Annotated in this window: 45 protein-coding genes and 2 pseudogenes (1 of these 47 cut by a window edge); 18 read left to right on the top strand and 29 right to left on the bottom strand. The window is 70.8% G+C overall.

The genetic code is table 11. From position 1 onward, the window contains the following. The first annotated feature begins 112 nt into the window (after positions 1–112). Positions 113–820 (top strand): TetR/AcrR family transcriptional regulator, encoded by a 708-nt coding sequence (locus ACIQWG_RS03985; protein WP_404089893.1) that lies wholly within the window; start codon positions 113–115, stop codon positions 818–820. 24 nt (positions 821–844) lie between these two features. Here ACIQWG_RS03985 and ACIQWG_RS03980 read toward each other — a convergent pair whose 3' ends face one another. Beyond that, a complete protein-coding gene (locus ACIQWG_RS03980) occupies positions 845–1,621 on the bottom strand; it encodes a GNAT family N-acetyltransferase (RefSeq protein WP_404089891.1) in 777 nt (258 codons plus the stop codon). A gap of 132 nt (positions 1,622–1,753) precedes the next feature. Here ACIQWG_RS03980 and ACIQWG_RS03975 point away from each other — a divergent pair, with 132 nt between their 5' ends. Continuing rightward, positions 1,754–2,239, top strand: a complete 486-nt coding sequence (locus tag ACIQWG_RS03975; protein ID WP_404089889.1) for a nucleoside deaminase — start codon at positions 1,754–1,756, stop codon at positions 2,237–2,239. A 46-nt stretch (positions 2,240–2,285) separates the two neighbouring features. On the opposite strand, the gene ACIQWG_RS03970 is transcribed toward ACIQWG_RS03975, so the two are convergent. Further along, positions 2,286–3,140 (bottom strand): GNAT family N-acetyltransferase, encoded by an 855-nt coding sequence (locus tag ACIQWG_RS03970; RefSeq protein WP_404089888.1) that lies wholly within the window; start codon positions 3,138–3,140, stop codon positions 2,286–2,288. A gap of 278 nt (positions 3,141–3,418) precedes the next feature. After that, complete coding sequence (locus tag ACIQWG_RS03965; RefSeq protein WP_404089886.1) at positions 3,419–4,069, bottom strand: chaplin family protein; 651 nt, start codon at positions 4,067–4,069, stop codon at positions 3,419–3,421. A gap of 270 nt (positions 4,070–4,339) precedes the next feature. On the opposite strand from ACIQWG_RS03965, the gene ACIQWG_RS03960 reads away from it, so the two are divergent. Continuing rightward, positions 4,340–5,923 carry an alpha/beta hydrolase gene (locus tag ACIQWG_RS03960; protein ID WP_404089884.1) on the top strand — a complete coding sequence of 528 codons (1,584 nt, stop codon included), beginning with the start codon at positions 4,340–4,342 and terminating at the stop codon, positions 5,921–5,923. 65 nt (positions 5,924–5,988) lie between these two features. Next, on the top strand, positions 5,989–7,086 hold the full coding sequence (locus ACIQWG_RS03955) for a chemotaxis protein (RefSeq protein ID WP_404089882.1): 1,098 nt from the start codon (positions 5,989–5,991) through the stop codon (positions 7,084–7,086). 46 nt (positions 7,087–7,132) lie between these two features. On the opposite strand, the gene ACIQWG_RS03950 is transcribed toward ACIQWG_RS03955, so the two are convergent. Beyond that, positions 7,133–7,546: an SsgA family sporulation/cell division regulator gene (locus ACIQWG_RS03950; protein ID WP_404089880.1), complete on the bottom strand. Its 414-nt coding sequence runs from the start codon at positions 7,544–7,546 to the stop codon at positions 7,133–7,135. Between the two features lie 430 nt (positions 7,547–7,976). Between ACIQWG_RS03950 and ACIQWG_RS03945 the strand changes: the two genes are divergently transcribed. Then, positions 7,977–9,395, top strand: a complete 1,419-nt coding sequence (locus tag ACIQWG_RS03945) for a PP2C family protein-serine/threonine phosphatase (protein WP_404089878.1) — start codon at positions 7,977–7,979, stop codon at positions 9,393–9,395. A 75-nt stretch (positions 9,396–9,470) separates the two neighbouring features. Here the strand turns inward: ACIQWG_RS03945 and ACIQWG_RS03940 are convergent, their stop codons facing one another. Beyond that, the gene (locus tag ACIQWG_RS03940) at positions 9,471–10,964 is read right to left on the bottom strand and encodes a hypothetical protein (protein WP_404089877.1); all 1,494 of its coding nucleotides are present in this window, start codon (positions 10,962–10,964) and stop codon (positions 9,471–9,473) included. Between the two features lie 243 nt (positions 10,965–11,207). On the opposite strand from ACIQWG_RS03940, the gene ACIQWG_RS03935 reads away from it, so the two are divergent. Beyond that, positions 11,208–12,353: an aminoglycoside phosphotransferase family protein gene (locus tag ACIQWG_RS03935; RefSeq protein WP_404089875.1), complete on the top strand. Its 1,146-nt coding sequence runs from the start codon at positions 11,208–11,210 to the stop codon at positions 12,351–12,353. Between the two features lie 272 nt (positions 12,354–12,625). Then, positions 12,626–14,572: an N-acetylmuramoyl-L-alanine amidase gene (locus tag ACIQWG_RS03930; protein WP_404089874.1), complete on the top strand. Its 1,947-nt coding sequence runs from the start codon at positions 12,626–12,628 to the stop codon at positions 14,570–14,572. Here the strand turns inward: ACIQWG_RS03930 and ACIQWG_RS03925 are convergent. From ACIQWG_RS03925 to ACIQWG_RS03895, 7 genes are all read right to left on the bottom strand, one after another. Continuing rightward, entirely contained in the window at positions 14,550–16,784 is a 2,235-nt protein-coding gene (locus ACIQWG_RS03925) for a glycosyl hydrolase family 95 catalytic domain-containing protein (protein WP_404090791.1), read from the bottom strand. The genes ACIQWG_RS03930 and ACIQWG_RS03925 overlap by 23 nt on opposite strands. Positions 16,785–17,063: 279 nt before the next feature. After that, positions 17,064–17,561, bottom strand: a complete 498-nt coding sequence (locus ACIQWG_RS03920) for a hypothetical protein (protein WP_404089872.1) — start codon at positions 17,559–17,561, stop codon at positions 17,064–17,066. 177 nt (positions 17,562–17,738) lie between these two features. Beyond that, positions 17,739–17,984, bottom strand: coding sequence for a DUF397 domain-containing protein (locus ACIQWG_RS03915; protein WP_404089870.1), 246 nt, complete (start codon positions 17,982–17,984; stop codon positions 17,739–17,741). A gap of 118 nt (positions 17,985–18,102) precedes the next feature. Beyond that, positions 18,103–19,269, bottom strand: a complete 1,167-nt coding sequence (locus tag ACIQWG_RS03910; RefSeq protein WP_404089868.1) for a thiolase domain-containing protein — start codon at positions 19,267–19,269, stop codon at positions 18,103–18,105. Next, a complete protein-coding gene (locus tag ACIQWG_RS03905) occupies positions 19,266–20,315 on the bottom strand; it encodes a thiolase domain-containing protein (RefSeq protein ID WP_404089866.1) in 1,050 nt (349 codons plus the stop codon). Before ACIQWG_RS03905 ends, ACIQWG_RS03910 begins: the two co-directional genes overlap by 4 nt. Continuing rightward, positions 20,312–21,268 carry a Zn-ribbon domain-containing OB-fold protein gene (locus ACIQWG_RS03900; RefSeq protein WP_404089865.1) on the bottom strand — a complete coding sequence of 319 codons (957 nt, stop codon included), beginning with the start codon at positions 21,266–21,268 and terminating at the stop codon, positions 20,312–20,314. Before ACIQWG_RS03900 ends, ACIQWG_RS03905 begins: the two co-directional genes overlap by 4 nt. Positions 21,269–21,315: 47 nt before the next feature. Beyond that, on the bottom strand, positions 21,316–22,116 hold the full coding sequence (locus ACIQWG_RS03895) for a crotonase/enoyl-CoA hydratase family protein (RefSeq protein ID WP_404089864.1): 801 nt from the start codon (positions 22,114–22,116) through the stop codon (positions 21,316–21,318). A gap of 165 nt (positions 22,117–22,281) precedes the next feature. Between ACIQWG_RS03895 and ACIQWG_RS03890 the strand changes: the two genes are divergently transcribed. The 3 genes from ACIQWG_RS03890 (at position 22,282) to ACIQWG_RS03880 (ending at position 26,371) form a co-directional block, all read left to right on the top strand. Continuing rightward, a complete protein-coding gene (locus ACIQWG_RS03890; RefSeq protein ID WP_404089862.1) occupies positions 22,282–23,904 on the top strand; it encodes an acyl-CoA synthetase in 1,623 nt (540 codons plus the stop codon). Positions 23,905–24,020: 116 nt separating this feature from the next. Then, positions 24,021–25,793 (top strand): sulfatase, encoded by a 1,773-nt coding sequence (locus ACIQWG_RS03885; protein WP_404089860.1) that lies wholly within the window; start codon positions 24,021–24,023, stop codon positions 25,791–25,793. Positions 25,794–25,930: 137 nt separating this feature from the next. Beyond that, positions 25,931–26,371 (top strand): hypothetical protein, encoded by a 441-nt coding sequence (locus ACIQWG_RS03880; protein WP_404089858.1) that lies wholly within the window; start codon positions 25,931–25,933, stop codon positions 26,369–26,371. A gap of 80 nt (positions 26,372–26,451) precedes the next feature. On the opposite strand, the gene ACIQWG_RS03875 is transcribed toward ACIQWG_RS03880, so the two are convergent. From ACIQWG_RS03875 to ACIQWG_RS03860, 4 genes are all read right to left on the bottom strand, one after another. After that, positions 26,452–27,426 (bottom strand): ion transporter, encoded by a 975-nt coding sequence (locus tag ACIQWG_RS03875; RefSeq protein WP_404089856.1) that lies wholly within the window; start codon positions 27,424–27,426, stop codon positions 26,452–26,454. Positions 27,427–27,752: 326 nt separating this feature from the next. Then, positions 27,753–29,066, bottom strand: coding sequence for a cation:proton antiporter (locus tag ACIQWG_RS03870; RefSeq protein ID WP_404089854.1), 1,314 nt, complete (start codon positions 29,064–29,066; stop codon positions 27,753–27,755). A 6-nt stretch (positions 29,067–29,072) separates the two neighbouring features. Next, positions 29,073–29,558, bottom strand: a complete 486-nt coding sequence (locus ACIQWG_RS03865) for a cation:proton antiporter regulatory subunit (RefSeq protein WP_404089852.1) — start codon at positions 29,556–29,558, stop codon at positions 29,073–29,075. 80 nt (positions 29,559–29,638) lie between these two features. Continuing rightward, complete coding sequence (locus ACIQWG_RS03860; RefSeq protein ID WP_404089851.1) at positions 29,639–30,493, bottom strand: alpha/beta fold hydrolase; 855 nt, start codon at positions 30,491–30,493, stop codon at positions 29,639–29,641. A 214-nt stretch (positions 30,494–30,707) separates the two neighbouring features. On the opposite strand from ACIQWG_RS03860, the gene paaK reads away from it, so the two are divergent. Beyond that, the gene (gene paaK, locus ACIQWG_RS03855; protein ID WP_404089849.1) at positions 30,708–32,003 is read left to right on the top strand and encodes a phenylacetate--CoA ligase PaaK; all 1,296 of its coding nucleotides are present in this window, start codon (positions 30,708–30,710) and stop codon (positions 32,001–32,003) included. Positions 32,004–32,133: 130 nt separating this feature from the next. Here paaK and ACIQWG_RS03850 read toward each other — a convergent pair whose 3' ends face one another. Next, on the bottom strand, positions 32,134–33,633 hold the full coding sequence (locus tag ACIQWG_RS03850; protein WP_404089847.1) for an acyl-CoA synthetase: 1,500 nt from the start codon (positions 33,631–33,633) through the stop codon (positions 32,134–32,136). Positions 33,634–33,752: 119 nt separating this feature from the next. Between ACIQWG_RS03850 and ACIQWG_RS03845 the strand changes: the two genes are divergently transcribed. The 4 genes from ACIQWG_RS03845 to ACIQWG_RS03830 all read left to right on the top strand — a co-directional run bounded on the left by ACIQWG_RS03845 (position 33,753) and on the right by ACIQWG_RS03830 (position 42,050). Continuing rightward, entirely contained in the window at positions 33,753–36,194 is a 2,442-nt protein-coding gene (locus tag ACIQWG_RS03845) for a penicillin acylase family protein (RefSeq protein WP_404089845.1), read from the top strand. 248 nt (positions 36,195–36,442) lie between these two features. Continuing rightward, positions 36,443–37,927 (top strand): cytochrome P450, encoded by a 1,485-nt coding sequence (locus ACIQWG_RS03840; protein ID WP_404089843.1) that lies wholly within the window; start codon positions 36,443–36,445, stop codon positions 37,925–37,927. After that, complete coding sequence (locus ACIQWG_RS03835) at positions 37,911–38,939, top strand: (-)-alpha-amorphene synthase (protein ID WP_404089841.1); 1,029 nt, start codon at positions 37,911–37,913, stop codon at positions 38,937–38,939. Before ACIQWG_RS03840 ends, ACIQWG_RS03835 begins: the two co-directional genes overlap by 17 nt. Before the next feature lie 201 nt (positions 38,940–39,140). Beyond that, entirely contained in the window at positions 39,141–42,050 is a 2,910-nt protein-coding gene (locus ACIQWG_RS03830; RefSeq protein WP_404089839.1) for an ATP-binding protein, read from the top strand. A gap of 27 nt (positions 42,051–42,077) precedes the next feature. Here ACIQWG_RS03830 and ACIQWG_RS03825 read toward each other — a convergent pair whose 3' ends face one another. Then, a complete protein-coding gene (locus tag ACIQWG_RS03825) occupies positions 42,078–43,655 on the bottom strand; it encodes an acyl-CoA synthetase (protein ID WP_404089837.1) in 1,578 nt (525 codons plus the stop codon). Continuing rightward, positions 43,652–44,761: an NAD(P)H-dependent flavin oxidoreductase gene (locus tag ACIQWG_RS03820; RefSeq protein ID WP_404089835.1), complete on the bottom strand. Its 1,110-nt coding sequence runs from the start codon at positions 44,759–44,761 to the stop codon at positions 43,652–43,654. The genes ACIQWG_RS03825 and ACIQWG_RS03820 overlap by 4 nt, the downstream gene beginning before the upstream one ends. A gap of 169 nt (positions 44,762–44,930) precedes the next feature. On the opposite strand from ACIQWG_RS03820, the gene ACIQWG_RS03815 reads away from it, so the two are divergent. Continuing rightward, positions 44,931–46,715 (top strand): serine hydrolase, encoded by a 1,785-nt coding sequence (locus ACIQWG_RS03815; RefSeq protein WP_404089833.1) that lies wholly within the window; start codon positions 44,931–44,933, stop codon positions 46,713–46,715. A gap of 4 nt (positions 46,716–46,719) precedes the next feature. Here ACIQWG_RS03815 and ACIQWG_RS03810 read toward each other — a convergent pair. The 9 genes and pseudogenes from ACIQWG_RS03810 to ACIQWG_RS03770 all read right to left on the bottom strand — a co-directional run. After that, a pseudogene (locus ACIQWG_RS03810) lies at positions 46,720–46,897 on the bottom strand (transcriptional regulator); the annotation flags it as partial. Between the two features lie 41 nt (positions 46,898–46,938). Beyond that, on the bottom strand, positions 46,939–48,513 hold the full coding sequence (locus ACIQWG_RS03805; RefSeq protein WP_404089831.1) for a phytoene desaturase family protein: 1,575 nt from the start codon (positions 48,511–48,513) through the stop codon (positions 46,939–46,941). Positions 48,514–48,567: 54 nt separating this feature from the next. Next, positions 48,568–50,808 (bottom strand): tetratricopeptide repeat protein, encoded by a 2,241-nt coding sequence (locus tag ACIQWG_RS03800; protein ID WP_404089829.1) that lies wholly within the window; start codon positions 50,806–50,808, stop codon positions 48,568–48,570. Positions 50,809–50,869: 61 nt separating this feature from the next. After that, positions 50,870–51,547 (bottom strand): annotated as a pseudogene (locus ACIQWG_RS03795) (oxygenase MpaB family protein); the annotation flags it as partial. 50 nt (positions 51,548–51,597) lie between these two features. Next, positions 51,598–52,677, bottom strand: coding sequence for a M14 family metallopeptidase (locus tag ACIQWG_RS03790; RefSeq protein ID WP_404089827.1), 1,080 nt, complete (start codon positions 52,675–52,677; stop codon positions 51,598–51,600). A 2-nt stretch (positions 52,678–52,679) separates the two neighbouring features. After that, positions 52,680–53,000 carry a hypothetical protein gene (locus tag ACIQWG_RS03785; protein ID WP_404089825.1) on the bottom strand — a complete coding sequence of 107 codons (321 nt, stop codon included), beginning with the start codon at positions 52,998–53,000 and terminating at the stop codon, positions 52,680–52,682. Further along, positions 52,997–54,550: a S8 family serine peptidase gene (locus ACIQWG_RS03780; protein ID WP_404089823.1), complete on the bottom strand. Its 1,554-nt coding sequence runs from the start codon at positions 54,548–54,550 to the stop codon at positions 52,997–52,999. The genes ACIQWG_RS03785 and ACIQWG_RS03780 overlap by 4 nt, the downstream gene beginning before the upstream one ends. Positions 54,551–54,796: 246 nt before the next feature. Continuing rightward, positions 54,797–55,975 carry an acyl-CoA dehydrogenase family protein gene (locus ACIQWG_RS03775; RefSeq protein WP_404089821.1) on the bottom strand — a complete coding sequence of 393 codons (1,179 nt, stop codon included), beginning with the start codon at positions 55,973–55,975 and terminating at the stop codon, positions 54,797–54,799. Positions 55,976–56,123: 148 nt separating this feature from the next. After that, on the bottom strand, positions 56,124–56,498 hold the full coding sequence (locus ACIQWG_RS03770) for a ferredoxin (RefSeq protein WP_404089819.1): 375 nt from the start codon (positions 56,496–56,498) through the stop codon (positions 56,124–56,126). A 143-nt stretch (positions 56,499–56,641) separates the two neighbouring features. On the opposite strand from ACIQWG_RS03770, the gene ACIQWG_RS03765 reads away from it, so the two are divergent. Beyond that, positions 56,642–56,998 carry a DUF6479 family protein gene (locus tag ACIQWG_RS03765; RefSeq protein WP_404089817.1) on the top strand — a complete coding sequence of 119 codons (357 nt, stop codon included), beginning with the start codon at positions 56,642–56,644 and terminating at the stop codon, positions 56,996–56,998. A 123-nt stretch (positions 56,999–57,121) separates the two neighbouring features. Here the strand turns inward: ACIQWG_RS03765 and ACIQWG_RS03760 are convergent, their stop codons facing one another. Next, a complete protein-coding gene (locus ACIQWG_RS03760; RefSeq protein ID WP_404089815.1) occupies positions 57,122–57,463 on the bottom strand; it encodes a hypothetical protein in 342 nt (113 codons plus the stop codon). Between the two features lie 124 nt (positions 57,464–57,587). On the opposite strand from ACIQWG_RS03760, the gene ppk2 reads away from it, so the two are divergent. Next, on the top strand, positions 57,588–57,671 hold the start of the coding sequence (gene ppk2 / locus ACIQWG_RS03755) for a polyphosphate kinase 2 (protein ID WP_404089813.1). 720 nt of this gene lie beyond the right edge of the window; 84 of the gene's 804 nt are visible here — the first part of the coding sequence; its start codon is at positions 57,588–57,590; its stop codon lies off the right edge, out of view.

Here is a 57,671-nt window from a genome sequence, read left to right as displayed (position 1 = left end):
GGTTATTCATCCTTGCTTGTGTTAGACACCGTAACTCTTTCGATGGACCATAGCAAGAGTGGGAGGTACGGACTTTCGTTAAGGTGTGTCGCGAAACCGAGGAGGAGCCGTCGTGAGCAGCAGTGCGCAGACCCCGAGAGCGCGATATCGCGAGCAGACCCGCGCGGAGATCAAGGAGATCGCGCTCCGGCAACTGGCCGAGGGCGGCACGGACGGAGTGGCCCTCACCCGGATCGCCAAGGAAGTGGGGCTCTCGGGTCCCGCCCTCTACCGCTACTTCGATTCACGTGACGCCCTGCTGACCGAGCTGATCAGGGACGCCTACGCCGACCTGGCGGACGCCGTCACAGCAGCCGCCGGAGCCCTGCCGCCGGGCACGTCACCACGGGCGCGGCTGCGGTCCCTCGCCGGGGCATGCCGGGACTGGGCGGTGGATCAGCCGCACCGCTATCTGCTGCTGGAGGGCACGCCGGTGCCCGGCTACACCGCGCCCCCGGACACGGTCGACAGCGCGCGTGCGGTGCTGGGGCCGTTCCTGCCGGCGTTCGAAGCGGCCGAGCCGTCGGCGGCGGTGCTGCCGGTGGTGGAGCAGATGACGGCCTGGGCGCGGCGGGACGCGGCGGTGTCGCAATGGGTGCGCGGACAGGTGGCCGCGCGGGCGGAGGGCGCCGCACTGGCCGGCTCGGTGTTCGCCTGGTCCCATATGCACGGGGCGATCGGGCTGGAGGTGTCCGGCCAGTTCCAGGGCATGGGCCATGACGGCGGCACGCTTCTGACGGCCCAGATCGACTCGCTGGCGGACGCGTTCGGCCTCGACTGAGCGGCGGGCCGGGCGCTTCGGCGGCTACGGCGTGTACACGTACGGCGTGGTCGTGGTCAGGGGTTCGAAGCCGAGCCGTTCCAGGATGGGGCGGCTCGTGCTCATGGCGTCGACCTGGAGATACCGGTAACCACGCGCCACGGCGGCCCGGCCGCGATGGGCGACCAGGGCGCGGTAGATGCCGCGGCCCCGCCAGCCCTCGACGGTGCCGCCACCCCACAGACCGGCGAACCGCGTCCCCGGCACGAGTTCCATCCGGGCGGCGCTCACCGGGGTGTCCCCCGCCAGGGCGACGACGGCGACCACCGTGTCCGCGTCGGCCTCGAGCTGGGCGAGCAGCTGGTGCCGCAGCCGGGAGCCGTCGGTGCCGAAGGCCAGCTCGTGCACCTGGGCGACGAGGTCGACGCCGGCGCGGTCGGTCACGGGGAGGATCCGGATGCCCTCCGGCGGCTCGGCGTCCAGGTCCAGGTCGGCGGACTCGCCGATCATCAGGGTCTCCTCGGGTTGCGGCGTGAAGCCCGCGTCCCTGAGCCGCGGTCCGAGGTCCACCGGGAGGTCGTGGCCGTAGAGCTTCCACTCGAAGTCGAGGCCGAGCCCGGAGAAGTGCGTGATCTGTTCGGCTATCGCCGCGTCGGCGCTCGCCTCGTCCAGGTCGGACCACACCACGCCGTTCCAGCCGTGCGCGGACGAGACCTGGCGGACGACCCCGTTCACCCGCTCCACGAGGGCGTCGGGACCGTCCGGCCGCGCGCCTTCCCGCATGTCCCGGTCGAACAGGGCGAGCACGCCGGTGTGATCCATGGGCACACTCCAGCACCGCGCCCCCGCCGGGGCAAGGCCTTTTCGGCGCGGTCTCCCGGACCCGCCCGCCGGCGTCGCGTCCGCCAAGATGGGTGCGCAGGGAGATCCGTGCCGCGAGGAGGGCCGTACACCATGGTCGTGAAGGACACCGAACTGCCGCACCTGCGCCGCTGTGTCGCGCTGGCCGCCGAGGCGCTGGAGGCCGGGGACGAGCCCTTCGGCTCGGTGCTGGTGGGCGCGGACGGCGAGGTGCTCGCCGAGGACCACAACCGGGTGGCCTCGGGCGATCACACCCGACACCCCGAGTTCGAGCTGGCGCGCTGGTCCGCCGCCCACATGTCACCCGAGGAGCGGGCCGCCGCGACCGTCTACACGTCGGGCGAGCACTGCCCGATGTGTGCGGCCGCGCACGCGTGGGTGGGCCTGGGACGCATCGTGTACGTGGCCTCGACGCGGCAACTCGTCGGGTGGCTGGGCGAGTTGGGCGTACCACCCGGCCCGGTACGGCCGCTGCCGATCCAGGAGATCGCGCCGGGGGTGGCCGTGGCGGGCCCGGTGCCCGAGCTGACGGAGGAGGTCCGGGCGCTGCACTTCCGGTTCCACCGGCGGACGGGCTGACCGCCGGCGTCCTGGGTGCCGTCGTTCCGGGCCGGGACCGGCCTCGTCAGCCCAGCTCCAGCGTGGTCACGCCGAAGACGCGCTCCTGGGCGTAGGGCCGCACCGGGCCCGTGTACATCCGGGCCGTCTCGAACGAGGGCGTGAAGCCGGCCTCCTCGGCGAGGGCGACGCCGGCCGCGTTGTTGTCGGGCACGTCGATGGCGACCTCGCGGCCGGCCGCGTCGGCGGTCAGGGCGGCGAAGACGGCCCACGCGTCCTCGGGGGTGTCCGCGAAGAGCGGGCCGATGCGCGGGCAATTGTGGCCGGGGCGGATCACGCCGTAGCCGGTGACCCGGTCGCCGGCGCGGCGGACGACGGCGTGGTGCCCGGGCGAGGTCAGCCAGTGCCGGAGGAACCGCGGGCGGTCGGCCGGGGTGCAGGCGCCGTCGTAGGCGGTGATGTCCTCGACGTCCTCGGGCCGTACCGCCCGGACGTCCGCCGGGGACTCCATGGCGGGGGCGGTCCCGGTGTACCGGAAGGTGCGGTGGGCCGGCTCGAAGCCCGAGCGGCGGTAGTTGTCCTGCTGGGCGACGACTCCGTCCAGCCCCACCGTGCGGTTCTCGGCGTGCGCCAGCGCGGTCTTCCAGATGGCGAGGCCGTGGCCGCGGCCCCGGGCGTCGGGGCGGACCAGGTACCAGCCGAGGAACGCGTAGTCGGAGCCGTAGTTCACGACGGAGATCGCCGAGACGGGCTCGCCGTCGATCCGGCCGATGAAGAAGCCCTCGGGGTCCTGGGCGAAGAAGGCGGTGCTGTCCACGAGGCCCGGGTTCCAGCCCTCGTCGGCCGCCCACCCGCGGACGACCGGCCAGTCGTCGAGGCCGGCCTGCGTGATGACGAGGTCCTCGGGGGCCAGAGAGGCCATGGACGCGCTCCGTTCCGTGGGGGTTGCCGGACACGCGGTGATCGACCGCGCACGCAGCATCCTCGCGGATCTTCCCGGAGGGCGTCACGGCATGATCAAGCCGATCACGCACTCCGCGAGTGACCGGCCGGACGGACGTTCGCAGGACAGCGAGCGCACTGAGCGACGCCGTGCGACCAGGCTCACCGGTCCCTCCCCGAGCGCCGTACGACGTACGACAAAGGCCCCACCGCTCGTCTGCCCGGTGGGGCCTGCCGTACCGCTTGCCCGTGACGGGGTCAGCGCACCGCCTTCGAGCGGGAGCGGCGGTACAGGATGGCCCCGCCCAGGACGAGGGCCGTGGCGCCCGCGATGGCGGGGACGGTCTGGTCCGCTCCGGTCTGGGCGAGGGCGACCCCGGGCCCGTGCGGCACATGCGCGGGCGGCGCCGGCCGCGGGTGGTGGGCCCGCGGCACCGTCGGCTTCGGAGCGGGCCGCGTGGTGGGGGGCGGCTCCTTTCCGGGGCCGTTCACCGACTCGTTGCCGATCGCCGCGTTGCCGACACCGACCACGTTCACGCTGTTGCCGGTGACGTTCACCGGGAGGTGAACCGGGAGCTCCACGACATTGCCGGACCCCACGCCCGGCGAATCCTTTCCGCTCCCCTCGGCCGATGCCCCGCCGTGCGACGCGGCGGCCGGCTTGGCCCCGTCGTCCTCGTTGGTGCACTTGTTGCCCACGGTCGGATTGAGCAGCCCCACCACGTTCACGGTGTTCCCGCACACGTTCACCGGGACGTGCAGCGGGACCTGAATGGTGTTGCCGGCCAGCAGCCCGGCCGAGTCGGCCGCGGCGCCGTCCGCCGCCGAGTCGGCGTAAGCCGGCACCGTCACAGCCATCGCGCCCGAGGCGGCGAAGGCGATCACACCGTTTCGGGTAACCCGTCTCATAGGTTCCCTGCCTTCCAGACTTGGTCGCGAGCGTTCGCCCGCACCGGATAAAACGCCGGGGAACCATTCGAGTTATGGCTAATCGGCCTTTCACCCCATCGAGTGTCACCATTGTCGAACTAGTGGCAAAAACGCCCGAGAGGAACGCAAGGGACGCAAGTTACGGCGCTCCCGACGGTCCCGCTCGCCCGGGAGGCGTCCCCCGCAGGGCCCGCTTATCGTGATCGGGACGCCGTTTCCCGGTCCGCGACGGGCGTCCTGGAGGCATCGATGCTGGCCAAGCTGTCAACGCGGCTCACGCTGCGGCGCTGCGCGGTCACCGGCGCGGTGGGTCTGGCCCTGCTCGCCACCGGCCTTTCGACGGCCACGAACGACGCCGAATCGGATCTGCACCGCTTCTACGACCAGAAGGTCGCCTGGAGCAAGTGTCCGGGCGAGGGCCTGCCCAAGGACCTCCAGTGCGGCAAGGTCACCGTGCCCCTCGACTACGCGCACCCCGGCAAGGGCACCCTCGATCTGGCGCTCGCCCGCTACCGGGCCACCGGCGAGAAGCGCGGCTCGGTGCTGCTGAACTTCGGCGGGCCCGGCGGTCCCGGCATCCCCGAGTTCATGGGCGGCGCCGAGGGCTTCATGGATCTCACGGACAACTACGACATCGTCACCTTCGATCCGCGCGGCGTCGGCAGGTCCTCCCCGGTCAGCTGCGGGGACGGCGAGGAGAACATCGACATGCCGGACGACGGCAACGAGATCAGCCGTGATCCGCAGGCCGTCCTCACCCAGCTGAAGAAGGCAGCCGAGGCGTGCGCACGCCACTCCGGGCCCGTGCTTCCCCACATAGGCACGGTCAACGCCTCGCGCGACATGGACGTGATGCGCGACGCCCTCGGCGACGACAAGCTCAACTACCTGGGTTTCTCGTACGGAACGCGGCTGGGCGCGGTGTATGCCGCCCAGTTCCCCGACAAGGTCGGCCGATTGGTGCTCGACGGTGTGGACACCCTGACCGAGCCATTGGCCGAGCAGGGCGTGGCCGGCGCCCAGGGGCAGCAGAAGGCGCTGGACGATTTCATCAACTGGTGCGTGCGGGACATCGCCTGTCCGTTCGGGCAGGACGCGCGCAAGGCGCGCGAGCAGGTCGTCCAGCTCGTCGACTCGATGGACGAGGACCCGGTGCCGTCGGCCTTCGGTGAGCCGTTCACCGGTCAGGACCTGGTCGGCGCCATGGGACAGGCGCTCTACAGCGAGGAGTTGTGGCCCTCCCTGGAGCGCGCCCTGGCCACGCTGGTGGAGGACGGCGACACCCACGCCATCGAGACCTTCGCGGGCGGCGGGGCCGCACTCTCGCGCCGGGACGAGACCGACGACCCCGACGGCGGCCTCGTCGACGAGCAGGACATCCCCCTCGACAACATGCCGGCCGCACTGATGGCGATCAACTGCGCGGACGACCCCGACCGCCCCACCGGCCGGCAGATCGTCGACAACCTCGACCGGCTGCGCGCCGAGTACGACCGGGCCTCGCCCGTCTTCGGGCCCTACCGGCTCAGCGCGGTGCTGATGTGCTACGGCCGCCCCAGGGGCACGGACTTCATACGCGACGAGGTCAAGGACGTGGACACGCCCAAGATGCTCCTCGTGGGCACCCGCGGCGACCCGGCGACGCCGTATCGCTGGACCGTGGAGACGGCGGAGCGCCTCGGCTCCTCGGCGGTGGTCCTGGACAACAAGGGCGGCGGCCACACCGGTTACGCCTCCTCCAAGTGCGTGCACGGCAAGGTCGACGCCTTCCTGCTGTACGGCACGCTGCCGGCCGACGGCAGCTCCTGCGGGCCGGACGAGGACGAACGGTAGGCCCACGGACGGGTGAGGGGATTGCCCCTAATGCCCGATCGGTGAATCGGCCCTATCGTTCTGTTATGGAGCACGCACTCAGTCCCACCACCCTCACCGAGCTGCGGCGCCCGCGCCCCTATCCGGCCGTGTCCGTACTGACGCCGACGCATCGCCGAGAGCCCTATCGGGCCCAGGACCAGGTCCGGCTGCGCAATGTCGTGGCCGAGGCGAAGAAGCAGCTGGAGGCCGACCCCTCGGTCACCCGCGAGCGCCGGGCGGACGTCGGGCGGCAGCTCGACCAGGCCCTCGCCGAGGTCGATCTCACCTACGCCGAGGACGGCCTGGTGATCTTCGCGGCCCCCGGTGAGCACCAGGTGTGGTCGCTCGCCCGTTCCGTCCCCGAGCGCGTGGTGCTCTCGGACACCTTCCTGACCCGCAACCTGGTCTCCGCCCAGGCCGCCGAGCGGCCGTACTGGGTGCTGTCGGTCTCCGCCGACCGCGCCACCCTGTGGCACGGCAGCCTGGACCGCATCACCGAGGCCCGCGTCGGCGGCTTCCCGCTGACCCGGCGGGTGGAGAACTTCGACGCCGAGCGCCGGGAGCGGATCGGCGACACACCGAGCACGTTCCGCGACGACGGCACCCGGCACTTCCTCAAGGACGCCGACTCCGCCCTGAGCGCGATCCTCAGGCGCAATCCGCGGCCGTTGTACGTCACCGGCGAGCAGGCGGCGCTGTCGCTGCTCGAGGAGATCGGCGGCGTCGGCAGGCACGCCGTGCACATCCCGCACGGCGGGCTCGCGCACGGCACCCGCGAGGCGGTGTGGCAGGCGATCGAGCCCCGGATCGTCGCCGAGAACCGCGCGCACGCCGACGCGGTGACGCGCGAACTCGTGAACGCCCGTGGCCGCAAGTCGTTCGCGGCCGGCGTGGACGAGGTCTGGCGCAGCGCCCGAGAGGGCCGGATCCGGCTGCTGGCCGTGGAGGAGAACTTCCGGATGACGGTGCGCGGCGAGGGCGGTGAACATCTGATCCCGGCCGGGAGCGACGAACTGGACGCCCGCGAGGACATCGTGGACGAGATCGTCGAGCAGTGCCTGGAGACCGGCGCCGACGTCCGCTTCGTACCGGACGGCACCCTGAGCGACGCCCGTGGCATCGCGGGCGTGCTGCGGTTCTGACGCCTCGGCGGCGAGGAGACCGGGCGGCGCGCCCGCGCCGGTCTCCTCACACGCCGTCGAAGAGCGCGCTCAGCCCGCGTTCCACGACCGCCTCCAGGTCCTCCTCGCCGGCCGCGACGACGGCGTAGGTGCGCACCAGGAAGCGGTTGAGGGCGGCGGTGTCGAACTGGAGCAGGGCCATGCCGTACGGCGAGTGCAGCTCCACCACCGTCCGCTGCTCGCTGCACGGCCAGATGTGCACGTCGCCCTCCCCCGCAGGACCGCGCAGCCCCGCCTCCAGCAGACAGCGCGCGAAGGTCCAGGTGGCGCCCTGGCCGTCCAGGGAGACGTCGCCCGGGAAGTCGATGTAGACCGCCAGCGGGTCCGTGGACGCGTACCGCAGCTTCGCGGGAACGGGGACCTCGTGCTCCTCGCCGGTGATCAGGCGGGCGCGGGCGGGCTGCTCGAGGGCGATGTCCATGGGCGGTCTCCCCTGCGGGTCGGCGGGCGGACGGTTTTGCCGCTGTGCCTTTACGACCCCGCAGACGCCTCTTGCATTACACGGAAGCGCTGACAACTTTTGTGAGCTGCGTCACGTTCAAGACCGGCTACCGCCCGACGGCCCCCCACCGCCGCCCCACCCCTAGAACATCCGGCCGTCGAACATCCGGATGAGGGCCGTACGATCGCCCCATCGGCCCGTCAAATCCCGTACGTCACCTACGACTTGACCCTGTTCACGACGTACACCATTCGCACCACACAAGCCCTCCGGGAAGACTCTGGCATATGCCAGACGCACCACCGAATCGGGTGTTGCCAAATCCCTTACGGGGCGTCGCGGGCTGTGCAACAGTCGTAACGGTCCCTCCGTCAGCCTTGGTCGTACCGTCCCCGCATCGGAGTGCGTCATGCCGCCCCATCTCTCTGCGGACCGCCCCGCCGCTCAGCCGCCAGGGCGCGGCTCGGTCGACGCGCTCATATCGCAGGCGCGGCGGCTCAAGGGCGACGTCGACGCCGTACGGCGGGACACCCCGAGCGACGCCTCCGACCCGCAGGAACGATGGCAGCGGGCGCTGTGCGACCTCGCGCTCCACCAGCTCCACGACCTGGACACACACCTCGGCCAGCTCAGGGAGGGCCCGCCGGCTCCCGCCGCCGCACCTCCCGACCGTGCCGCGGCGCCCGCTCCCCGGCGCGGCTCGCTGCTGAGCCGGGTCGGCAGCGCGGAGTGGGACCTGCTGACGGACGAGGCCAGTTGGTCCGGCGAGCTCTACCAGATCCTGGGTCGCGACCCCGCCACGGCACCGCTCACCCTCGACGAACTGCCGTCCCTGGTGCACGACGAGGACCGGCCGAAGCTGACCACGATGGTCACCGACTGCCTGGTCGACGCCAAGCCCATCGACGGGGAGTTCCGGATCGTCCGGCCGGACGGCGAGGCGCGGACCGTGCACATGATGGGCGAACCCGTGCTCGACTCTGACGGCAGCACCGCATCGATGTGGGCCGTGCTGCGGGACGTCAGCGAACTGCGCCGATGCCGCAGCGCGGTGAGCGAGACCCGTGACTCGCTCCACCACCACCGGCATCAGGCACAGACCGAGCACCGGATCGCGGTCGAGTTGCAGGAGGCCGTACTGCCGCCGTGGCGCGGCTCCCTGCGACTCCCGCACCAGGGCCCCGAGACGCTCGACCTGGCGGCCCGCCAGCTGCCGGCGTCGACGAGCGCGCTGATCGGCGGCGACTGGTACGACGCGCTGGAACTGGCCGACGGGCAGACCCTGTTGAGCGTCGGCGCCCTCACCGGTCACGGAGTCGCCGTCGCGTCCGGCATGGCGACCCTGCTGGGCGCCGTACGCGGCATGGCGATGGCCGGCACCCAGCCGGGACAACTGATGTCCTGGCTCAACCAGTTGCTCGACGCGACCGTCCAGCCGGCCCTGGGCAGCGCCGTCTGCTGCCGCTACCAGCCCGACACCCGCACCCTGACCTGGGCACAGGCAGGGCACCCCGCCCTGCTGCTGTTCCGCGACGGGACGGGGCGCAGGCTGAGGGCGCCGGACGGGGTCCTGCTCGGTGCCACTTCGGGCGCCGTCTACGCCCAGGCGGAGCAGACCCTTGAGGTGGGCGACCTGCTGGTGCTGCACACCGACGGACTGGTGCCGGGGCACAGCGCGGCGGACTCCGTGCACCTCCTTCTGGACCTGGGCCCCCGCCTCGACGAGGCGGGCACGGCACAGGACTGCCTGCGGTTGGTCGTGGACGAGTTCGGTGACAGGGAGCGCGAGGACGACGCCTGTGTACTCGTGGCCAGGGTGACGTCCTAGAGCGCTCCGGCGGATTCGGTCAGCCGCACAGTCCCCCTGTGGCTGTGCGCCGTAGGTCCATGTGCTGCCTTACGGCTACGTCTGTGCGCTGTCGCCGCTCGGCTTCCTCGGCTTGGGCAGCGCCGAACGGATCTCCTCCCGCAGTTCGTTGATCTTCGGGTAGCTGGAGTACTCCGCGGTGAGCCGGTACATCTGCCGGAGCCGGTCCCAGGTGCGGCCGGAGGAGTTGGCGCCCATCGACATCAGGGCCAGCCGTGCGTAGCGGTCGGCCTGTTCGGGGTCGTCCGCGATGAAGCAGGCGGACGCCATGGACAGATGGTCGAAGATCTTCGAGCGCTCCCGGCCGTCGTTGCGCAGGGCCAGGGCCTTCTCCGCGTAGTGCTGGGCGTGCGCGGCCGCGGTCGGCTCGAACTCGGCCAGCGTGCGATAGGCCAGGGCCTGCATGCCGTACAGATCCTCGTCCTTGAAGGTCTGCATCCAGCTCGGGGGCGGCACATCGCTGCGGTCGGAGACGAAGAGGTCCTCCGCCCGGCCGAGTGTGCGGCGCATGGCCTGGCCCTTGCCCATCGACGCCTGCGCCCAGGCCTCGATGGTGTGGAACATGGCCTTGGTGCGCGGCAGCACCTCGTCGCCCGAGCCGGACTGGGCGAGTTTCATCAGGTCGAGTGCGTCGTCGGGCCGGCCGAGGTGCACCATCTGGCGAGCCGCTCGGGAGAGCGCCTCCCCGGCGCGTGGCCGGTCGCCGCCCTCCCGGGCCGCGTGGGCGGCGATGACGAAGTACTTCTGGGCCGTGGGCTCCAGGCCGACGTCGTGCGACATCCAGCCCGCGAGGACGGCGAGGTTGGCGGCGACGCCCCACAGGCGCCGCTGGAGATGGTCGGGGTGACGGTAGGCGAGCATGCCGCCCACCTCGTTGAGTTGTCCTACGACCGCCTTGCGCTGGAGCCCGCCACCGCGGGCCGCGTCCCAGGCCCGGAACACCTCTACCGAGCGCTCCAGTTCCTCGATCTCCTGCGACCCGATGGGGGCGGCCTCGTAACGGTCGAACCCAGCGGGGTCGGCGTGCAAGGGGTCGTCGAACTGGGGGGCGTCGGCCTTGAGGGCCGGGTCGGTGCGCAGCCAGTCGTGCATGGCGCTGCTGAGTGCGGATCCCGCGGCGAGCGCGGCACCCGCGCCCACCAAGCCGCGTCGGTTGAGCATGAGGTCCATTCCCGTGAATTCGGTGAGGACCGCAGCAGTCCGCTCGGGCGCCCACGGCACTCCGTCGGGATGCTCCACACTCCCGCCGTCCTGCCGTTTCCCCGTACGCCCGTGCCGGACCAGACCGAGGTCCTCGATGGTCACGACACGGCCGAGTCGCTCGGTGAACAGGGCTGCCAGCACCCGCGGCACCGGATCGCGCGGGATCTCTCCCATGTCGATCCACCGCCGCACCCGCGAGGTGTCGGTCGACAGCTGGGGGTGGCCCATGGCCGCCGCCTGCCGGTTGACCATCCTCGCGAGTTCGCCCTTGGACCAGCCGGCCAGGCCGAACAGGTCCGCCAGGCGGGTGTTGGGTTCTCCGCTCACGTCAAGCCCCCAGGTTCTCGGCTGAGTTGACAGTAGCCCGGTGAGAGTTGCCTCGGGACTATTCGCCAGGGTTCGCCAGGGTGCGCCAGATGGTGTGCCACTGCGCATCGGGTGTCAGGTAGGAACGCGCCACCCCGACCCGGTCGCCCTTGAGAAGGCCGGTGCACTCCCCAGGGTGCACCCGGGCGACCGGATCGGGCAGCGCATTGACGTCGCAGGCACACGAAGGGATCTGTTTCTCCCATGTACGCAGCATCGTCCTCCGTGTCCGCCCCGCCCCGGTCGCTGCGAGCCCGCCCGGCGGGCGGCGGCCCCTACCTCGCCCCCGCGCGGCCGGCGGCGGCCCCCGTGCTCGGCGCGGGCCGGCCGCTGCGCGCCGCGGGGCTCGGCACCCAACCGCTCAGCGGGAGACTCGACTTGTCCGGCCCCCAGGGCACCCAGTTGCGTACCGCGATCGCGTCGGTGCACCGGATCTGCCCGGAGTTCGCCCCGGTCCAGGTCCTGCGCAGCAGCGGGCGGTCCGTGCTCCTGGTCGGCACGACCGGGCGCAGCACGGCCGTCGCCAAGTGTTTACTGGACCACTCGCCGGCCTGGGCCGAGCGGATCCGGCACGAGATAGCGGCATACCGCTCGTTCGTCCGGCACCGCCCCCCGGTGCGCGTGCCGAGACTGATCGCAGCGGATCCGGACAACTGCACCCTCGTCATCGAGCGGATGCCGGGCCGGGTGGCGGCCCTACAGCGGCACCCCTTGGAGGTGCCGCCACGAGCGGACATCAGGGCGGCACTCGGCGCGATCTGCCGGCTCAACGCGTGGCGCCCGCCGGCGGGCACGTTCGACGCGCCGCTGGACTACGCCGCGCGGATCTCCCGGTTCCATGAGCTCGGGCTGCTCACCGACCGGGACATGGGCGATCTACAGAAGCTGCTGCACGGCATCGCGGCCACCGCGGGCCGGCAGGGCATGGGCCAGTTCTGCCACGGCGACGCGTTGTTGTCGAACATCCTGCTCTCACCGGCCGGTCCAGTGCTGGTGGACTGGGAGCACGCGGGCTGGTACCTGCCGGGCTACGACCTGGCGACGCTGTGGTCGGTGCTCGGGGACGCACCGGTGGCCCGGCGGCAGATCAGCCAGATCGCCCAGTCGGCGGGTCCCGCCTCACGGGACGCGTTCCTGGTGAACCTGATGCTCGTGCTGACCCGCGAGATCCGTACGTACGAGACGGCCGTGCAGCGTTCGATGCACGATGCTCCGACCCCGGCGGCACCGGGAGTGGCCCACCCGGGTGCTGCGCCGTCCGGCGAGGAACAGCGGCTGCTGCTGAGGCGGCTGCACGACGACTGCCAGTTGGCCCGCCGGGCCGTTCGTGCGGCGGTCGGCACTCGCTGACGGGGACGGTGGTCCGCGGTACGCCCCAGCGGCGTACCGCGGGCTTTCGTGTGCGCGGACCATTCGGGTGAGCCGTGAAACGGGCACATTGGGGTACGCCAATGACGCCCCGCAGGCCAGGGCGCCGTCACCACGAAACTCCCGGGAATCCCGCTTGACAAGGGAATTCGTCGGTCGCTTGGCATGATTGACGGATCGTCGGACAGCCGGTACCACAGACGCACGCCCGGCCCCGCACGGCTCATCGCGCCCGACCGTCCCAGGAGGCTGCCTTGCGCGCATCCGTCACCGCCATCGCCGCCGCGACCCTGCTGGTGCCGTTGCTCGGCGCGGCCCCGTCCGACGCCCGAGGCGCGGAGAGCGGCCTCCAGTCGGCCTTCGCCTCCGCCGCGGCCGAGTACCACGTGCCCCAGAGCGTGCTGCTCGGCGTCTCCTACCTCCAGTCGCGCTGGGACGCGCACGGCGGGGCGCCCAGTGTGACCGGCGGCTACGGCCCGATGCACCTGACCGACGCCCGCACCGCGCTGGCCGGGGCCACCCCCCACCACAGCGACGGCTCGGAGGACGCACGCGGCGACGGCGCCCGCGCCGCCCTGCTCCCGAAGGCGAAGCCGCCGAAGCCCGCACGGTTTCCGGCCCGCCTCAGGACGCTGCCCAGGGCGGCCCAACTGACCGGGCTGAGCCCGGCGCGGCTGCGCACCGACCCGGCCGCCAACGTGGCCGGGGGCGCCGCGCTGCTCGCCGCCGCGCAACGGGCACTCGGCGAACCGCTGAGCTCGGACCCGGCGGACTGGTACGCAGCGGTGGCCCGCTTCTCGGGCGCCGACGACACCGCCACGGCGACGGCGTACGCCAACGACGTCTACGACGTGCTGCGCACCGGCCAGGAGCGGGAGACGGACGGGGGCCAGCTCGTGGCGCTGGCCGCCCAGCCTCGTCTGGTCCCCGACGCCCGGCAGTTGCGGCGGGCGGGGTTGCGCACGCTCGACACGACGGAGACCGAGTGCCCGCCGACGGTGTCCTGCGAATGGATCCCGGCGCCGTACGAGGAGTTCGGCGACGGCGACTACGGCAACCACGACCTGGCCGACCGTCCCGCCTCGCAGGGCATCGACTACATCGTCATCCATGACACGGAGGGCGCCTGGGACGGCGTCCTCACCATGGTGCAGGACCCCACCTATGTGTCGTGGCAATACACCTTGCGCTCCACCGATGGACACATCGCTCAGCATGTGAAGGCCAAGGACGTGGCGTGGCACGCGGGCAACTGGTACGTCAATGCCAAGTCGATCGGTCTGGAGCACGAGGGTTTCCTGGCACGGCCGGACGCCTGGTACACGGAGGCGATGTACCGGTCCTCGGCTCGCCTGGTGGCGTATCTCGCCAAGGAGCACGACATCCCACTGGACCGCCAGCACATCCTGGGCCATGACACGGTGCCGGGCCCGACCGCGTCGACGGTCCGCGGTATGCACACCGACCCGGGGCCGTACTGGGACTGGCGGCACTACTTCGAACTGCTCGGACGCCCGATCGAGCCCTCGGCGGGCCCGGACGGCGGCATGGTGACGATCCGCCCCGACTACGCGACCAACCGGCCCGAGTACACGGGTTGTGTCTCCGCGGGCGAGCGCTGCGCCGACCACGGTTCGAGCGCGGTGCGGCTGTACTCCGGGCCGGGCGAGTCGTATCCGCTGATCAAGGACATCGGTCTGGGCACGACACCGTCCAAGGGCGTCAACGACCTGTCCTCCCGGGTCTCCACCGGACAGCAGTACGCGGTCGCCGGGCAGGACGGCGACTGGACGGCGATCTGGTACCTGGGCCAGAAGGCGTGGTTCAAGAACACCCAGGAGAACCCGACCGCGGTGCACGCGGCCGGCCAGGTCGTGACGCCGAAGGACGGCGTGGAGAGCGTCCCGGTGTACGGCCGCGCCTACCCCGAGGCCTCCGCTTATCCGGCGGACGTGCCCGCACAGGCCGTGTCGGCGCTGCCGTACACCATTCCGGCCGGCCAGCGGTATGTGGTGGGTGGGCAGGTGCCGGGCGAGTACTACTACGCGGTGACCTTCGACGAGGCGTCGCACCGGGTGGTGACCGGCAAGGATCTCTACTACGAGATCCAGTTCGGCCACCGGGTGGGCTTCGTACGGGCGGCGGACGTGGAGGTGCTTCCCTCGGGGCCCGGCGCGGCTACCCCGCCCGCTCCCAGGTGAGACGTTGTCCGGCCACGGCCTTGAAGGTGAGCTGACCGGACTCGAACAGGTCGCTGCGTACGGTGAGTTCGCGGCTGCGTGACGCAGTGACGGCGAGGCGGGTCGCCCGGCCGTCCGCCCAGTCGAGGTCGACGGTGGCGCCTCCGCGGGCACGCAGACCGCGCACCGAGCCGGTCGGCCATGCCGTGGGCAGGGCGGGCAGCACCTCGATGATGTCGTGCTGGCTCTGGAGGAGCATCTCCACGACTCCGGAGGTGGCGCCGAAGTTGCCGTCGATCTGGAACGGCGGATGGGTGTCCCAGAGGTTGGGCAGGGTCGAGGACTTGAGCTGTTCGCCGAGCATCCGGTGGGCGTGGTCGCCGTCGCGCAGCCGTGCCCAGAAGTTGATCTTCCAGGCCTTGGACCAGCCGGTGCCGCCGTCACCGCGTGCGGTCAGCGAGACCTCGGCGGCCCGCGCCCAGGCGCTGCCGGGTTCGATCTGTCGCCCTGGGTGGAGGGCGAACAGATGCGAGACATGGCGGTGCGTGTCGGCCGGGTCGTCCAAGTCCTCTTTCCATTCCTGGAGTTGCCCCCAGGAGCCGATACGCAGGCCGGGGTCGAGCCGGTCCAGCGCCGATCCCAGTCGGCGCCGGAAGTCGGGCGCGTCGCCCAGGGTGCGGGCCGCTTCGAGGGTGTTGGTGAACAGGTCGTGGACGATCTGCTGCGACATGGCGGCACCGGCCGTGAAGTCGCCGTGCTCGGGCGAGTAGCTGGGCGTGACCACGAGGGTTCCGTCGCGCGGGTCGGTGCGCAGGTTGTCGAGCCAGAACTCGGCGGCCTCCTTCATCACCGGGTACGCGGTGGTGCGCAGGTAGTCGGTGGAGCCGCCGAATCTGTAGTGCTCGTACAGCTGTTGGGTGAGCCAGGCCGCCGCCTCGGGGAACCAGAAGGCCGTCGCCCAGTCGTGCACTCCGGTGAAGCCGTACGGGTTGGTCTCGTTGTGCACGACCCAGCCGCGTGAGCCGAACATCTCCCGTGCGGTACGGCGGCCGGGTGCGCGCAGGGCCTCGACGAAACGGTCGTACGGCACCGTGGTCTCGGCGAGGTTGGCGGCTTCGGCCGGCCAGTAGTTCATCTGGATGTTGATGTTGGTGTGGTAGTCGGCGGACCACGGGGGCGTGGTGCTGTTGTTCCAGACGCCCTGGAGGTTGGCGGGCAGGGAGCCCGAGCGCGAGGAGGCGATGAGCAGGTAGCGGCCGTACTGGAAGTAGAGGGCTTCCAGCGCGCGGTCGGCCGCGCCGGTCCCGGCGGTGTACGCGGCCAGCAGCCGGTCGGTGGGAACGTCCGTGGGGAGTGCCTGGCCGAGGTCGAGGGCGACTCGGCCGAAGAGGGCTCGGTGGTCACGGATGTGGCGGTCGAGCAGGGTTTCGTGGCGGGCGCCCGCGCGCCGCACGGTACGGCTCACTGCGGCGTGCGGGTCGGGGCCGCGGTAGTGGGGGTAGCGGTCGGCGTAGTCGGTGCCGGCGGCGAGGACGAACCAGGCGCTGTCGGCCCCGGTCACGGTGACGGTGCCGTCGGCGCCGGAGGTCACGGTGCCGCCCTCGGCGCGTACCCGGACCTGTGCCTCGAAGCGCAGGCCGTTGTCGGCGAGCGCGCCCCGCACGGTGAGGGTGCCGTCGGCCGAGGTGGCGGTGAAGTCGGCGCGGGGTGAGGTGTAGCGCAGGGTGAAGCCGATGGTGCCCGGCCGGTCGGCAGCGAGCCGTCCCACGATCACGCCGTCGGGGTGGGAGGCGAAGAAGTCCCTTCGGTGGTGGACGCCTTGGTGGGTGTAGGCGACGGACGCCACCGCGCGGTCGAGGTCCAGCTCGCGGCGGTAGTCCTCCGGTGGCGTCGTCGGTGCGCCGGGGAGGTCGAGGTGGAGGTCGCCGAAGGTCTGGTGGGCGCCATAGCCGATCCGTGGCTGGCCGAGCCGGTCGGCGACGGATTCGGGGTCGAGGGTGGTCGAGGCGTCCAGGTCGTCCTGTACGGCGGTGATCGCGTCGGGGCGGGGTGCGCGCCAGTTGCCGTGGTCGTAGCCCTGGGCGGAGCCGGGGCCACCGGTCCAGAGGGTCTTCTCGTTGAACTGGATCCGTTCCGAGGCGAGGGTGCCGAACACCATGGCACCGAGCGCGCCGTTGCCGATGGGCAGGGCCTCGCGCTCCCAGTCCGAGGCCGGCGAGGTGTACCAGAGCAGTGATGACGTCGGCGACACATCGGAGGAATCGGCGGTGGCGACGTCGGCGGCACCGAGGCCCAGAGCGATCGCCCCCGTCCCTCCGACCGCTACTTTCAAGGTGGTCCTTCGGGTGACCCGCTGCGGCTCATGCGACATGACCCCTGACGCTAGAGATCCGATGACTCGGCGACAAGGGTCATGACAAGACAGTCAGTGCAGGGCGGTCATGCCAAGGCAGTGAGGACGGGAGAAGAGAGGACCACTCGGGACCACTCGGGCCCGGGCGCCGCGCGGGATTCAGCCCTGCTGGAAGAGCTCCGCCGGCAGCGGCTTCAGGAGGGCGTACAGGTCGTCGGTGATGGGGCGGTCCCAGGCGGCGATGGTCACCAGGACGTTGTCACTGCGGTCGAACTGCACGCACGAGATCCGGCTCTCGGAGAGCTTCAGACGGCGCACGATCAGCAGGTTGTCGCCCTGCATCACGGGCACGTCCTCGCTGCCCACGACGGTGACCTCTTCGTCGTTCTCCAGGGCCACCAGCAGCTGCGCGACCTCGAAGGGGATCTCGCCCTCCTCGATCTCGCGGGCCGGGGATCCCTCGGGCAGGTTGCCGATGATCATCGCCGGGCCGCGGCCGCCGAAGAGGTCGTAGCGCAGGAAGACACCCTGGCAGCTGCCGTCGGGGGCGGGCAGCAGCCCGGCGCCCAGATTGCCGGGCCAGTCGCCCGGGTCCATGGCCAGTACGTCGAAGTCGGGCCCGGCGGGCGTGGCGCTGCGGCGGCGGAGGAACGACATGTCGCCATGGTACGTGGCCGGGCCTGTCACGTGACGTGAGGGCAGGCGTTCGACCACTGCTCCCTGTGTCCGCCGGCGGCTGTCACGTGCGGCCTGCCGACCGGCGGAGAGCGGAACGGCCGAGCCGCCGGGTGCACGTCGGCTCGGCGCCGTTCGACCGGTCGGGGTCAGGTCAGGTCAGGTCAGGTCGAACTCGCCCTCCCGCGCACCCGACACGAACGCACCCCACTCGGCGGGTGTGAAGATCAGGGAAGGGCTCTCCGGGCGGCCGCTGTTGCGCATCGCGATGAAACCTTCGACAAAGGCGATCTCGACATCGCCCAGGCCGCGGCTGCTCGAGTGCCAGTCGGCGGTGCTGAGGTCCAGCTCCGGCTTGTCCCAGCCCGTGAGCGGCGGCTGCTGCTGGATGGTGCTCTCGGCCACGTCCGTGCTCCTCCCGATTTCGTAGTCCGCGGCCAGCCTAGCGATCGGTTCCGGGTGCCAACAGGCCACGTGAGGGGGACCTTTGCCCAGGCCCCTCCACCGCCCGTCGAAAGCGCTCTCAGGCGTCCGGGGGCTCGGCGCCCACGAGCCACATCGAGAAGAACTGCGATCCGCCGCCGTAGGCGTGTCCCAGCACTTTGCGGGCGCCCTCCACCTGGTGTTCTCCGGCCCGTCCGCGCACCTGAAGAGCCGCTTCGGCGAAGCGGATCATGCCGGAGGCGCCGATGGGGTTGGTGGACAGCACACCGCCCGACATGTTGACGGGCAGGTCGCCGTCCAGCTCGGTCACCCCGGACTCGGTGAGCTTCCAGCCCTCGCCCTCGGCGGCGAAGCCGAGGTTCTCCAGCCACATGGGCTCGTACCAGGAGAACGGCACGTAGATCTCGGCCCCGTCGATCTCCCGGCGCGGGTCGGTGATCCCGGCCTGCCGGTACACGTCGGCGGCGCAGTCCTTGCCGGCCTGCGGCGACACGAAGTCCTTGCCCGCGAACATGGTCGGCTCACTGCGCATCGCGCCGCCCAGCATCCAGGCGGGCGGGCCGGGCGCCCGGGCGGCTCCGGCGCGGTCGGTGAGGATCATCGCGCAGGCGCCGTCGGAGGACGGGCAGGTCTCGGAGTAGCGGATCGGGTCCCACAGCATGGGCGAGTTCTGGACCTTCTCCAGGGTGATGTCGTGCTCGTGGAGGTGGGCGTAGGGGTTCTTCAGGGCGTTGCGGCGGTCCTTGTACGCCACCAGGGATCCGACCGCGTCGGGCGCGCCGCTGCGTCGCATGTACGCGCGCACGTGCGGGGCGAAGAATCCGCCGGCCCCGGCCAGCAGGGGCTGCTGGAAGGGGATCGGCAGGGACAGGCCCCACATGGCGTTCGACTCCGACTGCTTCTCGAACGCGAGGGTCAGCACGGTGCCGTGTACCCGGGCCGCGACCAGGTTGGCGGCGACGAGCGCCGTGGAACCGCCGACCGACCCGGCCGTGTGCACCCGGAGCATGGGCTTGCCCACCGCGCCGAGGGCGTCGGCGAGATACAGCTCCGGCATCATCACGCCCTCGAAGAAGTCGGGCGCCTTGCCGATGACCACGGCGTCGATGTCCGCCCAGGTCAGCTCGGCGTCGTCGAGCGCGCCGCGGGCGGCCTCCCGGACCAGCCCGGCGATGGACACGTCCCGGCGTGCCGCGACGTGCTTGGTCTGACCGACGCCTACGACGGCCACAGGCTCCTTGCTCATCGCGGATCCCCTTCGAGTACGGCGACCAGGTTCTGCTGGAGACAGGGGCCGGACGTGGCGTGTGCGAGCGCCCGGTCGGACTCGCCCCGGTGGATACGGGCCGCGGCCTCTCCGAGGCGGATGAGCCCGGCGGCCATGACCGGGTTGGTGGCGAGCGCCCCGCCCGACGGGTTCACGCGCACGCCGTCGTCGAGCCTGAGCGCTTTGCGCAGGACGACCTCCTGCGAGGTGAAGGGCGCGTGCAGTTCGGCGGTGTCGACAGGCCGTTCGAAGGCGCCGGCCTTCTCGGCGGCCAGGCGGGTGGAGGGAGAGTCGGTCAGGTCACGCACGCCGAGACCGTGTGCCTCGATGCGGTGGTCGATGCCCCGGATCCAGGCGGGCCTTTCGCACAGCTGTCGGGCCCGCTCCCCCGCCGCGAGGATCACGGCGGCGGCCCCGTCGCCGATGGGCGGGCAGTCGCCGGTACGCAGCGGTCGTACCGTGTAGTCCCCGTGCGGCACCGAACCCTTCAGCTGGGCATGGGAGTTGGCGGTGGCGTCCGCCCGGCTGCGGGCGGCGACGGCGGCGAGCGAGGGTTCGTCCGTCTCGCCGGCGTCGATGAGGGCCTGGGCCTGGAGGGCCGCCAGGGCGACGGAGTCGGGCCAGAGCGGGGCGAGGTAATAGGGGTCGAGCTGGCGGGTGAGGACGTCGCGCAGGGGACCGGGTGAGGACTTGCCGTAGGAGTAGACGAGGGCGGTGTCGGCGTCCCCGGTGAGCAGCTTGGTCCACGCCTCGTACAGCGCCCACGCGCCGTCCATCTCGACGTGCGACTCGGAGATCGGCGGCCAGGCGCCGACGCCGTCCAGGGCGAGGGTGAAGGAGAAGGCGCGGCCGGCGAGGTAGTCGCTGGAGCCGGAGCAGGTGAAGTCGATGTCGGCGGTCTTCAGGGCGGTCTGCGCGAGCACCTCGTGCAGCACCGGCATGAGCATCTCCACCTCGGAGAGCTCGGCGCTGGTGCGCCGGTGGTCGGTCTGCGCGAAGGCGACGACGGCAATCTCGCGGTTCACAGCAGCTCCCGGTAGGTGTCGTAGTCCGCGTCGGGTTCGCCGGTGGGCCGGTAGTGGTCGGGGTAGCGGGCGCCCTCCGTCCACACCGGTTCGACGCGCAGACCCATCCGCACCTGGTCATAGGGGATGCCGCCGATGCGTCCGTGCAGGGCGAGGTCGGCGCCGTCGAGGGCGATGTGGGCGTAGACGTAGGGCACTTCGATGTCGAGGTTCTTCGCCTTGATGTTGACGATGCAGAAGGTGGTGACTGTGCCGCCGGGACCCACTTCGACCTGTTCCGATGTGGCGAGGCCACATGTGGGGCACGCACCCCTCGGCGGGACGTACACCTTGCGGCAGGACGGGCAGCGTTCGCCGACGTTGCGTTGTTCGGCGAGCGCGTGGATGTAGGCGGACTGGGCGCGGCCCGGTGAGTAGGTGTAGTCGAGGCGGGCGGCGGCGACGATGCCGGTGACGGCGTCCTCGAACTCGCCGTTGTGATCGACGGGTTCGGAGGCGTCGTGGTCACCCGGTCCGTCGTCGTACGGTTCGAAGCAGGCGATGTCCGTGATGGCGCCGGTGCGTTCCTCGGCCCAGCGGACGCGGACACGCATGCCGGTGTGCACGCTGGCGGGGCCGGGGGCGTCGAGAGCGTGCAGGAGCGCGGTGTCGGCGCCGTCGAGGCGGACCAGTACCCAGGCGAAGGGGGTGTGCAGGGGCTGGTCACGGCGGGGGGTGTCGTTCCAGGCCCAGGTGGTGACCGTGCCCGTGGGGGCGACCTCGACCAGGTCGCGGATCTCCTCGGCGGTGACGGGGTCGTACTCGACGGGAGGGACGAGCGTACGGCCGTCGACGGTGCGCACCCCCAGGACGACGCGTTCCCGCAGTCCGGTGAGGAAGGCGCTCTGGACGGGGCCGAGGGAGCGGGTGAAGGGGAACTCTACGACGAGCGGCGCTTTGAGGAGTTCGGGCATCCCACTGGTCTCCTTTGGAGGTTGGGCGCACGGGCCGGCCACGGCGGTCAGGCTCGCTTGTAGACGGGTGGGCGCTTCTCCGCGAAGGCGCGGGCACCTTCCTTGGCGTCCGCGGTGTCGAAGATCGGCCAGCCGCGCTTCAGCTCGGTGGCGAGGCCGTCGGTCTCGGTCATCTCGGCGGTGTCGTAGACGGACGCCTTGACGGCTTCGACGGCCAACGGGCCGCAGGTGTTGATCTGTTCGGCGATCTCCAGGGCCTTGGTGAGTGCGGTGCCGTCGGGGACGACGTGCCCGATCAGCCCGATGTCGGCGGCCTCGCGGGCGCTGTACGGGCGGCCGGTGAGCAGCATCTCCAGGGCGTGGGTGCGCGGGATCTGTCGCTGGAGGCGGACCGTGGAGCCGCCGATGGGGAACAGGCCGCGCTTGACCTCGAACAGGCCGAAGGTGGCCGACTCGCCCGCGACGCGGATGTCGGTGCCCTGGAGCATCTCGGTGCCGCCCGCGACGCAGTACCCCTCGACAGCGGCGATCACCGGCTTGCGGGGGCGGTGGTGGCGCAGCATCGCCTTCCAGTGGAGATCCGGGTCGGCCTTGAGCCGGTCGCGGTACTCCTCCCCCGCCATGCCCTGGCCGGCCAGGGCCTTGAGATCCATGCCGGCGCAGAACGAGTCGCCGGCGCCCGTGAACACGACCGAGCGCACGGTGTCGTCGGCGTCGGCTTCTAGCCAGCCGTCGTACAGGCCGACGAGCATGGGCAACGAAAGCGCGTTCTTGGCTTCCGGCCTGTTGAGCGTGAGCACCAGTGTGGCGCCTTCGCGTCGCACCGTGAGGTGTTCCGTCCCACCCATGGCCCTCTCCCCTCTGAAAGAACGAGAACAGGTTGCAGGAGGCGCCGGGGCACTTCAAGGGTTTTCTGACAGGTAGTCAGATTTCTTGTGCGCGGACCCTTCACAGTTGTGCCGCCCTTTGCTCTGATGACCGGCAGCCGGTGGAGCGCGAGGGCAGGAGGAACGGTGGAGTACAACCTTGCCGACCTGTTCGAGTCGGTCGTCGACGCGGTCCCCGACCGCGAGGCGCTCGTGTACGTCGACCATCCCGGTACGGGTGCGGAGCGCCGTCTGACGTACGCCGAGCTGGACGCGGCGGCCAACCGGATCGGGCACCACCTGCTCGACAACGGGATCCGTCCCGGCGAGCACCTCGGCCTCCATCTCTACAACGGCGTGGAGTACTTGCAGACGGTGCTGGGCTGCCTGAAGGCGCGGATCGTCCCGGTCAACGTCAACTACCGGTACGTCGAAGAGGAGTTGGTGTACCTGTACCGGGACGCCGACCTGGCGGCCCTGGTGTACGAGGCGGAGTTCACGGACCGGGTGGCGGCGGCCCTGCCACGGGTGGACGGGCTGCGGCACCTGCTGCGGGTGGGCGGGGCGGCGCCGGCCTCGGCGCCCGTCGTTCCCGCCGTGGCCTTCGCGGACGCCGAGGCCGTGGGGTCGCCCGAGCGCGGGTTCCCGGCGCGGTCCGGCGACGACCAGTTCATCATCTACACCGGCGGCACCACCGGGATGCCCAAGGGTGTGATGTGGCGCCAGGAGGACCTGTTCTTCTCCGGGCTGGGGGGCGGCGCGCCGACCGGTGAGCCGGTGCACAAGCCCGAGGAACTCGCCGAACGCGTGGCGGCGGGCGGCGACGGGATCACCTTCTTCCCGACCGCTCCCCTGATGCACGGCACGTCCACGCTGACCGCCTTCATCGGCTTCAACTTCGGCCAACGCGTCGTGATCCACCGCAAGTTCGCACCGGAGGAAGTGCTGCGGACGATCGAGAAGGAGAAGGTCACCAGCGTGTCGCTGGTCGGCGACGCGATGCTGCGCCCGCTCGTCGACGCGCTGAGCGGCCCCATGAAGGGCACCGACTGCTCGTCCATGTTCAGCGTGTCCTCGTCCGGGGCGATCATGTCGGACACGGTGCGCCGACAGTTCCAGGAGCTCGTCCCGAACGTCATGCTGCTGAACAACTTCGGTTCCTCGGAATCCGGCTTCAACGGTACGGCGACCGAGGACTCCGGCCCCGAACGCGGCTTCCGTATCCGCGTCAACTCCCGCACCCGGGTGGTCGACCCGGCCACGCACGAGGCGGTCGCCGTGGGCGAGGTGGGCCGGGTCGCCCAGTGCGGCCATGTGCCGCTCGGCTACTACAACGACCCGGGGAAAACCGCCGAGACCTTCTTCGAGAAGGACGGCCGGCGGTGGGTGCTGCTCGGTGACATGGCGACGGTCGACGAAGAGGGCGTCGTCACGGTGCTGGGGCGCGGCTCGCAGTGCATCAACACCGGGGGCGAGAAGGTGTACCCCGAGGAGGTCGAGCAGGCGCTGAAATCCCACCCCGATGTGTACGACGCGCTGGTGGCCGGCGTGCCGGACGCGAAGTGGGGGCATCACGTGGCGGCGGTCGTGCAGCTGCGCGAAGGAGCCGTCCGGCCGTCACTGGCGGACATCCAGACGCACTGCCGCTCCCATCTGGCTGGCTACAAGATCCCTCGCCAGCTGGTGATCACGGACGCGATCCGGCGCTCGCCCAGCGGCAAGGCGGACTACCGGTGGGCACGAGAGGTGGCGGCGGCGACCGACAGGTGAATCCCGGGCAGGTCTGGTTGAACGTGAGGTGACGTGCGAACGTACTGATGGTGGCAGGCCAGGTCATCGGCCGCTGTTTGCCATGCCATCGCACGACCGCACGGAAGGACCGCCGGGTGTCGCTCTTCACTCGCTCTCGTCAGCCGCTCGACACCGCTGAGAGCGGGGAGGAGACCGAGGACAGCCCCACCCGGAAACCGCCCTCCGAATCCTCGCCGACCGGCCGGTTCGCCCGGTTCCGCCTGTTCGACTGGCGGAGCCGCTACCCCCGTACGGCACACGGCGTCACCGTGGGCACGACCGTCCTGGCCGGCGCGCTACTTCTGTTCGCGCTGCTCGTCCCGAACCGTCTCGAACGGCTCGGTCCCGAGGTCTTCTTCCGCCTGCCGGCCGAGGGCATCCTGCTCGCCGGGCTGCTGCTGGCGGTGCCGCCTCGCTCGCGGCGGCTGCTGGCGGTGGCCTCGGGTGCGCTGCTCGGGCTGCTCACCGTCCTGAAGTTCGTCGACATGGGCTTCTACTCGGTGCTGGCCCGCCCCTTCGACCTGGTCCTGGACTGGATCCTGCTGGACGACGCGGCCGAGTTCGTCCGGGAGTCCTTCGGCCGTACCGGGCAGGTACTGGCCGTGATCGGGGTGATCGTCCTGTTCGTGGCGGTGCTGGTCCTGATGACGCTGGCGATGGTCCGCGTGACGAACCTGATGGTCGGCCATCGTCACATCGCCGCCCGTACGACGCTGGTCCTCGGCACCGCGTGGATCACCTGCATGACCCTGGCCATCCAGGTCGGCGGGGTGCCGTTGGCCACCAAGGGCAACGCCGAGTTCGTCGGCAACCGCGTCGAGCAGGTGCGGGCGGGGCTCAAGGACGGGCGGATCTTCGAGAAGCAGGCGGCCGTCGACGCCTTCGCGAAGACGCCGCCGGAGCAGCTGTTGACGGGGTTGCGCGGCAAGGACGTGCTGTTCACGTTCATCGAGAGCTACGGCCGGGTCGCGATCGACGACCCCGCGATGGCACCGCAGATCGACAAGGTCCTCAAGGAAGGGACGAGTTCGCTCAAGGCGGCCGGGTTCGAGTCGAGGAGCGCCTGGCTGAGGTCACCGGTGACGGGCGCCGGCAGCTGGCTCGCCCACTCCACGTTCCTCTCCGGCCTCTGGATCAAGAACCAGCAGCGCTACCGGAGTCTGACGACCAGCGACCGAGCCACTCTGAACAGCTACTTCCGCAAGACGGGAGCCTGGCGCACGGTCGGCATCGTGCCGGGGGTGCGGCGGGCCTGGCCGGAGGGCCGGTTCTTCGCGCTCGACCACATCTACGACTCCGAGCACCTGGGCTACCACGGCCCGTACTTCAGCTGGACGCCCGTGCCCGACCAGTTCAGCCTGGAGGCCTTCCAACGGCTGGAGCACGGCAAGAAGGACCGTGACCCGATCATGGCGGAGATCATCCTGGCCTCCAGCCACAACCCCTGGTCGCCGATCGCCCGCATGGTCGACTGGAACGACCTCGGCGACGGCTCCGTCTTCCACGGCATCAAGAAGGAGGGCACCGATCCCAAGGAGGTCTGGCAGGACCCGGAGCGCGTGCGCACCGAGTACCGCCGGGCCATCGAGTACTCGCTGCACAGCCTCACCGAGTGGGTCGAACGCTACGGCACCGACGACACCGTCCTCGTGTTCCTCGGCGACCACCAGCCCGTGCCCACCGTCACCGCCGGGAGCACCAGCAGGGACGTCCCCGTCACGATCGTCGCCCGCGACCCGAAGGTCCTCGACCGGATCGCCGACTGGCGTTGGACGGACGGCCTCAAGCCCGCCGAGAACGCCCCCACCTGGGGGATGGACCGTTTCCGGGACCGCTTCATGACGGCGTACGGGCCGCAGGGGGACTGAGCGGCCGGCGGTTGCGCCGTTCGGGTGTCGTGGATCTTGCGAGGCCCGTCCGGCGTAGCAGCACGCGACGGCGCACGGGTGCCCTATCTACGGTCGCAAGGAGGGGTCGTAGAGGCCTCCGGACCGAAAGGCACCCCGTGAACCGACGCGTCCACGCGATATGCACGACCGCGATCACCGTTCTCGTCATCACCGGCCCGGCGGCCCACGCGGCGCCCGCCGGCGACGAATTGGACTGCCGCGACTTCACCTTCCAGGAGGACGCGCAGGCGGAGTTCGACCGGAACCGCGACGACCCGCACCGGCTGGACCAGGACCACGGCGCGGACGACGGTGTCGCCTGTGAGGTCCTGCCGCACCGCGGCGGATTCGTCCCGCCCGCCCCCACCCAGACGCCTCTTCCCACGCTGTCTCCCCTCCCCACGCGCTCGGTCCTCCCCACCCAGGGCGTCAGGGGCGGGATGGGCGGCAGCACGGGACCCGCGGACTTCGAAGTGGCCCTGGGAGCCGGCCTGGCCGTCGCCGCGGTCGCCCTGACGGCCGGTGTCGTGGTGTACCGACGCCGCCTCAAGCGCTGAGGCACACATCTGATCCGCCTCCTTTCGGCACGGGTCCGGCTCGCGACGGAGGTCGACGGAGGTCTGCGAGGTCGGCCGCATCACGCCGAGCGCCGGGATCTGCCCTCCTCGGTCCTTCGTGGCAACCCCACGTGCGTTCCACGAAGGCCCGCTTCGAGGTCGTCGAGGGCTCGTCGGGCCACGGCGATGCGGGCGGTCAACTCGTGGTCGTGGTCAGGGTCATGCTCGCGAGAACCCGTCTCTTCGGCCTCGTCCTGTACGGCATCCTGGGCCGGCCTTCGCCGGGCGGTGTGCTCCCGCTCCAGTTCTCGCGCCTCCTCCATGGAACTGATAACGACCCCGATGAGGACGTTGACCAGGACGAACGAGGCGAGCAGCACATACGAGGCGTAGTAGAGGACGCTCCAGCGGGATATCTCCAGGCCGGCGTGGACCGCCTCGCCCAGTCCGTCCAGGGTCATCAGCAGGAAGAGGGTGAGGACGGCGCGGCCGATCGAGCCGTACTGCTCGGGATCATGGCGGCCGAAGAACATCCAGCCCACCATGGCGTAGACGTACAGCAGCAGGGCGCCCACGAGCAGAAAGCTGACCGCGCCGGGGAGGCTGCGGGCCATCGCGACCATGATGATGCGCAGTTGGGGCAGAAAGCGGGCGGTGCGCAGGACGCGGGCCAGGCGCAACAGGCGCAGAACGGTGGCGTTCTCGCGGACGACGGGCAAGAACGCGCAGACCACTACCGCCAGGTCGAACAGGTTCCACGGATCGCGTACGAAGTCCCAGGGCCGGTCGGCGTGGGCGCAGGCGCGCAGCGCGATCTCGACGGTGAAGGCGCCCACACAGAGATGTTCGGCGAGGCCCAGCCCGCGGTGCCACTCCCCGGCCAGGCCGTCGTAGGTCTCCGCCCCCAGCAGCGCCGCGTTGGCCAGGATCACGCCGAGGACCGCGACGGCGAACCAGCGGGCCTCCGTGACGGCGCGGGCCCATTCCGCCAGAGCCCGGCGGGTGAGCTTCGGGGGCTCGTGAGGGGTGCGGTTGCTGTGGTGATCGTCGGTCATCGTGCTGAATCTGCTCCGACGGGCGGTCCGGTATGCCCGTGCCTGGGCGGGCCTTGGCTGTGCCTGGGCGGGGCTTGGCCGTGCCTTAGCAGTGCCTTGGCCGTGCCTCTGGTCCGGGCGGACGTACGCCGGCGTATGTGGCACGGGTACGGCCGGGAGCGACAACTCCCGGCCGTGACAGTCCCTTGGGCGACCTGGTGCCTTGGGGGCGACCCAGTCCCTTGGGGCGACCTGGTCCCTCGGGGCAACCCAGTCCCTTGCGGCAACCCGGTCCCTTGGGGCAACCCAGTCCCTTGCGGCAACCCGGTGCCTTGGGGCAGCCTCCCTCAAGACCTGCCGAGCACGTCCCGGCCGTCCACCGCGTCGTACGCCGCGTCCGTCGCAGGCTCGACCGGGGTCTCGCCCTCGGCACCCCTCTCTCGGTCCGCGCGGCCCGCATCGGTCTCCACCGCCGCCGTGTCCGTCGCGGCGGACCGGGCGACCCGCCACCGTGTCAGACGCGTCGCCAGCGGTTCGGTGTAGCGGGCGGTGAGCGGGCCCACGATCACCAGGATCAGCACATAGGCGGTGGCCAGCGGGCCCAGGTTCGGCTCGATGCCGGCTGTGACCGCGAGGCCGGCGATGACGATGGAGAACTCGCCGCGGGCGACCAGCGTGCCACCCGCCCGCCAGCGGCCCTTGGCGGAGATCCCGGCCCGCTTGGCGGCCCAGTAGCCGGTGGCGATCTTCGTGCCCGCCGTGACGACGGCGAGGGCGAGCGCGGGCAGCAGGACCGGCGGGATGCTCGCGGGGTCGGTGTGCAGCCCGAAGAAGACGAAGAACACCGCGGCGAACAGGTCCCGCAGCGGCGCCAGCAGGTTGTGCGCTCCCTCCGCCACCTCACCGGACAGCGCGATGCCGACCAGGAACGCGCCGACTGCGGCCGAGACCTGGAGCTGCTGGGCGAGCCCGGCCACCAGCAGGGTCAGACCGAGCACGACGAGGAGCAGCTTCTCGGGGTCGTCGCTGGAGACGAAGCGCGAGATGTGACGGCCGTAGCGGACCGCGAGGAGGAGAACGAGCCCGGCGACGCCGAGTGCGATGGCGAGGGTGACGCTCCCGGCCGCGAGGCCTGCGCCGGCCAGCAGGGCGGTGACGATCGGCAGGTAGACGGCCATGGAGAGGTCCTCGAGGACGAGGATGCTCAGGACCACCGGCGTCTCACGGTTGCCGAGCCGCCCGAGGTCGCCGAGGACCTTGGCGATCACGCCGGAGGACGATATCCAGGTGACGCCGGCCAGTACGACGGCGGCGACCGGACCCCAGCCGAGCAGCAGGGCCATGGCGGCACCCGGCAGCGCGTTGAGCGCGGCGTCGACGAGTCCGGCCGGGTACTGGGTCTTGAGGTTGGAGACCAGGTCGCTGGCCGTGTACTCGAGGCCGAGCATCAGCAACAGCAGGATCACCCCGATCTCGGCGCCGATGGCGACGAACTCCTCACTGGTGCCCAGCGGAAGCAGCCCGCCCTCGCCGAAGGCGAGTCCGGCGAGCAGGTAGAGGGGAATCGGCGAGAACTGGAACCGTCCGGCGAACCGGCCCAGCAGACCCAGACCGAAGATGATGGCGCCGAACTCTATGAGGAAGACCGCGGAGGAGTGCATCGCGGCTCACACCCGCCCGAGTATCTCGGCGGCCGCGTCGACGCCCTCGCGCGTGCCGATCACGATCAGGGTGTCGCCACCGGCCAGCCGGAAGTCCGGGGCGGGCGACGGGAAGGCCTCGGCGCGGCGCAGGACCGCGACGATGGACACGCCGGTCTCCGTGCGCATCCGTGTGTCGCCGAGCAGACGTCCGTTCCAGTGCGAAGTGGCGGACAACTCCACGCGCTCGGCGACCAGGCCCAGTTCGGTGGTGGACAGCAGGTTCGGGCTGTGGTGCGCCGGCATCAACGCGTCGATCAGCGTGGTCGCTTCGGCGGAACTGAGCTTCACCGACAGGGCGCACGCGTCCGGATCGTCCTGGCGGTACGCGCTCAGCGTCCGCGAGCCGTCCCGGTGGGCGACCACGGACAACCGGCGCTGTTCGCGCGTGGTGAGGTCGTAGCGGACCCCGATCCCGGGCAATGGCGTACTGCTCAGGCGTGGCGCGCCCATAGCTGTCCCCCCTCGTTCAGGTGTCTCTTCCAGCACTCTTTTGACGAAACTTTAACTACTCCTGTGCGGCCGGGCCGAACTCAGCCCTCTCGTCGGCCGCTCCCGCCCAGGAACGCGACGACACGCCGTACGAACCAGTCGGCGTCGTCGAGCCATGGGTGGTGCCCGGCGCCGGGCTGCACGGCGACCTCGGCGTTGGGGAAGACGTCGGCGGTGCGGCGGGCGAGGTCGGGGCTGGGCGATCCGTCGAGTTCGCCGGCGAGGACGAGGACCGGGGCGGCGAACCGGGAGAGTGCGGAGCGTGTCGTGGGCGGGTCGTAGGCGCCTGCGGAGCCGTAGATGCCGGCGGCCTCGTCGTTGGACTCGTCGTCACCCCGCGCGTCGTGCTCCTTGGCCGTGTCGTCCCAGCGCCCGTAGAAGAAGGGCGCGAACGCGGGGTCGAAGTCGCCGTCTCCTGCCAGCCAGGTCTCGAACGCCGGAAAGGCCGCCGCGAACCACGGCTCACCCGCCCGCAGCCGGGCGGCAGCCAGCCGTTCCTCGACCGTGGGCAGTAGCCCCAACGCCCATGGCGCCGCGGTCACCAGGGCCAGCCGGGACACCCGCGCCGGGTGGCGGGCGGCGTAGAGCATGGCGAGGCTGCCGCCCGCGGAGTGACCGAGCACATCTATGTGGGCCAGCCCCATGTGGTGGCGCAACATGTCGACGTCGTCCACCAGGTGGTCGCAGCGATATGTGGCGGGGTCCGCCGGCACGGCCGAGTCGCCGGTGCCACGAAGGTCGAGCAGCACGAGCTGCCGATGCGCCGACAGTCCGCCGAGGTCGCCCAGGTAGGTGGAGGCCCGCATCGGCCCGCCGGGCAGGACTACGAGTGGTTCGCCGTCGCCCCGCAGGTGGTAGGTGATCCGGGTCCCGTCGGAGGCGCTGAAGGTCGGCATGTGGACCGATCTTGGTCGCCGGCCGACTGTCCCGCAACGAGGCAGGTCACACGACTGCGCACACCACCGGCCGGGCACTCGGCGGCAGAAAGTGCGCCCCACCCCCTTGCCTGATCAACCCACGCCTGGATTACTGATCCCCAACACCCAGACCGAATGATCGGTCGTCCGGATTAGCATGGTTGTTGACATGGTTGGCGAGGGAGAAGTCCCCATGGCGGACGCGACGGAACTGCTGGACTCGGGGGAACGGCTCGACCCGGAGGCGCTGCGGGCGCTCCAGCTGGAGCGGTTGCGGAGATCGCTGCGTCACGCGTACGACAACGTGCCTTTCTACCGTGAATCCTTCGACAAGGCGGGCATACGGCCCGACGACTGCCGTTCCCTCGCCGATCTGGCCCGCTTCCCGTTCACGACCAAGGCCGACCTGCGCGAGAACTACCCGTACGGCATGTTCGCCGTGCCCCAGGACCGTATCCGCCGTATTCACGCCTCCAGTGGCACCACCGGACGCCCCACGGTCGTCGGCTACACCGACGCCGACCTTTCGTTGTGGTCCGACATGGTGGCGCGCTCCATCCGGGCGGCCGGCGGACGTCCCGGGGACAAGGTTCATGTGGCCTACGGCTATGGGTTGTTCACCGGTGGGCTCGGCGCACACTATGGGGCCGAAAGGCTGGGCTGTACGGTCATCCCCGCGTCCGGCGGTATGACGTCCCGCCAGGTCCAGCTGATCCAGGACCTCAGGCCCGAGGTCATCATGGTGACGCCTTCGTACATGCTCACCCTTCTCGACGAGTTCGAACGACAGGCCGTCGATCCGCGCCGCACTTCCCTGCGTGTGGGTGTGTTCGGCGCCGAGCCCTGGACCGAGCAGATGCGTCACGAGATCGAGGAGCGGTTCGCGATCGACGCCGTCGACATATACGGGCTGTCCGAGGTGATCGGGCCCGGCGTCGCGCAGGAGTGCGTGGAGACCAAGGATGGGTTGCATGTGTGGGAGGACCACTTCTACCCCGAGATCGTTGACCCGATCACCGGCGAGTCGCTGCCCGACGGCGAGGAGGGCGAACTCGTCTTCACCTCGCTCACCAAGGAGGCGATGCCGGTCATCCGGTACCGCACCCGGGACCTGACGCGGCTTATGCCCGGGACGGCGCGGGTGTTCCGGCGGATGGAGAAGATCACGGGTCGCAGTGACGACATGGTCATCCTGCGCGGGGTCAATCTCTTCCCCACCCAGATCGAGGAGATCGTGCTGCGGACCCCGGGCGTGGCACCGCACTTCCAGCTGCGCCTGACCCGCGAGGGCCGGCTCGACTCCCTGACCGTCCGCGCGGAGGCCCGGCCCGACGCCTCCCCCGAGACCCGGGACGCGGCCGCGCAGGCCATCGCGGCGGCGGTGAAGGACGGCATCGGGGTGTCCGTCGCCGTGGAGATCGTCGAACCGGAGTCGTTGGAGCGCTCCGTGGGCAAGATCCGGCGGATCCAGGATCTACGGCCTCGCTGAGCACCTGGCCTCGCTGAGCACCTGGCCTCGCTGAGCACCTGGCCTCGCTGAGCACGTGGCCTCGCCGGGCACGTGGCCCCTCGCTGGACACGTGGCCACGCATAGCACTCAGCCTGGCTGAAGATCCGGTCTAGGCGTCGGCGAAGCGGTCCCGCAGCTCCCGCTTGAGGATCTTCCCGCTCGCGTTGCGCGGTAGCTCGTCCACGAACGTCACCCGCTTGGGCGCCTTGAAGTGGGCGAGCTTCTCGCGCGCGTGGTCGATCAATTCGGCCTCGCTCACCTCGCCGCGCGGCACGACGACGGCCGTGACGGCCTCGATCCACCGTTCGTCGGGCAGGCCGATCACGGCGACCTCGGCGACGCCGTCGTGGGTGTACAGGGCGTCCTCGACCTCACGTGAGGCGATCAGTACGCCACCGGAATTGATGACGTCCTTCACCCGGTCGACGATGGTGAAGTAGCCGTGCGCGTCCCGTACCGCGAGGTCACCGGAGCGGAACCAGCCGTCGCGGAAGGCCTCGGCGGTCTCCTCGGCCTTGTCCCAGTAGCCCTCGCACAGTTGCGGGGAGCGGTAGACGATCTCGCCGGGGGTGCCGTCGGGCACGTCCTCGCCGTGCCCGTCCACCACACGGGCATCCACGAAGAGGACGGTTCGGCCGCACGAGTCCATGCGGCCCTTGTGCTCGTCCGGGGCCAGCACCGTGGCCAGCGGGCCGATCTCGCTCTGTCCGAAGCAGTTGTAGAAGGCCAGTTCGGGCCAGCGCTCGCGCAGCCGCTCCAGTACCGGCACCGGCATGATCGAGGCGCCGTAGTAGGCCTTGCGCAGTCCGTCGAGGTCGCGGGTGGCGAAGTCGGGGCGGTTGGCCAGGCCGATCCACACCGTGGGCGGGGCGAACAGGCTGTCCGCGCGGCCCGCCTCGATCAGTTCGAAGAGCCGGTCGCCGTCGGGCGCCTCCAGGATGACGTTGGTGGCGCCGACGGCGAGGTACGGCATGAGGAACACATGCATCTGCGCCGAGTGGTACAGCGGCAGCGAGTGCACGGGGCGGTCCCCCGCGCTCAGGTCCAGGGCGGTGATCGCGCTCAGGTACTCGTGCACCAGGGCGCGGTGGGTCATCATCGCGCCCTTCGGCAGGGCCGTCGTACCGGAGGTGTAGAGCAGCTGCACCAGGTCCTCGCTGCGCGGCTCGGGGCCGTCGTAGGCGGGTGCGGTGGCCTGTCGCGTCAGCAGTGAGTCGTCGGCGTCGCGCAGCGGCAGCGTGGGAACCCCGTCGGGGAGCCGGTCGGCGAGGGCCGGGTCGGTGAGGACCAGGGAACTGCCGGACTGGCCGACGATGTAGGCGAGGTCGTCACCGGTCAGGTTCTGGTTGACGGGGACGTGCACGAGGCCCGCGCGGGCGCAGGCGAGGAACGCGATCAGATAGGCGGCCGAGTTGTGTCCGTAGGCGGCGACCCGGTCGCCGCGGCCGAGGCCCTGGTCGAGCAGGACGCTCGCCGCGCGGGAGACCGCCTGGTCGAGTTCGTCGTACGTCCATGCCTGCGCGCGGTCCTCGATCGCGATGCGCGCGGGGGTGCGTCGGGCGCTGCGGCGCAGCACTCCGTCAACCGTGCTGCCGTGTCCTGGCGTCATGACACATGATCCTCGGTGCCTCGGAGAGACGGGTCAAGGCACGGGCCGGACACGCGACCGGGGCACATACCCGTTGGTACGCTCAACGGCTCCTTCCCTCATCGACGTTGGGAGGCACGATGCGCACCCGCCCCAGACGCCTTGTCGTCGCGACCGTCGCCCTGCTCGCCACCGTGGCCGGGCTACCCGCCACCGCGGCCGAACGGCACGATCAGCCGGAACAACGGAACCGGCCCTCGCACGGCGGCCTGTCCGCCACTATCCGCTATACCGAGTACGGCATCCCGCACATCGTCGCCCAGGACTACGAGTCCCTCGGCTTCGGCACCGGTTGGGCGCAGGCCGCCGACCAGGTGTGCGTGCTCGCCGACGGCTTCGTGACCGTGCGCGGCGAGCGTTCGAGGTTCTTCGGTCCGAAGGCGCCGGCCGACTCCGCGCTGTCCTCGGCGACCAGCAATCTCTCCAGCGACCTGTACTTCGGCGGGGTGCGCCAGACGCGCACCGTGGAGAAGCTGCTCGCCGAACCGGCGCCGCGCGGCCCCAGCCGTCAGGTCAAGGACCTGATGCGAGGCTTCGCGGTCGGGTACAACACCTGGCTGCGGCAGAACCGGATCAACGACCCCGCATGCCAGGGCGCCTCCTGGGTGCGGCCGGTCACCTCACTGGACGTGGCGGCCCGTTTCTACGCACTCGCCGTGCTCGGCGGGCAGGGCGGCGCCGTGGACGAGATCACCTCGGCCCAGCCGCCCACCACCACCACCACCACCACCGCCCGCGCCAAGGGCCTGGGGACGAGCCCGGACGCCGATGCCCTGGTACGGACCGTGCGTGAACGCACAGCCGACGCGGACATGGGTTCGAACGCGGTCGCCTTCAACGGCGCCACCACCGCGAACGGACGTGGCCTGCTGCTCGGCAACCCGCACTATCCGTGGCACGGCGGGCGGCGCTTCTGGCAGGCGCAGCAGACGATCCCCGGCGAGCTGAACGTGGCCGGCGCGGCGCTGCTCGGGTCGCCGACGATCTCCATCGGTTTCAACTCCCATGTGGCGTGGAGCCACACAGTGTCAACCGGGGTCCCGTTCAATCTGCACCAGCTGACCCTGGACCCCGCCGACCCCACCGTCTATCTCGTGGACGGAAAGCGCGAGCGGATGAGGAAGCGGACCGTGACCGTCGCGGTCAAGGGCGGCGCACCCGTGACGCGCACCCAGTGGTGGACCCGCTACGGTCCGGTCGCCGCCGCCACCGAAGCCGGCGCCGGTCTCCCACTGACCTGGACCGCGACCACGGCGTACGCCTACAACGACCCCAACGCGGCCAACATGCGGTTCGCCGACACCTCGCTCGGCTTCGGCAAGGCACGCGGTGTGGCCGACGTCCAGAGGTCCCTCTCCCGCTCTCAGGGCCTGCCCTGGGTGAACACGATCGCCGCGGACTCCTCGGGACACTCCCTCTACACCCAGTCGCAGATACTGCCCCGGATCACCGACGACCTGGTGTCGCGCTGTTCGACAGGGTTGGGCAGGACGACATACCCGGCGGCGGGTCTGGCGGTTCTCGACGGCTCGCGCGGCGACTGCGCGCTGGGCAGCGACCGGGACGCCGTCCAGCCCGGGACGTTCGGGCCCGCGCGGATGCCGACCCTGAAGGACGCGGCGTACGTGGAGAACTCCAACGACAGCGCCTGGCTCGCCAACGCCGACCGGCCGCTGACCGGCTATGAGCGGATCTTCGGCACCGTGGGCACACAGCGCTCCCTGCGCACGCGCGGCGCGATCGAGGACGTGGCCGCGATGGCGGAGCGGGGCGGTCTGACCGTCCGTGACCTTGAGCATCAGCAGTTCACGAATCGCGTGCCTGCGGCCGGTCTGGCCGTGGCCGACGCGGCGAAAGCGTGTGCCGCGCTGCCGGGCGGGACGGCGACGGGCAGTGACGGCAAAGCCGTTGACGTCTCCGAGGCCTGCTCGGTGCTTGCGACCTGGGATCGCACCATGGACACGAGCAGCAGGGGCGCCCTGCTCTTCGACCGGTTCTGGCGGAAGTTGACGACGAAGGTGCCGGCCGCCCAGCGCTGGAAGGTGCCGTTCTCGGCGGCGGACCCGGTGCGCACACCGAACACCCTCAACACGGACGCCGCCGGCTTCGCCACAGCCCTCGCGGACGCGGTCACCGAGCTCCGGGCCGCGGGCATCGCGCTCGACTCCCACCTCGGCGAGCATCAAGTCGTCGTACGGAACGGTCAACGCATCCCCGTGCACGGCGGCACGGAGGGGATGGGCGTGTGGAACAAGATCGAGCCGGTGTGGGACCAGACACGGGGTGGCTACACCGAGGTGACGACCGGCTCCAGCCACATCCAGGCGGTGGGCTGGGACGGCGGTCGCTGCCCGGTGGCGCGAACCTTGCTGACGTACTCACAGTCCTCGAACCCCAACTCGCGCCACTACAGCGATCAGACGCGGCTGTTCTCCGGTGAGAAGTGGGTGACCTCGCGGTTCTGCGAGAAGGACATCGTGTCGTCGCCCGCCCTGAAGACCGTCCACGTACGCGAACCCTGATCAAGTGTGGTCCCGTTCCACATGGGGCGGGACCACATGTGAGTGACACATGGGATGTGTTGTCAATGCGCCATGTGTCAAGGGCTGTTCAGTGAATGCTTCTTATGCTCCCTCGTGCTCCCGTGCGCCCCTTTGGAGAAAGGTTTCCGGAAACCAGGAGCCGCTCGGACTGGGCAGGACTTGTCTCAAGTGTTCAAGTCCGTGGCACGTTGAGTGATTTCGCGTGCCATGTTTGGCAGGAGGTTTTCATGAGCCGTGCTGTGCCTGAACAAAACCGAACGTGGCGGACAGGAACTGCACCAGGCATATTCCCACTCCTCGGCCACGGTATCGCGTTCTACCGACAACCGTTGGAGTTTCTGAATTCTTTGCCCGCGCACGGGGATCTGGTCGAGATACGGCTGGGGCCTCAGCGCGCCTGGATGGTGTGCCATCCGGAGCTGGTCCACCAGGTGCTCATGGACCCGCGCACCTTCGACAAGGGGGGCCCGCTCTACGACAGGCTGCGCATGCTGTTGGGCGACGGCGTCGGTACGTGCCGCCATCAGGCGCACCGGCGGCAGCGCAGGCTGCTCCAGCCCGGCTTCCGCGCGGCCCGGGTCACCGACCAGACGGAACTGATGGGCCAGGAAGTGGAGGCGGTGTGCCGCGAGTGGCGGGCCGGGCAGGAGGTCGACATCAGCGCGACCATGCTGACGCTGTCCGCACGGGTGATCAGCCGGGTCCTCTTCTCCGACTCGCTCGACGCCGCGAAGGTCGCCGAGGTGCACGGTTGCCTCGTCACCATCGTCCGCGGTCTGTTCCTCCGGACCGTCATACCCGTCGACGCCCCGTTCCGGATTCCCACCCCCGCGAACCGGCGTTTCCAGCACGCTTCCGCCCGTCTGCGGGCGATCGTCGACGAGGCCATCGCCGAGCGCCGACGAGAGACTCCCCCACGTGCCCGTGACGATCTCCTGGGAGTCCTGCTGACGGCCGCGCGGAGCAACGGCGATGGGGCGGCGATCACCGAGCAGGAGCTCCGCAGCCAGGTACTCACGCTGATATTCGCCGGAGCCGAAACCACCGCCCTGTGCCTTGCTTCTGCCTTCGAACTGCTGGCGCGGCACCCTCAAGAGGAGCGCCGCCTGCACTCCGAGGTCGACGTCGTACTCGCCGGAGGGCGGCCGCCCGGAGCCGATGAGCTGTCACGCCTCGTGCACACCCGGTGCGTTGTCACCGAGACGCTGCGCCACCGCCCGCCGGGCTGGCTCTTCACCCGGATGACCACCGAAGAGACCGTTCTTGCCGGGCAGCGTCTCCCACGGGGCGCCACCGTCCTGTACAGCCCGTACCTTCTGCACCACGACCCGGCCTCGTTCCCCGACCCCGAGCGGTTCCTCCCCGATCGCTGGCTGCCGGAGCAGGCAGCCACCATCCCACCCGGAGCGATGATCCCGTTCGCCGCCGGTGCCCGGAAATGCATCGGCGATACGTTCGCCATGGCGGAAGCCACCGTGGCCGTCGCGTTCATCGCCCGCCACTGGCGGCTGCGCCATCTGCCCGGCCACGTCGAACGGCTGCGCCCCGCAGCCTCCTTGGGGCAGCGGGACCTGGTGATGGTCTGCGAACCACGAGGACAACGACCGGTGGCCACACCGACCGAGGCGCCCTCCCTCGCCCTCCACGCAACGAAGACCCCTGGCGTCCACGACCCCCGAACGGCAGGTGGCGACCATGTCCACGACGCATGAGGAAATCGCGTTCACCGCAACGGGCGACATCCCCGTCGCAACGGACGACATCCCCGTCACCAATCTGCGGGAACTGATCGACACGAACCTCTACATGCCCTTCCCGTTCCAGAGCAATCCCCACGCAGCGGAAGCAGCAGCGGGTGTCGAGAAGTGGCTGAGCGCATGGGGGCTCACCGACGATCCGGCAGTGGCGGCCATGATCGCCTACACACGCCCCGCCGAACTCGCGGCCTACAACAGCCCGACCGTGGACTCAGGCCTCCTCCAGATCATGGCCAACCAGATCGCCTACCAGTTCATCTTCGACGACCAGGCTGAAGACGTCGGCACGGAGCGGCCCGGCCGGCTGATGCCCATGTTGTGCGAGAGCGTCAGGATCCTGCGGGACGGCCAACCGCCGGACACCCCACTCGGTGCCGCGCTGGCCGATCTCCGTCGGCAGGTCCATGAGCGCTGCACACCCGCACAGGCCGCACGATGGGCCTGGAACAGCCGCGAGTACGTGCACGGTCTGCTGTACGAAGCGGTGGCCCAGACCCACCCCGCACCTTTGGGGAGCGGTCAGTGCCGGTCCATCCGTTCTCTCATCGCGGGCATCGAGCCCTTTCACCCGCTGTGCGAGGCCGCGCATCCGTGCGAGCTGGTCGCGGAGGAACTGCGGCATCCCGTCGTACAGCGCCTCGGCCGGCTGTCGGTCGACGCGGCGGTGTGGATCGCCGACCTCTTCTCCGCGGTGAAGGAGCAGCGGGCCGGCGGCGTGATCAATCTGGCCCTTGCCTACCAGCGCTCCCACCAGTGCTCCCTGCCGGTGGCCGTCACGCTGGCCATCGGGCACATCAACAGCACCATCGGCGAGTTCGAGGAGCTCTACCGTGAGATCAGGCCGGAGTTGAGTCCAGCCGGGGTCGGCTATGTGGAGGGCATGGGCGGCTGGATCCCCGGATGCTACTTCTGGTCCCGTACCGTGCCACGGTACGCGGACACCGTGCTGGCCTCCGCCGTGCTCTGAGCCTCTGCCCGACCGTCACCCGCAGCGGAGGGGGCCCGAAGGGGAGCGGGAAATGGTACCCAACGGGCCGAGCCTCGAACGCCTACTCCGAAAAATTCACCCTTCTCTACCGACCTCCTGTTCCAACCCGTCCAACGGGTCGCCATCAGGCGTACGCTCGCCCCGTCCGGCGGGGAGCAACGACAGGAAGCGGTAGACCACATGACCCATGGGCTGCGGCAACCGATCACCGAACACCGGCCTCTACTCGAACGCGACCAAGAACTCCAGGCGATCGACTCCGCGTTGGCATGCCTCCGTGACTCCGTCGACGGCGTGCCCCAGGCGCCGCGCGGCGGACTGCTCGCCTTCACCGGTGCGGGCGGCATGGGCAAGAGCACACTCATCGCGGCGACGCGCGCCCGCGCCGCCGCTCACGGACTCAGGGTGGTCTCGGGCAGGGGTGGGGAGAAGGAGCAGGGCCTGGCGTTCCGCGTCGTCCGCCAGGTCATGCAGCCCACCCTGGCCACGATGAGCGACACGGAGCGTCGTGCCTTCCTGGGCAGTTGGTACGACATCGTCGGCACCACACTCGGCCTCGAGGCGACGGACACCAGTCAGATGCCGGACCCGACCGGAGTTCGCGACGGCCTCGACTGGGTCATGACGCGCCTCACGGTGATGAACGCGCCTCTCGTTCTGCTCCTGGACGACCTCCACTGGGCCGATGCCGAATCCCTCGACTGGCTCGCCTCCTTCGCGCCTCGCGTCGCGGACCTCCCGCTCCTGATCGTCGTCGCCTACCGGCCCGACGAACTCCCGCAGGACGCGACCTCGTTCCGCACGCTGGTCGAGCGCCACGAGAAGCGTCCGCATGCCCTGTCCCCGCTCGGCGAGGCCGGTGTGGCGCGGATTGTCAGGGACAAGTTGGGCGAGGCAGCCGAGGACGAGTTCTGCGGGGAGTGTTGGACGGTCACCGGGGGCAGCCCCTTCGAGACCGTCGAACTCGCGATCCGGCTCGGCGAACGGAAGGTGAAGGGAACCCAGGAAGATCTGCCCGTGATGAGGGACCTCGCCACGGCGGTCAAGGGCCCGGGGCTGATCGAGCGCCTCAACCGGCTCGGCACCAGCACCGTTCGCTTCGCATGGGCCGCTGCCGTATTGGGCGGGACCTTCTCACGAGAGCTTGCCGCGGGCATCGCGGTCCTCGGCAGCGAGGAGGCCGCCGAAGCGGCCGAGAAGCTGCGCGCCGCCCGTATCCTCGCGGACGGCGACGGGCCCAAGGGCAGCCTGGAGTTCGTCCACCCGCTGATCGCCACGACGATCTACCGGGCCATCCCCTCGAGCTTGCGGGTCGGCATGCACAACGCGGCGGCCGACGCCGCACACGCGGCCGGGCTCGGCCCCACCTCCGCCGCCCGGCACCTGTTGGAGGTCCCCTGCGACGGCCGGCCCGAGGCTGTCGCGTGCCTGCGCGCCGCCGCACGTGAGTATCTCCGCGCCGGAGCCCCGGAGGCCGCCCGGCGCGTGCTGACCCGAGCACTCCAGGAACCGCCCCCTGCGGAGGACCGCGCCGCGGTCCTCCACGATCTCGCCTGCTCGACCTTCCTGATCGAGCCCACGGCCACCGTCAGCTACCTCCGGGAGGCGCTGAAGGAGCCGGGAATCGACCCCGACCTGCGCGCGTCCATCGTCTACCGGCTGACTCAGGCGCTGGCCAACACCGACCGGCTGACCGAGGCCGCGGATGTGGCCGCCGACGAGGCGCGGCGGGCCCCCAATCCGCGTATCAAACTGCGGATGCAGGCCGATCACTTCGTCTGGAGCGCGTTCCGCACCGACGAGCCCGACTCGTCCGCCCGCTCGCGCCGGCTGACGAGGCTGGCCGACAAGCTGACCGGCCGCGGCCTGGAGGAGCGTTACATCCTCGGACTGCGGGCCTGGGACGCCCTGGTACGCGGCGAGCCGCGGCGCACCGCCCTCGAACATGCCGAGGAGGCGTTGCGCGGCGGGATGAGCTGGACCGACGAGAACCGCGGCTTCGAGGTGCCCGTCGCGGTCGCCCTGCTGTTCATGTACTGCGACCAGCCGTGGCAGGCCGAAGACCTGTTCACCAAGGGTATGGCCGAGTGCGAGCACAAGGGATGGAGCGGCTCCCACCTGGCGCAGGGGCAGACCCTTTTCGGCTATATCCGCTACCGCCGCGGCTGCCTCTCGGAGGCGGAAGAACTCGTCCGGGCCGGGTTGCGCACCGCCGAGCGGGTCGAAGGCGCGGTGCCGGCCCAGTGGTTCGCCATCGGCATCCTCATCCAGATCCTGCTGGCCCGTGGACGGACCGCCGACGCGCGTGAGCTCGCGGACGCCTACCACTACGGCGAGGTGGTCCCGAACGCCGTCATCTTCCCCGACCCGCGCACGGTGTACGCCGAGCTGCTCCTGGCGGAGCAGCGACGCCCCGAGGCGGCACGGCTGTTGTCCTCCGTCGGGGAATGGCTGGAGTCGCGGGCCTGGCGCAACCCCTCCTGGTGCCCGTGGCAGCTGCACCTGGCGTCCGCCCTCGCGCCTACCGCCCCCGATCGGGCGGTCTCCCTCGCCCGGGACGCCGTCAAGCGGGCGCGGGACTTCGGTGCGGCGTCCGCGATCGGCCAGGCGCTCCATACCGAGGCCGAGGTGACCGGTGGTCCGGCCGCGCTGGATCTGCATGCCGAGGCCGTCGCGGAACTGGAACGGTCACCCGCGTCGTACGAACTGGCCCGAGCGCTCGTCGGGCACGGCTCCGCGCTGTCCCGCAACGGGCGGGTGCAGGAGGCCGCCGACAGGCTCTACCAGGGGCTGGAAGGCGCCGTTCACTGTGGCGCCGACGCCCTCGCAGCCCGGGCCAGGGAAGAGCTCTCGGCGGCCGGACTGCGGCCGTTGCCCTTGCGTTACGCGCAGACGGACACCCTCACCGCTCACGAACGACGAACGGCCGAGCTGACCGTCCAGGGCCACTCGGTGGGCGTGATCGCGAAGGAACTGCGCCTCACCGAGCAGGGGGTGCGGCAACTGCTGTCCTCCGCCTACCGCAAGATCGGCACCGACGCCGCGGGTCTCGCCAGGGCCCTGGAGACCTTCCCGGGTTCCCGGACGTGACCCAGGAGGAGCGCCGGGCGGCTCCGCTCACACGGGCCGCGCACGCCCCTCCCAGTACGGATCCCGCAACCGCCGCTTGTACAGCTTCCCGTTGGGATCGCGCGGCAGCTCGGCGATGAAGTCGACGCTCTTGGGCCGCTTGTAGCCGGCGAGTTGACCGGCGCAGTGGTCGAGGATCGTGGCGGCGAGGGCGGGGCCGGGCTCGTGGCCAGGGGCCGGTTCGACGACCGCCTTGACCTCCTCGCCCCAGTCGTCGTGCGGAATGCCGAACGCGGCGGCGTCGGCGACGGCCGGGTGGGCCAGCAGTACGGACTCGATCTCGGCCGGGTAGATGTTGACCCCGCCGGAGATGATCATGTCGATCTTGCGGTCACGGAGGAAGAGGTACCCGTCCTCGTCCAGGTAGCCGAGGTCGCCGACGGTGAAGAAGTCGCCGATGCGGTTCTTCCGCGTCTTGGCCTCGTCCTTGTGGTAGGCGAAGCCGCCCGTGTTCATCTTCAGGTAGACGGTGCCGAGTTCGCCGGGCGGGAGCCGGTTGCCGTTGTCGTCGAAGACGGCGAGTTCACTGATCGGCCAGGCCTTGCCCACCGTTCCGGGCTTCTTCAGCCAGTCCTCCGCCGTCGCGAAGGCGCCTCCGCCCTCGCTGGCGGCGTAGTACTCCTCCACACAGGGGCCCCACCAGTCGAGCATCGCCCGCTTCACATGGTCCGGGCAGGGGGCCGCGCCGTGGATGGCGTGTCGCATGGAGGAGACGTCGTAGCGGGACCGTGTCTCCTCCGGGAGGGCCAGCAGGCGGTGGAACTGTGTCGGGACCATATGAGTGTGCGTGCACCTGTGGGTGTCGATGACACGAAGCATCTCCTCGGGGGTCCACTTGTCCATCAGCACCAGGCGGTGACCTATGTGCAGGGACGCTCCCGCGAACTGGAGCACCGCCGTGTGGTACAGCGGTGAGCAGACCAGGTGCACGTTGTCGTCGAACGGCTTGATGCCGAAGATCCCGAGGAATCCGCCCAGATAGGCCTCCTCGGGCGGCTTGCCGGGCAGGGGGCGACGGATGCCGCGGGGGCGGCCGGTGGTGCCCGAGGTGTAGTTCATGACCCAGCCGAGCGTGCGGTCGGCCGGCGCGGACTCCGGCTGCCCGTCGAGGAGTTCGGCGTACGGTCGGAAGCCCTCGACCTCGCCGACGGCGTACCGGTGGGTGGCCGGGAGGCCCGCCTCGTCGGCGGCCTGGCGGGCGGACTCGGCGAAGCGCTCGTGGGAGATGAGCACCTTGGCACCGGAGTCGGCGACGATCCAGGCGATCTCGGGGCCCACGAAGTGGTGGTTGACGGGGACCAGGTAGAAGCCGGCCTGGGAGGCGGCCAGGTACGCCGTGAAGAACTCGACGCCGTTGGGGAGGACGACCGCGAAGGCGTCGCCGCGCCTGAGGCCGGCCGCGCGCAGGCCGTGGACCAGGCGGTTGGTGGCGGCGTGCAGCCGTCCGGCGGTCCATCGTTCGCCGTCGGGGGCGACGAGGACCATGCGGTCGGGGTCGGCGGTTGCCTGGGCCCAGAAGCCGACGGGAGGTGTGCTGACGGTGTGGGCCGTGGATGTGCCGGTCACTGGCCGCTCCTTCCGGCGATGCGGTTGATGCGGTCGACGGTTCGTTCGAAACCGCGGGTGAGGTCGTCGAAGACGGCCTGGACGCTTCGTTCGGAGTTCATCCGGCCCACGATCTGGCCGACGGGTGTGCCGAGCAGCGGCTCGACCTCGTACTTCTGGATGCGGGAGACGGCTTCGGCGACGAGCAGCCCCTGCAAGGGCATCGGGAGGGTGCCGGGCCCGTCGGGGTCGTCCCACGCGTCGGTCCACTCGGTGCGCAGCTGCCGTGCCGGTTTTCCGGTCAGGGCGCGGGAGCGGACGGTGTCGGCGGAGCCGGCGGCCAGCAGCTTGGCGGTCAGCGCGGCCGAGTGCAGATCGGCTTCGGTGGTGGTCAGCCATATGGAGCCGAGCCACACACCTTGGGCGCCAAGACTGAGCGCTGCGGCCACCTGTTGGCCGCTTCCGATCCCTCCGGCGGCGAGCACGGGCAGGGGGTCGACCGCCTCCACCACCTCCGGGGTGAGAACCATTGAGGCGATCTCCCCTGTGTGCCCGCCGGCCTCGTAGCCCTGAGCGACGACGATGTCGATGCCCGCCTCCTGATGCTTGCGGGCATGCCGGGCGCTGCCCGCGAGCGCGGCGACGAGCACGCGTCGGTCGTGGGCGCGTTCCACGACATCCACGGGCGGTGAGCCCAGGGCGTTGGCGAGCAGCTTGATCGGGTAGTCGAAGGCGACATCGAGCTGGGTGCGGGCCACCTGCTCCATCCAGCCGGTGATCCGCCACCCGGAGGCCTCACCTTCGGCGAGTTCGGGCACGCCGTACTTGGCGAGGGTGTCCTTGACGAAGTGCCGGTGCCCTTCCGGGATCATCGCCTCGACGTCCGCCTCGCTGACGCCTTCGACCTTCTTCGCCGGCATGACGACGTCCAGGCCGTAGGGGTGGCCTTCGACATGTGCCTCGATCCAGTCGAGGTCGCGCTTGAGGTCGTCGGGGGCGGTGTAGCGGACCGCGCCGAGCACTCCGAAACCGCCGGCCCGGCTGATGGCCGCGGCGACGGCGGGGAACGGCGTGAAGCCGAAAATGGCGTGCTCGACTCCCAGTTTCTTGCTCAGCTCCGTCTGCATGGGCGCAGGATGCCGCAGTCCCCCGGACGACGGAAGGCCTTTTCTGATACACCGTCAGGTCTGTTGGTGCGGCCACACCGTTGACACGACCCACTCCTGACACGAAAGTTTCATCACGCAAGGTGATCCCGGAAAGATACTTTCAGCCGCGGCGGTGGGAGGAACCTCGATGACGGACGACAGCAGCAGACCGACTCGGCGTCAACTGAACAAAGCCGTCCTTGCCTTGGGCGGCGCCTTGGCCATCGCCCCCCTTCCCGCCGGACCAGCGGCAGCGGCCTCCACCTCCGCCCACTCCGCCCGCCGCGCCACGACCCTGCGCCACGGTTCCCCGGAGCGCGCCGGCCTGCTCCCCACCCACCTGCGCCAACTGGTCACGGACGCCGAGGCGTTCCTCGGTCCCTCCCCCAAGCACCCCTGGTACGCGGGCGCCGTTCTGCTCGCCGGGCGCGGCGGTACCGTGGCCCTGCATCAGCCGATCGGGATGGCGGTCCGATACCAGGCGTACGACGAGAAGACCGACACCGGCGTCGAGTTCCCGGCCGACCAGCAGATCCCCATGGCCGACGACACCGTCTTCGATCTGGCCTCGGTCTCCAAGCTGTTCACCTCGATCCTCGCCGTGCAGCAGATCGAGCGGGGCGCACTGCGGTTGGAGGCGACCGTAGCCTCCTATCTCCCCGACTTCGGCGGTGCGGGCAAGCAGGACATCACGATCCGTCAGCTCCTCACCCACACCTCGGGGTTCCGGGCCTGGATCCCGCTGTACGCGGCACCGACGTACGAGGAGAAGCTCAAGCTCATCTGGAACGAAACGCCGCTGAACCCGCCGGGCAGTGCGTACCTCTACTCGGACCTGAACCTGATCTCGCTCCAGCTGGTCATGGAGAAGATCACCGGCCGCGGACTCGACACTCTCCTCCGCGAGGAGATCACCGGCCCCCTCGGGATGCGCCGCACCCGCTACAACCCGCCCGCCTCCTGGAAGCCGAGGATCGCGGCCACCGAGGACGCCCGCAAGCCCTGGTCGGGTCTGGACCGAGGGCTCGTGTGGGGCCAGGTGCACGACGAGAACGCCTTCAGCCTGGGCGGGGTCGCGGGCCACGCGGGCGTGTTCTCGAACGCGTGGGACCTCGCGGTCCTGGGCCGCACCCTGCTCAACGGCGGCGCCTACGGCCGCACCCGCATCCTGGAGCCGGAGTCGGTGGAGCTGATGTTCACCGACTTCAACACCGCCTTCCCCGGCGACGAACACGGGCTCGGCTTCGAGCTCTACCAGCACTGGTACATGGGCGCGATGGCCACTCCGCGCACCGCGGGGCACACCGGCTTCACCGGCACCTCCCTGGTGCTCGACCCGACCACCGACTCCTTCCTCGTCGTGCTCGGCAACTCGGTCCATCCGGTGCGCAGTTGGCGTTCAGGTTCCGCTCCGCGGGTCGCCGCCGCGAACAACATGGCCCGCGCCGTGCCGGTCCGCCCACGGCACGGCCGTACAGCCTGGTTCTCGGGCATGGCGACCGCCGCCACCGCGACGCTCGCGCTCCCCGCGCTCGACACCACACGCGGCGACGCCCGGCTGTGCTGCGCCCTTTGGTGGGACACCGAACCCCAGGCGGACCTCCTCGCCCTGGAGGCGACGACCGACGGGGGCATGACCTGGCAGCCGCTCCCCTTCACCACGACCCGGCACGGCGAGCGGCCCGAGGACCATCCGACCGGTACGGCCACCGGCTGGTCCGGCCGCGTCTGGCACCGCCTCGCTGCCCCGCTTCCCGCGCACGAGCAGTTGCTGGTGCGCTGGCGCTACGCCACCGACCGGCTGTACGTGGGGCGTGGCGCCTACGTCGACGGACTGCGCGTCGAGTCGGCTCGTACGGTCCTCTTCGACGAGGCGCGGCCGGCGGACGCGGCGCGGATCACGGCCAGCGGCTGGACCGCCGCCACGAACTGACCGGTCAGCCGGGTACGACCAGTCGCTGCGTGCCGAGGACGGACAGCCGCCGGAGCGCCTCCTCGGACGGCGATGACCGTCACAGGGCCGACGACCGGGTGGTCGAAGGTCTTGCGGAGCGTGGGGTCGGCGGTCACGTCGTGGGCGGCCCACAGCCGGCCGAACTCCTCGCTGCCACCTATGTCACCGGCGTGATCCTCCAGGTGGACGGCGGGGTCCACGCCTAGTCGGCGGCCTCCAGCACGGCCATCGCCGCGTTGTGCCCCGGCACCCCGCTCACCCCTCCCCCGCGCACCGCGCCCGCCCCGCACAGCAGCACGTTCGGATGGCGGGTCTCCACGCCCCAGCGGCCGGTGCCCTCCTGTTCGTAGGGCCAGGCGAGATCGCGGTGGAAGATGTTCCCGCCGGGCAGCCGCAGGTCGCGCTCCAGGTCGAGCGGGGTCTTGGCCTCGATGCACGGCCGCCCGTCCGCGTCCGTCGCCAGGCAGTCGGCGATCGGCTCGGCGAGATGGGCGTCGAGCTGGGCGAGCGTCGACTTCAGCAGTTCCTCGCGTACGGCGTCGTTGTCGCGCTGGAAGAGCCGGGCGGGGGTGTGCAGCCCGAAGAGGGTGAGGGTCTGGTAGCCCTGCTCGACGAGGTCGGGCCCGAGGATCGTCGGGTCGGTGAGCGAGTGGCAGTAGATCTCGGAGGGCGGCGCGGCGGGGAGTTCCCCGGCGGCGGCCTGGGCGTGGGCGGTGGCCAGCTGGTCGTAGCCCTCGGCGATGTGGAAGGTGCCGGCGAACGCCTCGCGCGGGTCGACGGAGCTGTCGCGCAGCCGGGGCAGCCGCTTGAGCAGCATGTTCACCTTGAGCTGGGCGCCCTCGGCGGGCGGCGGGGTTGTGTCGCCGGTGAGGGCGGCCAGGGCCTGGGGGGAGGCGTTCACCAGGACGTGCCGGGCGGCGGCGACGCCCTCGCCGTCCGCCGTGCGGTAACCGACCTCCGCCGTACGTCCGTCCGTGTCGATGCGTACCGCCTCGTGCCCGGTGGCGATGACCGCGCCCGCCTCGCGGGCCGCCGTGGCGAGCGCGTCGGTGAGGGCGCCCATGCCGCCGACGGGGACGTCCCAGTCGCCGGTGCCGCCGCCGATCACGTGGTACAGGAAGCAGCGGTTCTGCTTCAGGGAGGTGTCGTGGGCGTCGGCGAAGGTGCCGATGAGAGCGTCCGTCAGCACCACGCCGCGCACCAGGTCGTCGCCGAACCGCTCCTCGACGGCGACGCCGATCGGCTCCTCGAAGAGGGTCCGCCAGGCCTCCTCGTCGTCCACCCGGCGGCGCAGTTCCGCCCGGCTGGGCAGGGGCTCGGTGAGGGTCGGGAACACCCGCCGGGCGACCTCCCCCGTCATCCCGTAGAAGCGCTGCCAGGCCTCGAACTCGCGCTGCCCGCCCGTCAGCCGGGCGAACGCCTCCCGGGTGCGTTCCTCTCCGCCGCCCACGAGCAGCCCGGTGGGCCGTCCGTCGCGTTCGACGGGCGTGTACGAGGAGACGTCGCGGGTGCGGATGCCGAAGTTCAGGCCGAGGTCCTGGACGATCTTCCGGGGCAGCAGGCTGACCAGGTACGAGTAGCGGGAGAGCCGTGCGTCGACCCCGGCGAACGGCCGTGTGGACACGGCGGCGCCCCCGGTGTGGTCGAGCCGCTCCAGCACCAGTACGGACCGTCCTGCCCGTGCCAGATAGGCGGCGGCGACCAGCCCGTTGTGGCCTCCGCCGACGATCACGGCGTCGTACGTACGGTGTCCCGGGGTTCCCTCGTGTGCAGGCATGGTTCTTCGTAACACGTGATGATCTAGGTGGGCCAGAGGTACGGGCGTCCGGACTCACGCACCTCCCGGCATCCGCTGCTGCCGCAGCACGGCCACCCTCCGGTACAGCTCGACCGCCTCCGCGCCCCGCCCGAGCTGCTGGAGGCAGTGGGCCTCGTCGTTGCGGCTGGCGAGGGTGTCGGGGTGGTCGAGGCCGAGGACGCGTTCGCGGGCGTCGGCCACCGCCCGGTACTCGGTGAGCGCGTCCGGCCAGCGGCCCAGCCAGCCGAGGCTCACGGCGACCTCGCGACGGCTCACCAGGGTGTCCGGGTGGTCGTGGCCCAGTACACGGCCACGGATCGCGCACACGTCACGGGATTCGGCGAGGGCCTCCTCCCAGCGGCCGAGGCGTCCGAGGTTGACGCCGAGGCCGTGCCGGGCGCGCAGGGTCTCGGGGTGGGCGGGGCCGTGGACGCGGGTGCGGTCGTCGATCAGATCGTGGTAGAGCCGGAGCGCCTCCGTGCTGCGGCCGAGCCGGCCGAGGCTGATGCCGACCTCGTAGCGGGCGGCGAGGGTGTCCGGGTGGTCGGGGCCGAGGGCCTGGGCGCGGGCCTCGGCGACCTCGCCGTAGGTTTGCAGGGCCTCCGGCCAGCGGCCCAACTGGCCGAGTGCGTAGGCGACTTCGTAGCGAGTGACCAGGGTGTCGGGGTGGTGCGGGCCGAGGACTCGGGCGCGGGCGGCGGCGACCTCGTCGGCCATGCGGTACGAGTCCTCCAGCCGGCCGAGCCTGCTGAGGTTGAAGGCGAGGTTGTGGCGGCAGCGCAGGGTGTCGGGGTGGTCGGCGCCCATGGCGCGTTCGCGGGCGATCAGCACCGACGTGTAGACCTGGTGTGCGTCGAAGTGGCGGCCCAACTGGCCCAGTACGTACGCCATTTCCTGCCGGGCGGCGAGCGTGTCCGGGTGGTCCGGGCCGAGGGCGAGGCTGCGGGCGCGCGCGACGTGCTTGTACTCGCGCAGGGCGTCGGCGGCGCGCCCGGTGCGGCTGAGGGTGAAGGCGACCTCGTAGCGGCTGGCGAGCGTGTCGGGGTGCTCGGGGCCGAGCAGGTGTTCGCGCTCGGCCGCGACGGCGCGGTGCACCTCGCCCGCCTCGGTCCAGCGGCCCAGCCGGCCGAGGCTCAGTCCGGCGTTGTGCCGGGCGGCCAGCGCGGTGAGCGTGGCCGTGGACGGGGCCGGGGGATCCTCGTCCGCGGCGGTCCCGTCGGGTCGGCCGGTGGTGGGGCGGGGGATCCACTCGCCGGTGAGGCCGGCCGCGGCGTCGGGGGGTGTGGTGCGCAGTGGGGCGCCGGTGGCCTTGTGGCCGGTGGTCATGCCACGGGTCCAGGACGGCAGACGGGTCTCGCGTGCCACGGGCTCCCGCGGGCGGAGCACGGGCTGCCCGGTCACCACGGTCGGCACATAGGCCGGTGTCGTACGGCCGACGCTGATCCGGCGGCCCAACTCCCGTCCGTCGTGCGGGCGTTCCTCGGGGCGTTTCGCCAGCAGGTCGAGGATGACCTGCTCGAAGTACTCCGGCAGCTCGGCGCGGTGGCTGCGCGGCGGCCGGGGCGGGGTGTCGCGGTGCCCGACGAGGATCGCCCACGGGTCGTCCAGGTCGAACGGCGGCACGCCGGTGGCGATCTCGTACAGCACGCACCCCAGCGAGTACAGGTCGCTGCGCTGGTCCACCTCCTCTCCGCCGATCTGCTCCGGCGACATGTAGTGCGGGGTGCCCATCGCGATGCCGGTGCCGGTCAGCCGGGAGGTGAAGCCGATGTCGTGGGCGAGGCGCGCTATGCCGAAGTCGCAGATCTTCACCGTGCCGTCGGCGAGCCGCATGATGTTCGCCGGTTTCAGATCGCGGTGCACGATGCCCTGCTGATGGGTGTAGGCGAGGGCGGCGGCGACCTGGTCGGCGATGTCGACGACGTCCGGAACGGGCAGCGGATGCTGTTTGTTGTCCTCCAGCAGCTGGCTGAGGTTGCGGCCCTGAAGCAGTTCCATGACCAGGAACAGCACACCGTCGGATTCGCCGAAGTCATGGACGACGGTCACACCGCGGTGCTGGAGCGCCGCGGCCACCCGGGCCTCGCGACGGAACCGCTCGCGCAGGACTCGGGCGAAGGAGTGGTCGTGGTGCGGTCCGAGCGGCTTGAGGCACTTCACCGCGACATGCCGGCCCAGCGACTCGTCGCGCGCACGCCACACCTCGCCCATACCGCCGCGCCCGATCGGTTCGAGCAGCCGGTACCGGCCCTGGATCAGCCTGCTGTCCCCCATCTCCCGCGCTCGCCCCCCGTTGGTCCGCCCCACCCTCCCTCGGCTCGTCCAGTATGGCGAGCTATCGTCCGAGTTTGTACGGTGCCGGGCGCGAGCCTGGGCCGAGTCGTGCCATGGCACGCAGGATGTGTTTGGGCGGGAGTTGCCAGCGCAGACGTGCGGGAACGCAGCGCAGCAGGGTGCCCGTGACACGCAACTGGCGGGTGACGGCGGCGGGTTCCGGTGCCGGTCTGCCGTACAGCTCGTGGGCGTACGGCGGCAGGGCGGCGTACGCGAGGTGGGCCACGCGCCGCCACAGCACCTCACGCGCCGGGACGAGCAGTGGATGCGTCGGCGGGCGGAGCAGAAAGTCGTCCACCGCACGTGCTTCGGGTCCGCTCGCGAGCTCGGGGCGCACCTTCTCGAAGTACGCCGCCATCTCGGCCTGGTTCGCGGGTACGACGTCCGGGTCGAGGCCCACCAGGCGGGCGCCGAGGCGCTGTTCGTCGATGTAGCGGTCGGCCTGCTCGTCGGTGAGGCGGATGCCGGAGCGCTGCGCAACCTGGAGGTACGAGTCGATCTCGGCGCAGTGCACCCACAGCAGCAGTTCGGGTTCGTCGACGCCGTACCGCTCCCCCGTGTCCGGGTCGGTGGCGCCGAGCATGCTGTGGATCTTCCGCACCCTCGCGCCGGCCTTCTCGACGGCCTCGGTGGTGCCGTAGGTGATGGTGCCGACGAAGTTCGCGGTGCGCAGCAGGCGCTGATTGCCCCGAACGAGGGTGCGCCGCCGGGCCTCAGCCGTCGGTGACCTCAGCCGTCGGTGACCACCGGAGCGTTGAGCGCGAGTGCCAGCAACGCGGCCGAGACTTCCCGGATGACCTCTTCGGCTTCGCTGAACACGGGTTGGAAGGCGTCACCACACTCGATCGTGTAGCCGAACACCTTGGCGGCGGGTGGGTGGGTGAAGTGCCGACTGTAGGCGTAGTCGTCGCTCGTGCCCGAGGTGGGGTAGAGGCCGTACGCCGGTTCGACCCCGTAGTCGACCCCGCGCACCGCGCGCACCGCGTCGTTCATCCGCTCCGCCACTTCGACCGCGATCTTCAGGTCCGGTTCGGGGATGAACTCGCCGATGCCGTCGTCGGGACGCCCTCGTACCCCGTCTCGGTCGGGGTTGCGGAAGTTGTCCGTGGGCGTGATGGACTGGTTCTGGTCGGAGCCCCAGTTGTGCAGGATCACCGGAACCGCGCTGTGGACGTCGACCATCCATCGGATCCGCGGGTGGTTGTCGAGCGCCCAGACCACGTTTCGGGTCTCGGGCTCGGAAGCGGCCGCCGGTCCACGGTAGACCTGCGGATCGCACGGCTTGTCCGAGGTGTGCACGTCCGCGTCCGGGGCGAACTTCGCCTTGTGGTCCCACAGGAAGTCGAAGTTCCGGTTCAGATCGACTCCCACGCACGAAGGGGCGGTGGAGCCGGCAGGTGCGGGCCGGCGGTTCTTGCGCCACATCGCGGACGTGGCCTGGCTGAAGGCCCGGCCATCCGGGTTGACACAGGGGTAGAAGAACAGATTGACGTCCTCCAGCACCCCCCTGACCTGAGCCGCCGTGAAGCTCGACGCCCCGTAACCGAGCCCGGTGCCGCGGTCGTGGGCCTCCAACAGGTCCGCCGCCAGCGAGACCAGCGCGTCGGGCGGCACCCACTCGCGCGCATGCACCCCGCCCAGGAACAGGATCCCGGGCACTTCGTCGGACGGCCGTGTCCCTACTCGCAACAGGTGCGTCGTCCGCCCTTCATGGGTGGGGTGAGGCGGCGTGATGACCTCGGTCGCGCCTGGATAGGCGGCTTGCAGACTGGTGATCGCCGATTCGATCTCGGCCACGTTGAGATACACGATCACTCCTTGCGGCCAAGGCCGTGCGGTACGGCGTCCCGAGCGGCGAAGCGGTCGCCCGTGCCCACCTCTTCCTTGCGGGCGAGCCAGTTCTCCGTGACGTTCTCCACCGCGGTGATGTCCACCGAGGGGGCCGATCTGGCCGCCCTGGCCCGGTCGAGCTGATCCTGGCGGAAGTAGAGGTCGAGTCCGACACCCGCCCGGCTGCCGCGCACCACGGGGCGGCAGCCGACGTCGGGCCGCGTCTCATGGACGAACTCCCTGAGCGCTTCCGCACTCTCGGCGACGACATGGCAGCGGAGGACCGCGGGCTCCTCGCTCATGGCTGGATCCCGCCGGCGAGCGCGACGGCCTGGGCGGCGTTCACCCGGCCGAATCCGTAGTCGTCGTTGTGCCCGGAGGCGTCGTACTGAACCTGCGGTCCGCCGATCCGGTCGGCCGACCGGTGCATCACGTCGCGCAGTTGATCCCGTGTGAGGTGGGGGTTCACCGACAGCGCGAGGGCGGCGCAGCCGGCCGCGCAGGGAGCGGCGAAGCTGGTGCCGGTGCTGATGCCGTAGCCGCCGCCGGACGTGGTGCTGAGGACATCGACGCCGGGGGCGATCAGTTCCACCTCCGGGCCGCGTGCCGCGTGGTCCTCGCGATCCTTGTTGGTCGAGCGCACTACGGCGATGACGTCCGCGTGCGAGACCACCTCGTCCTTGGTGACGTCGACGTTCCTGCCATTGCTCGCGGCCCAGAAGATCGGCAGCCCTTTGCCCTGCCGTCCGTTGGAGGCGGCGGACTCGAGAGCGAGGGCGAGGGTGTCGGAGATGTCCCAGTCCGCGCCGTTCGGGCCGAGGCTGCTGACCAGGATGTCCGCACCGGCCCGGGGATCGATCCCGGGGACCTCCGTCGAGGGGTCGCTCGCGAACCCCACGGCACGGGCGAGCGTGGTCTGTGTGCCGATCTGGTCCGGCAGACAGGCCAGGAGCATCAGAGCGCACTCGGGGGCCGCACCGGTGCCGCCCGCCCCGTTGCCGTGCCGGGCCCCGGCCATGCCGGCACAGAACGTGCCGTGATCCTCGTCGGGCATCCCCGCGGTGTCCTGGACGAAGACCGGGCGCTGCCCGCCGCCGGCGAAGAAGCCGGAGAGTGGGTCCAGCCCGGCGGCGAGGTCCGGGTGCCCCGTGTCGAAGCCGTTGTCGATGACGGCGACCCGGATCCCGGCTCCGAAGGTGCGGTCCCAGGCCGTCTCGATGTGCACGTCGGCGTCCGGGGTACCGCCGTTGGTTCCGGGATTGCGCCATTGCCACTGTTCCCCGTAGCGAGCCCCGGTGGGCCTGAACCGCCCGGGGACGTGCTCGATGAACGCCGGCTCGGCGAAGACGAAGCGGTCGTTGTCGTGCAGTTCGACGGAGGCCGCGAGGGCGTCCTGCGACGCCGGCGCGCGCACCTCGTACAGGTTCGTCGCGAAGCCGAGCTTGCCGACGACGGTCAAGCCGGCTGCCTCGAGCTCGCGTTCGGCCTGCTCCTCGGAGAGGGCAGGCTCCAGCCGGACGGTCAACGCGTCGGTGGCGATGCCGATCCTGCCGTTGGATCGTCGGATGACCGTACCGCTCGTCTCCGCCCCACGAATTCCTGTACCGGCCGAGAACGCTTCACGCGTCCGCTGGTTGGGCCTGACGAACACCCAACTCGCGCGGGCGAAGGCGTCGGCGGTCTCGTCGTCCACGCCGGCCTCGCGCATCTCCCCGCGGACGCTGCTTCCCAATTCCGCCTCCATATCGGCGGCGGAACTCACCCGGGCGTCCGTGTCCATCTTGACCGCGACGACGTCATCGAGTTCTTCGGCCTCGACGAGATGACCACGCTGATAGTACTGACGTGACATTGCGCTCGCCTCTTCAGATCGGCACCGGGAGCCCGCGCCGGTGACGTCACGGCGCCGAAACTCGCGGCCTTCAAAAACCCCCTCTCTGCCAGTCTCCTCGTGCCTTTGCCGCACGGCAAACGCACGATTGGGCCGCCGCGGGCCTCAGTTGCTCATTCAGCTTTTGCCCGGTCAACCACCATGGCGACTTGATTCCGGTACGGAATAAAGCCATTGGCCCTTACGAGAAGTCGGCGGCGACGCTCGCTAACGCCGCACCCTCGGCATCCCCAGCCCGATCCACGAGATGATCTCCCGCTGGATCTCGTTGTTGCCGCCGCCGAAGGTGAAGATGACGGCCGAGCGGTAGCCGCGCTCCAGCTCTCCGTGCAGAACGGCGCCGGCCGAGCCCTCCTTCAGCGCGCCGGGAGCCGCGACGATCTCCATCAGCCAGGCGTAGGCGTCGCGGCGCGCCTCGGAGCCGTAGACCTTGACGGCGGAGGCGTCCTGCGGGGTGAGCGTGCCCTCCTGGACGGCGCTGACCATCTGCCAGTTGAGGAGCTTGAGCGCGTCGAGCCTGGTGTGGGTCTGGGCGAGGCGGCGGCGCACCCAGGGCAGGTCGATCACCCGGCGGCCGTCGGCGAGTTTGGTCTCCATGGCCCAGCGCTGGACGTCGTGCAGGGCGCGGATCGCCATGGTGCCGTGGGCGGCGAGGGTGACGCGCTCGTGGTTGAGCTGGTTGGTGATCAGACGCCAGCCCTGGTTCTCCGCGCCGACGCGGCGGGAAGCGGGGACGCGGATGTTCTCGTAGTAGCTGGCCGTCGTGTCGTGCGAGGCGAGCGTGTTGATGAGGGTGCACGAGTAGCCGGGGTCGGTGGTGGGGACGAGCAGCATGGTGATGCCCTTGTGGAGGGGGGCGTCCGGGTCGGTACGGACGGCGAGCCACACCCAGTCGGCCGTGTCGCCGTTGGTCGTCCAGATCTTCTGGCCGTTGACGACGTACTCGTCGCCGTCCCGTACCGCGCGCGTCTTGAGGGACGCGAGGTCGGTGCCCGCCTCGGGCTCGCTGTAGCCGATCGCGAAGTCGATCTCGCCGGAGAGGATCTTCGGCAGGAAGTACGACTTCTGCTCGTCCGTGCCGTACTGCATGATCGTCGGGCCGACGGTGTTGAGTGCCATCAGGGGCAGCGGTACGCCCGCCTGGGCGGCCTCGTCGAAGAAGATGAACTGCTCGATGGTGGTCAGGCCGCGTCCGCCGTACTCCTTGGGCCAGCCGACGCCGAGCCAGCCGTCGCCGCCGAGGCGCCGGATGGTCTTGCGGTAGTGGCGTTTCTGGGCTGCCGGGTCGGTGAAACGGGTTTGGGCGAGGTCCGGCACCAGTTCGGCGAAGTAGTCGCGCAGTTCGCTGCGCAGCCGCTGCTGCTCGGGCGTGTATTCGAGGTGCACGGCGCCTCCAGGCTCCCCAAGGGCGGTCCTGACGGCGCACACCGTAGAACGTGTTCCAGAAATTGGGAATGGCGGGGGCGCCGCCGGAACAAGCGCGATGGGGCGGGCGGGGCCGCCCGCGGCCCGGGTTCCTCGGTCGGACGCGCTCTCAGTCGAGGGTGCTCATGAACTCCGTGCAGGCCCGTGCGCAGTCACGGCAGGCCTGTGCGGTGTCCTCGGCGGCCGGCAGAAGGTCGAACGCCTGCGCGCTCTCCAGGCACACCGTCCGGGTCCACTCCAGCTGGAGGCGCAGGGCGGCCTCGTCCAGCTGGTTCTGCTCGGCCAGCACTCGGCACGTCGCGTCGCACACCTCGGCACACAGGATGCCCTTGCGTCGCAAGCGCTCCTGGTCCTCGGGCCCGTCGGGGTCGACCAGGCTCGCCCGCAGGGCACAGGCCCGGGCGCACTCGGTGCAGGCCTGCGCACAGGTGAAGCGGTCCTCGAGGAACTGGACTGGCTGCTGCTGAGGCGTTGTCTGTGTCACAGCGCTCGGGTAGCCGGTGCGAATGACCCCAAACCCGGTGCTCGCACGGGTTCCGGCCGGTCTTCGTGCGCCAGGCGGGTGACGCGTGCGGGACCGGCCGTCAGATCGGGTTCACGTGAGGTGCCAGGGGTACTCGCGGGGCCATGAACATCGCATCGACGGACATCGCCGCGGAAGGCGCGCTCGGCATCGGACTGGCCGTGGCCGGTCTGATCGTCGTGGCGCTGCTCATCGGCGCCTTCGTACTGGGCGCCCGGATCAAGCGCCGGGAACTGCCTCCGCCGCGTCCCGAGGAGCAGCCCCGGATGCCGGACGGGGGGCCGGTCCACGAGGTCCGGGAGCACCGGGAGCCGGACGAGGTGCCCAGGAGCGACCACCGGCTGACGCCGCACGACCTCCCCGCCCACGGCAACATGCCCTCCCGGCGCAGTTCGTCGCAGCAACGGCGCCGCTGGGACGAGGGCCGCAGCGGATCGTTCGGCGGCGGTGGGCAGGGCTGAATCCGGTCCCGGCCGCGGAGTCGCAAAGGGGCTCCGCGGCCGGCCCTCCGGGGCTGTCGCCACGACCTCAGTCGCCGCAGCCTCGTCACGGTCTCAGTCGTCACGGTCTCAGTCGTCACGACCTCAGTCGTCGCCGCCGAACCTCCGGGCGAGGTCCCGGTGATGCTCCGCCACCTCGCGCGCCTCGCCCCCCGTGATGACGGCGCCCGGCATGCCCCCCAGCCGTTCGATCTGCTCGGCGAGACGAAGATGCTGCGCACGGGCGTGGTCGCGGCAGGCGAGGCAGGTGACGCTCTCGGGTCGCGGTGAGGTCATCGCGTACGGCACCCGCGAGGAGCAGCCGGTGACGACCGTCGCGGGCAGGTCGCCGGCCAGACCGAAGGTGCCGGCCAGGAGGTTGCGCACCCGGGCGTCGTGGCGGGGCACACTCCGCTCGACATGGATGTGTGGATCTGCACCGTCCATGGGCTCATCCTGCCCGCCCGCCGACCGCCCACGCCCGGCTGTCCGCCGGTGTCCGGGGTGCGCGTCCCGGCGTCGGTCAGTACGGTGCAGTTCTGGTGCCCGTGTTCGGCTGTGGGGAGGCGACATGGCCGGCGACAAGGCGGTGAAGCTGCCGCGCAAGACGTACGAACAGGAACTGCTGCGCCTACAGACGGAGTTGGTGAAACTT

The organism is Streptomyces sp. NPDC098781 (assembly GCF_044759995.1).
GTDB lineage: Bacteria > Actinomycetota > Actinomycetes > Streptomycetales > Streptomycetaceae > Streptomyces.
Note: the sequence above shows the minus strand (reverse complement) of the source record. Positions and strands in the feature narration are given on the sequence as shown.

Excerpts from the sequence above, each read along its gene's own strand:
- ACIQWG_RS03980 (WP_404089891.1), bottom strand. The coding sequence starts at position 1,621 with ATGGATCACACCGGCGTGCTCGCCCTGTTCGACCGGGACATGCGGGAA.
- ACIQWG_RS03975 (WP_404089889.1), top strand. The coding sequence starts at position 1,754 with ATGGTCGTGAAGGACACCGAACTGCCGCACCTGCGCCGCTGTGTCGCG.
- ACIQWG_RS03970 (WP_404089888.1), bottom strand. The coding sequence starts at position 3,140 with ATGGCCTCTCTGGCCCCCGAGGACCTCGTCATCACGCAGGCCGGCCTC.
- ACIQWG_RS03965 (WP_404089886.1), bottom strand. The coding sequence starts at position 4,069 with ATGAGACGGGTTACCCGAAACGGTGTGATCGCCTTCGCCGCCTCGGGC.
- ACIQWG_RS03960 (WP_404089884.1), top strand. The coding sequence starts at position 4,340 with ATGCTGGCCAAGCTGTCAACGCGGCTCACGCTGCGGCGCTGCGCGGTC.
- ACIQWG_RS03955 (WP_404089882.1), top strand. The coding sequence starts at position 5,989 with ATGGAGCACGCACTCAGTCCCACCACCCTCACCGAGCTGCGGCGCCCG.
- ACIQWG_RS03950 (WP_404089880.1), bottom strand. The coding sequence starts at position 7,546 with ATGGACATCGCCCTCGAGCAGCCCGCCCGCGCCCGCCTGATCACCGGC.
- ACIQWG_RS03945 (WP_404089878.1), top strand. The coding sequence starts at position 7,977 with ATGCCGCCCCATCTCTCTGCGGACCGCCCCGCCGCTCAGCCGCCAGGG.
- ACIQWG_RS03935 (WP_404089875.1), top strand. The coding sequence starts at position 11,208 with ATGTACGCAGCATCGTCCTCCGTGTCCGCCCCGCCCCGGTCGCTGCGA.
- ACIQWG_RS03920 (WP_404089872.1), bottom strand. The coding sequence starts at position 17,561 with ATGTCGTTCCTCCGCCGCCGCAGCGCCACGCCCGCCGGGCCCGACTTC.
- ACIQWG_RS03910 (WP_404089868.1), bottom strand. The coding sequence starts at position 19,269 with ATGAGCAAGGAGCCTGTGGCCGTCGTAGGCGTCGGTCAGACCAAGCAC.
- ACIQWG_RS03900 (WP_404089865.1), bottom strand. The coding sequence starts at position 21,268 with ATGCCCGAACTCCTCAAAGCGCCGCTCGTCGTAGAGTTCCCCTTCACC.
- ACIQWG_RS03895 (WP_404089864.1), bottom strand. The coding sequence starts at position 22,116 with ATGGGTGGGACGGAACACCTCACGGTGCGACGCGAAGGCGCCACACTG.
- ACIQWG_RS03875 (WP_404089856.1), bottom strand. The coding sequence starts at position 27,426 with ATGACCGACGATCACCACAGCAACCGCACCCCTCACGAGCCCCCGAAG.
- ACIQWG_RS03870 (WP_404089854.1), bottom strand. The coding sequence starts at position 29,066 with ATGCACTCCTCCGCGGTCTTCCTCATAGAGTTCGGCGCCATCATCTTC.
- ACIQWG_RS03865 (WP_404089852.1), bottom strand. The coding sequence starts at position 29,558 with ATGGGCGCGCCACGCCTGAGCAGTACGCCATTGCCCGGGATCGGGGTC.
- ACIQWG_RS03860 (WP_404089851.1), bottom strand. The coding sequence starts at position 30,493 with ATGCCGACCTTCAGCGCCTCCGACGGGACCCGGATCACCTACCACCTG.
- paaK (WP_404089849.1), top strand. The coding sequence starts at position 30,708 with ATGGCGGACGCGACGGAACTGCTGGACTCGGGGGAACGGCTCGACCCG.
- ACIQWG_RS03850 (WP_404089847.1), bottom strand. The coding sequence starts at position 33,633 with ATGACGCCAGGACACGGCAGCACGGTTGACGGAGTGCTGCGCCGCAGC.
- ACIQWG_RS03845 (WP_404089845.1), top strand. The coding sequence starts at position 33,753 with ATGCGCACCCGCCCCAGACGCCTTGTCGTCGCGACCGTCGCCCTGCTC.
- ACIQWG_RS03840 (WP_404089843.1), top strand. The coding sequence starts at position 36,443 with ATGAGCCGTGCTGTGCCTGAACAAAACCGAACGTGGCGGACAGGAACT.
- ACIQWG_RS03835 (WP_404089841.1), top strand. The coding sequence starts at position 37,911 with ATGTCCACGACGCATGAGGAAATCGCGTTCACCGCAACGGGCGACATC.
- ACIQWG_RS03830 (WP_404089839.1), top strand. The coding sequence starts at position 39,141 with ATGACCCATGGGCTGCGGCAACCGATCACCGAACACCGGCCTCTACTC.
- ACIQWG_RS03820 (WP_404089835.1), bottom strand. The coding sequence starts at position 44,761 with ATGCAGACGGAGCTGAGCAAGAAACTGGGAGTCGAGCACGCCATTTTC.
- ACIQWG_RS03815 (WP_404089833.1), top strand. The coding sequence starts at position 44,931 with ATGACGGACGACAGCAGCAGACCGACTCGGCGTCAACTGAACAAAGCC.
- ACIQWG_RS03805 (WP_404089831.1), bottom strand. The coding sequence starts at position 48,513 with ATGCCTGCACACGAGGGAACCCCGGGACACCGTACGTACGACGCCGTG.
- ACIQWG_RS03800 (WP_404089829.1), bottom strand. The coding sequence starts at position 50,808 with ATGGGGGACAGCAGGCTGATCCAGGGCCGGTACCGGCTGCTCGAACCG.
- ACIQWG_RS03785 (WP_404089825.1), bottom strand. The coding sequence starts at position 53,000 with ATGAGCGAGGAGCCCGCGGTCCTCCGCTGCCATGTCGTCGCCGAGAGT.
- ACIQWG_RS03780 (WP_404089823.1), bottom strand. The coding sequence starts at position 54,550 with ATGTCACGTCAGTACTATCAGCGTGGTCATCTCGTCGAGGCCGAAGAA.
- ACIQWG_RS03765 (WP_404089817.1), top strand. The coding sequence starts at position 56,642 with ATGAACATCGCATCGACGGACATCGCCGCGGAAGGCGCGCTCGGCATC.
- ACIQWG_RS03760 (WP_404089815.1), bottom strand. The coding sequence starts at position 57,463 with ATGGACGGTGCAGATCCACACATCCATGTCGAGCGGAGTGTGCCCCGC.